This window comes from Ruegeria sp. CDSB029, from assembly GCF_059611125.1.
The window spans coordinates 57,672-113,108 of sequence record NZ_JBXWOX010000012.1 but is presented as its reverse complement, the minus strand read 5'-3'; the positions used below and the strand labels follow the sequence as shown (position 1 = coordinate 113,108).

Genomic DNA, 55,437 nt, shown 5'->3' with positions numbered 1-55,437 from the left:
CGCCGGCCGACTACATGACCTTCCGCGAGGCATTGGGCAGTTCGTCGGGCTTCCAAAGCTACGGCTATCGTCAGATCGAATTTATTCTGGGCAACAAAGATGCCTCGACCCTGAAAGTGCACGAACATGACGCCGAGGTCATGAGCTTACTGAATGCCGCGCTGACAAAACCGTCCTTGTATGACGAGGTGCTGCATATGTTGTCCCGTCAGGGTTTCGATGTGCCCGATGATTTACTGAACCGGGACTATGCGCAGCCTTATTCCGGCGACAACCGCGTGGTGAAGATATGGGGGCAGGTTTTCCGCGATACGGACCAGTATTGGGACCTATACGCGCTAGCCGAAAAGCTGATGGACGTCGAATCCCTGTTCCAACGCTGGCGTTTTGACCATGTCACGGCTGTGGAACGTGTCATCGGCAACCAACCCGGCACGGGTGGATCCAGCGGCGTGTCCTTTCTGCGCAAGGCCCTGGATTTACGCTTCTTCCACGACCTCTACGATGTGCGCACCGAATTGATGTATGCGGGGCAGGAGTAGGCGATGCTGTATCGAGGGTTCCCTAAGGATGAGCTGGAGCGTGAATACTCCCCCAGTTCGATGATCGGTGGCGATCTAACACCTTATCTAGACAGCTATACCGCACTCAGCGCGCAGCACCGGGCGAGGATGGACGTGAAGGAAAACGTCGCCTATGGCGATTCGCCGGCGCAAGTGCTGGATTTCTTTCCCGCGAAAGGAGTTGGCGCGCCTCTGCACGTCTTTGTTCACGGTGGATATTGGCAAGCGCTCAGCCAGCGCGAATCGGCGATGATGGCCCCCGCACTGATTGAGGCCGAGCAATCCTTTGCCACGTTGAACTACACGCTGGCCCCGGATGCGCGGCTGGATCAGATGGTCAACGAATGCCGCGATGCCCTGCTTTGGCTGGCAGAGAACGCGTTCAATTTGGGCTTTGATCCGTCGCGGATCACGCTATCGGGACACAGTGCTGGCGCGCATCTGGTGGCCATGGTCATGGCGACCTCAGCGGATGCGTTGGCCCGCGCGGGATTGCGCGTGCGCGATGTAATCCTGATCAGCGGCGTCTATGATCTGGAACCGATCAGCCTGACCTCGGTGAACGACCCGCTGCAGTTGACCCCGGTCGAGGTGCACGATCTGTCCCCGATCCTGCACCTGCCACCCCCCGGTCCACGCTATCACGTGACGGTGGCAGAACGGGACACGCCGGAATTCATCCGCCAAAGTCGCGATTATGCGGAAGCCCTGCGCAAAGGCGGGCATTCGGTCAGCTTCGATTTGCTAAAGGGCATGCAGCACTTCGATATCATCATGCACCGAGGGACGTTTTTGCCGGCAAATCGGTAGTCAAAGGCATTGAAAATCAACTGATTTGGTATTTTCCCCGGAAATTAACACGAGCATTACAAACCTTACCTTTGTGGCCAAGGTTCGAACGCCCGGTTCGAGCCCAAAGTGCTCAATCCCGAGCTTAGTTCCAATGTCGGGTTTAGTTATCTCTGCTTGCCAAAACTCACACCGATAGCTTTGGTTCGAAGGTCGTTAGAAAGTCCTGCTAGCCAAACTGGGAAAGTGACCCCCGTGACCCGGAAATGGGCCAAAGTTTCGCCCGAATGCTGACACAAGCTGTCAACGATGTGGTTCTGGGCCGAAACTCTATGATTCTGAAACGCTTCTTTCGCTACCTCCTTTCCGCGGTAGTCGCGTTTATCGCCGTGGCAATTCTCATCGCGGTGGTTTGGATTGGCTATTTTGCGTATTTGGTGTTTACCGCTCCGACGCACAGTGAGAGGGTCGAGGCTGAGCGGGCAGAGAAAATCCGCAGGAAAGCCGAGGAATGGACGAATTTCTGCGCGCAGTACGACTGCGATGACATACCAGAAGGATATGTCGTAAAGAACATCGGGCAGGAGACCCTAAACCTAATCCACTATGCCCAGCCGGTTACCGGAGACACCTGTCGGTTAACGACTGATAGCTATGATGAAACCGAATACTTAGACGGCAAGGTGCTCCGTGGGGCGGCTTTGAACCATCGCGCGAACCCCTATTTTGTTAAGTGTGCAGATCGCACCATGCCCTTTACCAGATGGGAAGATTACATTGTTTTCTACAGAGGGCAGTTTGGGTCTGAAGAACCTAATCGTAATAACGTCTTTCGTGAGGTTTTGGGCCCGGCGTGGTTTTGGGAGGGTGACCCCAAACCCACCTATGCCTCGCTGCGCGCGTTCTTGCGTCCCGCTTCGCAAGACTTCGATATTATTGGCCACAGCTCACTTGAGAACCAGCGCCGTGTTTACTTGTCAAAATCCCGTATGTTTCAGGGTCGATATGTCGTGCTGTTCTGTAATGACAGGTGCGACATGCAAACCGTCAGCTTTGCGGAGGATGAAGGCTTGAATACGCTCCATTTCAAACAGCTGATTCAATTCTCTTTGCGTGGTTGGGATTGCAGCGCCTTCACCAATGGCGCGTTCACCGAACTATGGAAGTGTGGCCCCCCGATGGAGGATCACCTCGACTCCATGGCGAACTACATTCGCTTTCTAGATCAGGCTGTAGACGCTGCGCGCCGCCGACCGCTCCCGAAGTTGCAATAGGGTGTTTGCATTTCGATCCACTGGATAGGATCGTTTGAACAACCCTAAAATGTGTTACCTTCAAGAGCGGTCGTTCATTTTCTTCGAGCGATCGACAGCATGGTCCGCACAGCCGACCTTGAAGTCAGACTCATCTCATAATTAGGGCAGGATTGTAAAACGAACCGCACTGACTGGATTCAGAAAATCTCATACGTAAAATCGAAGGTTCGCAAACATTCACAAAAACAAAACAGCGGCCCGAGTGAGCCGCTGTTTTCTGTTTTACTGTACTACCGGATCAATCCAGCGTCCGGGTGACCTCTTCGCGTTCGAAGATCTCGATCACGTCGCCTGCACGGATATCGTCGTAGTTCTCGAACGCCATACCGCATTCCTGACCCGACTGGACCTCGGCCACTTCGTCCTTGAAGCGCTTGAGGGTCTTCAGCGTGCCTTCGTGGATCACCACGTTGTCGCGCAACAGGCGGACGCCTGCGGAACGACGCGCCACGCCTTCGGTGACCAGACAGCCAGCAACCTTGCCGACGCCTGTAACCTTGAAGACTTCGCGGATCTCGGCGTAACCGATGAACTTTTCGCGAATCTCGGCGCTCAGCAGGCCGGATGCGGCGGCTTTCACGTCGTCCACAAGGTCATAGATTACCGAGTAGTAGCGGATTTCCACGCCCTTCTGGTTCGCGGTGTTCCGCGCCGACGCATTGGCACGCACGTTGAAGCCCAGGATCGGCGCACCGGATGCTTCGGCAAGGCCGACATCGGTTTCGGTAATCGCACCTACGCCCGAGTGCAGCACGCGCACGCGTACCTCGTCGTTGCCGATCTTCTCCATCGCCTGAACGATGGCCTCAGCCGAGCCCTGAACGTCTGCTTTCATCAGAATTGGCAGCTCGTTGACGTTCTCGTCTTCCTTGGCCTTCTGCATCAGCTGCTCAAGGGTCGTTGCGGCGCCAGCGGCGGCACGTTTGTCCTTGGCGGCCTGTTCGCGGTATTCCGCGATCTCGCGAGCCTGTGCTTCGGTCTCGGTCACGTTCAGAACGTCGCCCGCTTCAGGCGTGCCGTTCAGACCCAGTACCTCGACAGGAACCGAGGGGCCAGCTTCCTTGACGCGTTCGCCCTTGTCATTAATCAGCGCACGGACTTTACCGTATTGCTCACCCACGACGAAGATATCGCCCTGACGCAGCGTGCCGTTCTGAACCAGAACAGTGGCGACCGGGCCGCGACCCACGTCCAGCTGCGCCTCGATCACGGCACCTTGGGCGGCGCGATTCGGGTTGGCTTTCAGCTCCAGAATCTCGGATTGCAGCGCGATGGCTTCTAGCAGTTCATCCAGACCCTGACCGGTGATGGCAGAGACTTCAACGTCCTGAACTTCACCCGACATTTTCTCGACGATGACTTCGTGCTGCAGCAGATCGGTGCGCACCTTGTCCGGGTTCGCGCCTGGCTTGTCGACCTTGTTGATCGCCACGATCATCGGCACTCCGGCCGCTTTCGCGTGGTTGATCGCTTCGACCGTCTGCGGCATCACCGCGTCATCGGCGGCAACAACCAGAACCACGATATCCGTGACCTGAGCACCGCGCGAGCGCATCGAGGTAAAGGCCGCGTGGCCCGGCGTATCCAGGAAGGACAGCGTGGTGCCGCTATCGGTTGTCACCTGATAGGCACCGATGTGCTGGGTGATGCCACCCGCCTCGCCTGCCACAACCCGCGCATCGCGGATCGCATCCAGCAGCGAGGTTTTGCCGTGGTCAACGTGACCCATGATGGTGATGACCGGTGGGCGCGATTTCAGATCTTTGTCGTCGTCTTCGACCTCTTTGATGACGTCCTCGACATCCGAATCAGAGACACGGGTCACTTTGTGACCGAATTCTTCGATGATCAGCTCGGCTGTATCGGCGTCAATGGTCTGGTTCTGCGTGACCATCATGCCCATGTTCATCAGCGATTTGACAACGTCTGCCACACGCTCGGCCATACGGTTGGCCAGCTCGGACACCGTGATCGCCTCGGGCAGCTGTACGTCGCGGATTACCTTTTCGCGCTCGACCGTACCACCCATGGCTTTCTGGCGCGCCCGCTCCTGCTTGCGCTTCATCGCCGCCATAGAGCGGTGCCGATTACCTTCGCCGCCCGTTGCCTGACCCAGTGTCAGCTTGCCGGACCGGCGGTTGTCATCACGGCCTTTGCCACGATTGCCGCGCTGTTCACGCTCGCGATCGTTTTTCCGCGGCGTTGCAGCCGGTGCAGGCTTGTTGGCCGGGCTGCGCGGAGCAGCCGCCTTGGGCTCTGCCGGTGCAGCCGGAGCAGCTGCGCGTTGGGCCGCTATTTCAGCCTCTTTGCGCTTGCGATCTTCTTCTTCGGCCTTGGCACGTGCACGTTCTTCGGCCTCACGCTGTTCGCGTTCCTTAGCCTCTTGCTCCGCACGACGACGGGCGCGTTCTTCTTCACGCGCTTTTTCAGCTGCCTCGCGGGCGGCGGCTTCTTCGACCTCGCGGGCCTTCGCGGCCTGCAGCGCCTTCATCCGGCGGGCCATCTCCGCATCGGAAATCCCGGCAGGGCGGCGCGACGGATCACCCGAGGGCGTTGCTCCGCCACCTGGCTTGCCGGCACCCGGCTTGGGAACCACCACGCGCTTGCGTTTGGTCTCCACCACGACATTCTTGGTACGTCCGTGGCTGAAACTTTGTTTCACATTTCCGGGGCGTGCCCCGCCACGAAGACCCAATGTCTTTTTGCCGTCATTATCGCTCATAAAGCTTCTTACCCTTCCGCGCGGCCCCTGCCGCCGTCATCCGTTTCGCGCAAGCCACGCAGGCGCTGCGCTTCCTCTACAACACGTTTGGCGAGTCCGCCAGAGGCGAGCGCCGCATGAATCACGGTTTGGCGCCCAAATGCCTGTCCCAACTCGTCCGCCGTCAGCCAGCCGATGTATGTTCCGAAGTGCGGCGTGCTCAGTTTCGACTTGCCGCGCCCCGATCCATCAGAGGCTTGTATCAGTATCTGGGCCTCTTCCCGGTCCAGCCACGTCTTGACCTTTTCGTAACCGGCGATCGCATCACCGGATTTACGCGCAAGGCTCACCAACTCGATCACACGGCGCGCAATCTGACGTTCAACTTCATCCGCGAGATCGTTAGGCACGCTGACTTGTGCCTTGAAACCACGTGCAAACAACTTTTTGCCCACGGCCTTGTCCAACGCGCTTCGATCCGCCGCGACATAGACACCGCGCCCCGGTAGTTTCGCCGCGACATCCGGAAAGACCTGACCATCCGGCCCCGTCACAAAGCGGATCAACCCAAATTTAGGTTGAACCTCGCCCGTGGCGATGCACTTGCGTTCAGGTCCTTCGGACCGATCCTTATGGACGCCACCGCGACCCATTTGCGCCACCCGAAGCCTGAGATCAGGCCTCGGCCTCCTCTTCGGTAACTTCTTCTTCGGTCTGCTCCAACTCAGCAGGATCGACCCAGCCCAGCATGATCCGAGCTGTCATGACCAGATCCTGCGCCTCTTCCAGCGTTACTCCGAAAGGTTCCAGAACACCGTCATCTTTGATTCGCTGGCCGTCGACCGTGGTCCAACCACCGGCCAGTTCCCAGTCAGCGCAGGTAGCGAAGTCTTCCAGGTTCTTCACATCGTCCTTGGCCAGCGCCTCAACCATCTGGGGTGTCAGGCCTTCGAATTCAATGAGACTGTCTTCGGCACCCAACGCGCGGGCACTTTCCAACGCAGCCTTGGCCTGTGCTTCCAGATATTCGCGCGCCCGTGTTTGCAGCTCTTGCGCGGTGCCTTCGTCAACGCCGTCGATCACCAGCAGTTCTTCGATTTCCACATAGGCTACCTCTTCGAGGTTGGTGAAGCCTTCGGACACCAGCAACTGGGCAAAGAACTCATCCAGATCCAGGCTGTCCATGAACAGCTGGGTGCGGGCTTCGAATTCTTTCTGACGACGCGCCGATTCTTCGGCCTCGGTCATGATATCGATATCCAGATTGGTCAGCTGGCTGGCCAGACGCACGTTCTGACCGCGGCGACCGATGGCCAGCGAAAGCTGTTCCTCGGGAACCACAACCTCGATTTTTCCGGCCTCTTCATCCAGAACCACCTTGGAAACCTCAGCAGGCTGCAGCGCGTTCACCAGGAAGGTCGGCTGATCTTCGTTCCACGGGATGATGTCGATCTTTTCACCCTGCAGCTCGTTTACAACGGCCTGCACGCGGCTGCCGCGCATACCAACGCAAGCACCAACAGGATCGATCGAACCGTCATAGGAAATCACGGCGATCTTGGCGCGCGAACCGGGGTCACGGGCAACAGCTTTGACCTCGATGATGCCGTCATAGATTTCCGGCACTTCCATCTTGAACAGCTCGGCCATGAATTCCGGCGCGGTGCGCGACAGGAAGATCTGGTGGCCACGAACTTCGCGACGCACTTCCTTGATATAGGCACGCACACGGTCATTCGGACGATAGCTTTCGCGACCGATCTTGTCATTGCGGCGCAGAACGGCCTCAGCACCGCCCAGATCGACGATGACATTGCCAAACTCTTCGCGCTTGACCGCACCGTTGATAATAGTGCCTGCGCGATCCTTGAAATCTTCGTACTGACGGTCACGCTCGGCTTCGCGCACCTTCTGCAGGATCACCTGCTTTGCGGATTGTGCCGCGATACGGCCCATTTCAACCGGCGGCACTTCTTCAACGAAGACATCACCAACCGAAGGCGTTTCCATATACTGCTTGGCCTGCTCGACGGTCATCTCGGCCTGATAGTTTTCCAGCTCTTCATCCTCGACCACTGTGCGGACGCGGGTGAATGTCGCTTTACCGGTCTTGCGATCGATGCTGACGCGGATGTCCATCTCGGCGCCGTAACGGCTCTTGGCGGCGCGGGCGAGCGATTCTTCCATCGCTTCGACAACCAGACCGGGGTCGATCATCTTTTCGCGGGCCACGGCCTCGGCGGTCTGCAGCAGCTCCAGCTGGTTGGCTGAGGTGATTGCCATCAGTTCGTCTCCTCTTCGGACCCTTCGGTCTCAATCTCGTCGAAAGCGTTTTCGTTCAGGGCACCGGCGTCTTTGCGCTGGCGCAGCATTTCCTTGATCAGGTCATCGGTCAGGACCAGCTTGGCATCGCTTAGCCAGTCGAATTGCAGTCCGATGGTGATCGTCTCGTCCCCCTCGGCGAGATTGATCAAGACCTCATCGCCCTCGATCCCGGCCAGCTCACCCTTAAAACGGCGGCGCCCGTCGATCAGTTCGGCGGTTTCGATCTTGGCCTCATATCCTTCGAACGCCTCAAAATCCTTAAGACGGGTCAAGGGGCGGTCGATGCCGGGGCTGGACACTTCCAGCGCATAGGCGTCAAGGATCGGATCCTCGACATCCAACGTGGCGCTGACCGCGTTCGAAATCTCGGCGCAATCATCCACTTCGATACCGCCATCTGGCTTGTCAGCCATGATCTGCAGCGTGGTCTGTTTGCCGCTCATCAGGCGGATACGCACAAGCTCATACCCCAGATCCTCGATCACGGGGGTGATGATCTCGGCCAGTCGCCGGTCGATGGCTGCTTTGGCTATCAGGTCATTTGTCATCTGGTACTCTACCCTGTCAGTCGGGCACAAAAAAACGGGCGCGCGGCCCGTCGATCTTTTCCGGTGGAGCCCCGGACCGAAGCCCGACACGCCGCTGTTAACGGCCATATAGCCAAGCGACTGCAAGATTGCAAGCCCAAGCGCCCGGATGGGCAATCACAATATCAGTCTGACAGAATCCACTCGCCATTTTCACACAGGTAAGGACCAACGCGGTCCCCGTCTTCGTAGACTTCGCCGTCAAACAGGCATTGACGTCCCTGGGCATGTGCCACGCCTGACAGAGCGACGGTCACTAGTGCAATAATGGCAGCGAGAACAGAAAGTTTATTCATGGAAAGCTCCTATTCCGCCGAAGATGCAAAAAGCGCAGGCTGCGTGTTGCGCGGGTAGATAATCACCGAAAGAGTGCCCCTGCCCTGAAACTGCTCGGCATTCGCCGTCCGCGGTGGGAAGAGTTGATCAAAGGCCACCCTGTTCAGCCCCAACTTCATTTCCGAACCCGACAAAAACTCGAACGGTGTCCGCGCGGCGCAGGCATGAAAAACAGGATCTTGCCGCACCGTGAACTGACGCATGATATTGGATGACCCCCCGGTCGGTTTGATCAGGACGGTAATCCCCGGTTTCAAAAAACTGTCGGGGCAGGTGTACACCATCGGTTTTTCGTTCCCATTTGCGTCATGCAACAACACGCCCTCGGCCGTTACCTCGTGCTTGAAGGGGCTAAACACGGTCTCTTGCTGAATGAAGTTGGTGTAAAGCGTCGCAAATAGCTGGCTGTCACCACGCGGTTCGGACTTTATACCCTCGTACAGATCAGCGATCGCCTGCCACATCCGTGAATCCGCCCCACGCAATGTTCCGGGCAGCGAAAACGGACCTTCCAGATCATACAGAACGTCGCGCAGCCCGGCCGACAGGGGATCCTCCTTTTCCAGCCCTCTAATCTCGTGAACCAGATCCGAATCGTTCAACGCATAGTAACCATGCGACTTCAGCGTGCGGGTCAGAGCCCGCATATCGGACAGTTTCCGCGCTGTCGTCTCTGCACTATCTTCGGGGTTCGCCTCTACGGCCTCAAAACCCTTGTCCAGCAACTGAGTCAGAGACTGCCCTTCTCGGGCGTCAAGCTCTATCGTTCCGTTTTTGCTGACTTTTACGGTAACGTCTTTACCTGATTTCAGGGCAAACACCGCAACAACCGCCAATGCTATGGACAAAATAGAGATTGATATATTCTTTAAACCTTCAACCCTCATGGGAATTCTCCCACTTTCGAAACAATTAAGCTAATACAGCGCGTACAATAGCAAAATTATGCTCAAAGTAGAAGTCAGGCGAATTTTCGGTGTTTAAATCAACCACCAACGCTCGGCAATGCGGCCATCGTCCAGGGGGCGATCCGTTCCGATCTGACGGGGCATGCCGACATGCCCTGCAACAGCCAGCGCCATATCGGATTCGCTTGGGAAAAAGCGCAATCCGCGGTGCTGGCTGAACCCTTCGCCCTGTGGCAGCGCCGCGATATCCACAAAGCCGTCCCGCAGCGCTTCGGTGCGCACACGCGCATCGGGGATGACGATAACCTCCAGGGTTTCGGCCCAGCCAGCCAATCCATCCTTGTAGTGGCCCGCCACACGGCGCCCAAGGAAATGACGATCATCTTCCGCCCGTTCAACTCGGTAGCATCCGGTGCCGTTCGCGGTCTGCAAGGGCGTGACACCTTGCCCGTTGCGCGTAATAACGAACCTGCTGTCGGCCAAAAGGAAGGGTAGACCCGGGTTGGCCAGAGCCAAGTCCAGACGCACGCGATTATCTGACAAGGCGTCGACCTGCCCAACATCGCCCAGAACCGCCATCACATCCTTTACATCAAGGACTGCACCATCGTGAAAACGAGCGTTTTCGCGCAGATCAAAGCTCCAGATGCGGGCTTGGGAATCAGTCTGCCAACCGGTCGCAAGCTCTCCGCGCAGGGTGCCGTCGGGTGCAATCTCGGTCAGGGTTTCGAACACAGCCCCGCGGGCGACCTGCTCTAAACTGTCATCGCGCGGCACGGCCAGGCGCAGCGTACCACCCACTTTGGGCGTATCCGCCAGCGAAGCGCCCGTCGCCGCCAACAAGGCGGCAGCAGCACCAGACGCAAACAAAGCGCGACGGTCGATGCGAGTCATAATGCGCCCTCCGCCACGCGGTCCATGATGCGAACCAATTCCGCGCTAATTCCGGGTTCGGACAGTGCATGCCCGGCCTGACGCACCATCTTCAGCTCGGCACTGGGCCACAGCTGGGCAAGGTTCCACGCGGCCTGAGGCGGGCAGATCATGTCATACCGTCCCTGCACGATATGGCCGGGGATATGTGCGATTCTGTCCATCTGGTCCAAAATCTGCCCGTCGCGTTCAAGAAACGCGCGGTTGATGAAATAGTGATTCTCAAGCCGTGCAAAGGCGCGCGCGTATTCACCGGGGCTTTCCCCGGTTGCGCCATGTGAATGGATCGAGGCCAGCGCATTTTCCCAACTGGACCAGGCCCGGGCATACAGGATCTCGGTCGCACGGTCCCCCGAAAACAAGCGCTTGTTAAATGCGCCTATGGTGTCACTCAGCTCATTGTCGGACAGCAGAGCGGTGAACTTCGCCCATTGCTCGGGCCAGAACTTGCCCGCGCCGCCGCCGTAAAACCAATCCAACTCGGCCTGCGTCGCTAGGAACACACCGCGCAGCACCAGGCGATTGACCCGATCCGGGTGGGACTGCGCATAGACCAGCGCAAGCGTTGCCCCCCAGCTGCCGCCAAAGACAATCCAGTCGTCGATATCCAGCAGAGTTCGCAGACGTTCGATATCGTCCACCAGATGCCATGTGGTGTTATCCGTGACCGAGGCATGCGGGCGTGACCGTCCACATCCACGCTGATCAAACAGAATCACCCGATAGACGTCCGGATCAAAATAGCGCCGCATCGCGGGGCTGCAGCCACCGCCCGGGCCTCCGTGCAGAATCACCACCGGAATGCCGTTGGGATTGCCGCATTGTTCCATATAGATACGGTGTCCGTCGCCCACATCGACCATACGCTGATCGAAAGGATCGATCGGCGGGTACAGATATTGAACTGCGCGCTTTTGGTCCGGGTACTTGTCCATTATGGCCCTATATAGTCCTTAAGCGTAAAAGAGCATACGGAGACAGGAATGCAAGCGCATCCGAACACGGTTGACCCTTCTGAGATCGCAAAATTCGAAGCGATGGCCGCAGAATGGTGGGATCCTCACGGAAAATTCAAACCTTTGCACATGCTGAATCCCTGTCGGCTGGATTATATCACACAGCAGATCGCGGGCGAATTCGATCGCGATTTGAAGGCCGCAAAGCCGTTCGAGGGCCTGCGTTTGCTGGATATCGGCTGCGGCGGCGGGCTGCTGAGCGAACCGATGGCCCGCCTTGGGGCCGAAGTGGTCGGAGCGGATGCCGCCGAAGGCAACCTGCCCGTCGCGCGCATCCACGCGGAACAATCCGGGCTTGAGATCGACTACCGCCACACCACTGCCGAGGACATGGCCGCTGCAGGCGAACAGTTCGACGTGGTGCTGAACATGGAGGTGGTTGAGCATGTGGCCGACCCCCTTGGTTTTCTGACCGCATCGCAAGACTTGCTGAAACCCGGCGGTTTGCTGATCTGTTCCACGATCAACCGCAACCCGAAATCTTATGCGATGGCCATTTTCGGGGCCGAGGTCGTCATGCGCTGGCTGCCGCGCGGCACGCATGAGTGGAACAAGTTCATCACCCCGGATGAGTTGTTCGACCTGCTGCGTCAGGCTGGACTGGAACCGGTGGATCGCAAAGGGTTCGTATTCAACCCGATCCTGTGGAGCTGGTCGATCTCGGACCGAGATCTGAGCGTGAATTATGTGACGGCGAGTGTGAAACCGGGGTAGGATGGGTGCTTGCAGCCATTATTCCAACGACAATACAGACGCGATGGGTACAAGCACCCATCCTACGATTTCTTAAAACTCTAAACGGGTCAGTCCAAAAGCAGGGCCAAAACCAGCAGCTGTTAGCTCGCTGCCAAGTGCGTCACTAAGGAAAAAATACCTGAACATATTGGGATCAATCCAGACTGCTGGACCATTTACCGATCTGGTATCCGGCACAAGGCAATCAGCAAGTGAGGCATCAGGCTTAGGCTTAGGCTTAGGCTTAGGCTTAGGCTTAGGCTTAGGCTTAGGCTTAGGCTTAGGCTTAAACACCTCGCGCCCAGGCCACACATGCACAACATCGCTCTTTGCAATATCGATTGCATGACCTTGATTCTTGAAAATTAGAGCATATGCCACACAATCAGGCGGGGCCTCTGTATCATTACCAAAAAGTTGCGTTTTTTGCAGGCGTGCCTGGCCCAAATCATAGTGCTCAAAAATCTCCGCAACATCCGCACGTAACATTGGGTGCCCTGCACTGAACACCGGAAGTATAGTGCTCGGTGGTGCCTCGCTTAGGTTCCAATAGAGTTCATTCGGCACTGCTTCTGAGTCGACATGCTCGCCACGGGCATTCTTCTTATTTCCGTCACTATGTTTCTTAGCGATTTAGACATCTTCGTCGCGAAACTTGATCGAAGTGATCTTGTTTCACATTGGTACAGTGACAAAACCAATGCTGAGCTCATGTCTTTGGTAAACATCGCTAACCCAGATTGCGCCACTCGGTTTTGAAGTCTTCAGGTGAGATCGATTTTGTTAATCTTCGTTAGCGGAGGTTGGCGAAGTCACGTTCTCTGAAAGCACACTGGATTTCCGTCGCTTCCTAAACCAACGCATGACCTTCCTACTCCCCCTCCAACTGCAACCGCAAATCCCGCAGCACGGGCAGTGTGCTGCGGACACGCTCCAGCCCAAGCTCTCCGACCACGCGGTTGATCAGTGGGGCGATTGACGCAATCGCCTGATCGCGCGCTCTCCGGCCAGCCGGGCTGATCGCCACCATCTTGCGGCGGGCGTCGTCCCAGTCGGGGCGGATGTGGATGTATCCGGCCCATTCCAGCTTGGCCAAAGTGTTGGTCATCGCCCCTCGGGTCACGTGGAATGTGTCCGCCAGTTGGGCCGGGCTACGCTCATCCCCAACAAAAACCAGATGGTTCAGCACCGAGAAATGCGAAATCTCCATGCCCTTGGGCAACACCCGGCTAAGCCGGTTGCGCAACAGCTGATCGGCGGTCAGGATTTCGCTGAACAGCGTGACCGCAAGGGCATTGTGTTCGTCAGTCATGGTCCGGTTCTGGATCAGGGTCCGTCAAAGCGACGGGTGTGAGTAAGTGAGGGCACCCGTCGGCGCGCCTCAGACACAGAACTATCACGCAAATCGAAAATGTGAATGCCCGGATCGGTCCCTGCGTCGATGACAACCTCTCCCCAAGGGGCAATTACCATGCTGTGGCCATAGGTATGGCGCATTTTTCCTCGGGCTTTCGGATGTTCGCCGGTTTGCGCCGGGGCCAGCACCCAACAGCCGGTCTCGATCGCCCGCGCACGCAGCAGCGATTCCCAGTGCACAGCCCCGGTCACCGGCGAAAACGCCGCCGGAACCGTCAGGATACGCGCACCCGCCTGCGCCAGCGCCGCGTAAAGCGCCGGGAACCGGATGTCGTAACACACCGTCATGCCAACCTTGCCAAAATCGGTGTCGGCAATCACCGCCTTGTCGCCGGGCCGGTAGTTTTTCGATTCGCGGAAGGTCTCGGTTTCGGTAACCTGCACGTCAAACATGTGAATCTTGTCATACCGCGCCACGATCTGCCCCTGCGGGTCAATCATGAAGGATCGGTTGGCAAACCGCCCGTCCGCGTCATGGGTCTTGATCGCTAAAGACCCGATCAGCAGCCAGACACCCAGCGCGGCGGCCTGATCCCGTAGGCCGGCCAGCGATTGGTCATCTTCTTCGTGCTGTAAGACTTCGCGCTGCCGCGTGGTGCTGGTGGACACGCAGTTCGTCACCTCAGGCGTCAGGATGAACCGCGCGCCCTGTGCCGCTGCCTCGGCCATCATGGCGCGCACCCTGTCCAGATTTTCGACCGGATCGTCCGACGAGGTGATTTGCAGCAGCGCGGTTTTCATCAGGCCGCGAGCAGGCGATCCAGCTTACCCTGACGCTCCAGCTCATACAGTTCGTCACAACCGCCCACGTGCTGCGCACCGATAAAGATCTGTGGCACGGTTCGTTTGCCACCTGCGCGCTTGATCATCTCGGGCTTGCGCTTGGGATGCATCAGCACGTCGACTTCCTTGAATTCGACGCCTTTCTGTTTCAGCAGGCGTTTGGCCGCGTGACAAAAACCGCACAGCGGCGAGGTGTATATTTCTACCGGTTTCATATTCCGTACCTTCGCGTTTCGCATAATCTTGGGCGAATTAGGCATCCTTGGCAACGCGCGCTAGGGTCAACACGGAAATATGATTTGCCCCGGATGCAAGGCAGACACGCGCACAAGCCGCCAGTGTTGCGCCGGAGGTCATCACATCATCCACCAGCAGGATATCGCGGCCTCGCAAGCGGTCTTGCCGCTTTGGATGGGCGATGATCGAGCTTTTAAGGACTTCAGCCCGCTCTGCCGCTGTTTTGCCATCCAGAACAGGCGTCTTTCGGTGGCGAAGTAAAAGGTCCGGGCACACCTCAAGCCCTGCCTCTTTCCCAAGGTGCTGCGCCAGTAGGGCGGACTGGTTGTACCGGCGTTTCAACAACCGGGACCAGTGCAAGGGCACAGGCGCAAGCAGCATCCCCTCGCGGAATATCTCTTGCCCGGCCCGCGCCAGCCAGCGTGCGGCAGGGCGCGCCAGTTCGGGCCTGTCACCATGCTTCAAGGCCAGCACCAGCGACCGCGCTTTGCCATCGTACAAAAGGGCCGAACGCCCATCTTGCCAGGGGCGCGGCGCAGCCAAGCAATCGTCGCACTCAATCCGGTGACCGTCTGAAACCCCCGGTAACGGCACCCCACAGCTTTCGCAAACAACTCCACCGATAAAGGGCGTCTCGCGCCAGCAGGGCCCACACAGCCCGAAATCCGATTCGGTCAGGTCCCCGCATCCCAGACAGCGCGGCGGATAGATCAGCGCGACAGCGGTTTGAATCCGGTGCCACATGCGATAATTGCGCCCTATGAAACTGCCTGAGTCCAATACACCCTCTTTGTTTGATCGCCAGGTCCTTACCCGGCACCGCGCCCGCGCGAAGGATGAGGCCCTGTTCCTGCATCGTGCCGCTGTGGACGAAGTGCAGGATCGGCTCTCTATGGTTAACAAAACCTTTACGGCCCCGGCGATCGTGACGCCATTTGCGCATATCTGGCAGGACGTGCTGCCCGGGACGCGGATCGTTGCGGATGATGAGGTTCTGGATCTGACCCCCGGTGCGCATGATTTGGTCATCCACGCCATGGCGCTGCATTGGGCCAATGATCCTGTTGGGCAACTGATCCAATGTCGCCGTGCTCTGCGCCCCGACGGGTTGCTGTTGGTCGTGTGTCTGGGCGGAGAAACCCTGCACGAATTGCGCGCCGCATTGGGACAGGCCGAAATCGAAGTGACCGGAGGCCTCAGCCCCCGTATCGTCCCGATGGCCGAGCTGCGCGATCTTGGCGGGTTGCTGCAACGGGCGGGGTTTGCGCTGCCGGTCGCCGACACCGCGCGCCTGACGGCGGAATACCGCGACATGCAGCACCTGATGCATGACCTGCGCGCCATGGGTGAGACCAACAGCCTGTCCGGGCGCATGAAACAACCCACCAAGCGACAGGTTTTTACGCGCGCGCAGCAGGTCTATGCCGACAACTTCTCAACGCCCAGGGGACGGTTGGCCGCCACCTATGAATTGATCTGCCTGACCGGCTGGTCTCCCGATGACAGCCAACAGAAACCATTACGCCCCGGATCAGCCAAAGCGCGACTTGCGGATGCGCTGGGCACAAAAGAAGGCAAACTGTCCAATTGACGACCGGGCTTTTCCGGTTATCTCAGGCCAGTACAGAGAAATCTCAGGAAGCATCAGATGTTTGACGCCACTCGCCCCGATCATGCGCCCGCAGACCACCCCAAGGTCAAAATGGGCCGCGTCGGCATTCTGCTGGCCAATCTTGGCACGCCGGATGACTACAGCTATTGGCCGATGCGCCGGTATCTGAACGAGTTTTTGTCGGACCAGCGCGTAATCGACTATCCCAAGTGGAAATGGCAGCCGATTCTGCAAGGCATCATCCTGTCCAAGCGCCCGTTTAGCTCGGGCGAGGCCTACAAGTCGATCTGGAACCATGACAAAGGCGAAAGCCCGCTGATGACGATCACCAAGGATCAGACAGCCAAGTTGCGCGATGCGATGCAAGAACGGTACGGCGATCAGGTGATGGTCGATTTCTGCATGCGCTACGGCAATCCCTCAACCAAATCCAAAGTACGTGAAATGGTGGCCGCGGGCTGTGATCGAATTCTGTTCTTCCCGCTCTACCCGCAATATGCAGGCGCGACGACTGCAACAGCCAATGATCAGTTCTTCCGCGCGCTGATGGACGAAGCCTGGCAACCTGCGTCTCGCACCGTTCCAGCCTATTTCGACGAGCCTGCTTATATCGACGCTTTGGCCGGGTCAGTGGAAAAAGCCTATGCGGCGCTGGAGACCAAACCGGATGTGCTGGTCTGTTCCTATCACGGCATGCCAGAGCGCTATTTGCAGCAGGGCGACCCCTATCATTGCCAATGCGCGAAAACGAGCCGATTGTTGAAGGAACGGCTGGGCTGGTCGGACGATCAGCTGGTCTCAACCTTCCAATCGCGATTCGGTCCCGAGGAATGGCTGAAACCCTATACCGTGGATCACGTGGCTGATCTGGCGCGGCAGGGAAAGAAGAACATCGCCGTGATAGCGCCCGCGTTTTCCGCCGATTGCATCGAGACGCTTGAAGAGATCAACGAAGAGATCAAGGAAAGCTTTGAAGAGGCTGGCGGTCAGACCTTTACCTATATCCCCTGCCTCAATGACGATGATTCGCACATTGGCGCACTGGGCAAGGTAATCGAAGACAATCTAAAGGGCTGGCTCGACTGACCGATTCCCACCAAATAAATATGAAAAAAGGCGGTGGATCACTCCACCGCCTTTTCTCTAGATTTAGCTCGTCAAATTAGCTTGCTGCAACAGCTGCGGCAACTACGACCAGCAGGACCAGCGGCAGGATGATACCCTGCGACGAACCCTGAGTTTCCTCTACAACAACCGGTGCTTCAACAACCGGCTCTTCCAGGTTACCGGCATAAGCGGTCGAAGCAGCAGCAGTAAATGCAGCGGCGAGAACGAGTTTTTTCATATTAACCTCCAGAGTTTGCACGGCTCCATCAATCGGATCCGCACACCTAAGACTTACCTCGTGGTTTTTTTCTAATCAGCTATATGGCTGGAATGCAATTGCAACTTGAGCCACAAGCGGGTTCGTGCGCGAAAATGTCGTCATATTAGCAACACTTGCGTGCCGACCTTCGCCATCGAGAACAGTTCAGCGATATCTTCGTTGAACAGGCCGATGCATCCGTTCGACGACCGGCGACCGATTTTGCGCGTGTCATGCGTTCCGTGAATCCGGTAGTATTTCCAACTCAGGTATAAAGCATGTGTTCCCAATGGGTTATCAGGACCCGGTGGAATATGGTCCGGCCATTCGGGATTTCGTTTCTTCATAGAAGGTGTCGGCGACCAACTGGGACCCTCAACTTTGCGGATGACGCTGGTGCGGCCCCGGCGGGTCAATTCTTCGGTCAGCGGAACGGATGAGGGGTAGAGTTTGTATACAGATTGATCATCTGACCAATAATGCAGCGCTCGGGACACCGTATCGACCAGAATGGCCCCATTTCTCGTATTCGAGAAATAAGGCTGCCAATCCAGGGCGCGGAACCCCGAGACATTGCGACGCACGTCTGGCTCGGCCTCGGGGGCTGGGCGCAGTGGGTCACCAGGAACGTACTGGGCAATCGCCGGCGATGCCAACAAGGCCGAAGCGCCGGCCAGAAATGCTCGGCGGCTAGATGAATGAATGGGTTTCTTGACCATAGTGACCGGTCCTTTGCGAAAGTTGTCCTGAAATTTTCACGTATTTTATTGCCAGAATGCGTCAATCGCAAATCAAACCGGCAGAAACATGCAAGAATCAGCCATTGCAGGTTTGCCGAAGGCTGCATGGCGCGCTATGCCGTATGTCGACACAATAATCAGGTCGATCATGACGCGTATTATCACATTACTGTTTCTTTGCTTTGTTGCGCTGGCTGCATGTACCCCAAGCAGCACCCCAACTTACGGATCGGATGGCCGTCCACTGCCGTCGGTCTACAAAATCCGCGGCAACCCCGAAAAGCTCCAGTTCCGTATGCTGGATTCGGTAAATGCCTTGCGCCAGGCTCAGGGTTTACAGGCGGTGCAGCTGAACTCGCAGCTGAATGCCGCGGCCGCGACCCACTCTAAGGACATGGCGCGCCAGAACCGCCCATGGCACTTCGGTTCGGACGGATCGTCGCCCATAGATCGCGCGCAACGCGTTGGTTATTACGGAACTTTCCTGGGTGAGGCGATTTCGGAAACCTATGAGACCGAAACCGAAACCTTGGCCGCCTGGATGCAGGAACCTGGCCCCCGAGCCGTGATCATGGACCCGAAAGCCTCACAAATGGGCTTTTCTTGGCATCAGGAAAGTGGCGGGAAAATCTGGTGGACGCTGGAAATGGGAGCAGGCGGGTAACCAAAAGCCGCCTCGAAGAAAAAAGCCCCCACCTTTCGGGGGCTTTTTTATTTCAGCAAGGTCAGGCGGCCTGCATGGACTGCGCTTCGGTCAGAATCGCGTAAAGCTTGACCGGATCAGGGTTGGCCCGCAGCTTTGTGCAAACAGACGTATCACGCAGTGTACGTGACACCAGCGCAAGCGCCTTAAGGTGATCGACACCCGCCTCTTCCGGCGCAAACAGTGCAAAAGCGATGTCCACCGGCTGCCGGTCGACCGATCCAAAATCAATCGGTTTTTCAAGCATTACAAACACACCCGAAACAGAGTCCAGATCTGTCAGCCGAGCGTGTGGCAAGGCGACACCGTGTCCAACCCCGGTCGGTCCAAGGCTTTCGCGCTCCAACAAGCAATCGACGACAGTCTGCGCATCCAGATGCAAAGTTCCGGCGGCAACATCTCCAATTTCCTGAAACAACCGCTTCTTACTAGAAGCGGCGGACAACACACGTACTGCTTCGGGCTTTAATATGCTCGAAAGCTCCATCATCACGCTCCACGGCGGGGCCCCTGCAATTGCAGGGGCGTGCCTTGCTAGTCTTGCCTGTTACGGATCAATCCAGCCGATATTACCATCTTCGCGACGGTACACGACATTCAATCCGTCCTTGTTTTCGTTCCGGAACACCAACACCGGCGCACCGGCAAGTTCCATCTGCATGACCGCCTCTCCAACACTCAGCGATGGGATCTTGGTTTCCATCTCAGCCACGATCATGGGCTGCAGAGTATCGGGCTCGTCAGCCGTCTCCGATTCGTCAGAGGCGAGGATATAAGACGACGCTCCGAAGAGTTCAACAGGCTCGGACCGATCCTTGTGGTGGTCTTTCAGTCGGCGCTTATAACGGCGCAGTTGCGTTTCCATCTTGTCGCAGCATCCCTCAAACGCCGCGTAAATCTCGGTTGCGTGTGCCTTGGCCTGAGCGGTCAGACCAGTGGAAAGATGCACTGTGGTTTCGCATACATATTCATGCGCTGAACGGGAAAAGACGACGTTGGCATCTGTCGGACGTTGGGCATATTTGCCCACGACCTCGCCCAGTTCGGTCTGCACATGAGTCTGCAGGGCCGCACCGATGTCGATCTGTTTTCCGCTGATTTGGTAACGCATGTGATCTCCTTCACAATTCACACCCATTTCTGACGTCACGTAATGCGACGCGCTTGTTTTTATCGGGTGGGGGACATCGGCAAATCCTGCGGTAACCGCACCGGCCCCCCTTCCAGGAAGGGACGTCGTGATCCAGTCGGGAACCGAAGAAATGCCATAGTCCAATTGAGGCAAGAGACGGCGGGAGAGTCAATCAAAACAGGCGTGTATATACGTGATTTCCGCCATGCGCCTGGCGAAAATCTGCGCAAGCTTATGAAATACGGAAGTTTTCGCCCAGGTAGACCCGGCGCACGTTTTCGTTTTCCACCACTTCGTCGGGTGTGCCGGACATCAGGACCTGACCGTCATGCAGGATGTAGGCACGATCCACGATCTCTAGTGTTTCGCGCACGTTGTGATCGGTGATCAACACGCCGATTCCACGCTTTTTCAGGTCCGCAACCAGATGGCGAATATCCCCGACGCTGATCGGGTCGACACCTGCAAAGGGTTCATCCAACAACAGATATTTCGGGTCTGCTGCCAAACAGCGCGCGATCTCGACCCTGCGGCGTTCACCGCCCGACAAGGCCAGCGCGGGTGCGCGGCGCAGGTGTTCGATCGAGAAATCGGACAACAGTTCTTCCAGCCGCTCCTTTCGGCGGTGAGCATGGTTGACGGTAATATCCAGAACGGCGGCGATATTGTCCTCGACACTCATGCCACGGAAAATCGACATCTCTTGCGGCAGATATCCGATCCCAAGTCGCGCACGGCGATACATAGGCAGCGTTGTGACAACCTGACCGTCAATCGTAACAGTGCCGGCCTCAGGAAACACAAGTCCCGCGACCGAGTAGAATGTGGTGGTCTTGCCTGACCCGTTCGGACCCAACAGCGCCACCACCTCGGATCGACCCAAGGTCATGGAAACGTCGCGTATCACCGTCTTTTTTCGGTACGACTTGCGAAGTTTTTCGATTTTCAGGCCAGACGCGCCTTCGGCTACCGTCAGGTTTGGCTGAGCCATCAGTTGGCCCCCTGCTGCAGGATGGTCTTCACGTTGCCGGTCATCGTCGCTTTGCCGGTGGTCAGGTTGGCGTTCATCTGGTCGCCGCTGATCGTGCTTGGACCCTGCAACAGTAGAACGTTGCCCTTCATGACGATCTCACCTGAATCGATGGTGTATTCCGCCCAGTCGCCTTCGGCCGCATCCGGAGGGCTGACCAGAATCACATCTTCGGTCGCTTCCATCCGTTCGATGCCTGAACGGTCTTCGTTATAAATGACTAGCACGCGTTCCGCCGTCAGGCGCATTTCGCCCTGAATGACGATCACGTTCCCCAGAAACTCGGCCGAGCCGTCTTCCTGATTTACGTTCAGCTTTTCCGAGGTTACCTCGACCGGCAGGCTTGGGTCGGCATTGGCCGAACCGAAAGCAACCTGAGTTTCCTGCGCTGTCGCAGAGATCGCACCAGTTACCAGAGCAGCGCTTACAAGGGCTAATCGAAAATAGAACACAGGTTATCTTTCTGCTTTTTGAGGCTCATACACCAACTTCACGCCATCTGTAAAAATAATATGGACCGGTCCATCTTTTTTTTCAGTCCCAAAAGTCATTCTGCCCGCAGTAAAATCACCAATAATACCGGTTCCGTCGACCTGACCGGGCGTGTCGCCCTGAATTTCGTCCAGCGCGGTGTTCAACAGATCCGTTGTGACGACGATGCCGTCCGTTGTTGTTATAACCACATCCCCGACAAAGGTAGCCGTATTCTTGTCCGGACGGATCATGCCAGAGTTGGAATCCAAAGTGATCACGCCGCCATTCAGCAGGCCAAAACGACCCCGAAACTCGGCCGCTGTTGGCGCTTCGCCCTCAGTACCCTGCGTTGCCCGGCTTGCCTCGATTTGAACGTCTTCACCCTTGCGGGTTGTTCCTTGGTAGTTGGGCTGCGTCACCACCTGATCCGCCAAACGTTCATCGATATCCTGCTGGTTGAAGGGCACGGACACATTGGTTTCGATGCTGCGCGACAGTAGGAACACGGTCGACAGCATAGCGATAGCCACCAGTGGCAGCACCACCTTGAAGAACTGTACCCTGCGTGAGTGTCCGTCCACCGCACTACCCTCCGCTTAGCCCAATCCGACACGCAGGCAGTCGTGGATATGCAACAGCCCCTCGGCTGGGCCCTGTGTCTCGGGGTCTACCACGAACAGCGAAGTGATCTTGCGGTCGTTCATGATCGCCACCGCCTCTTCCGCCATTGCATTCGGGGAAATGGTCAGCGGATTGGTGGTCATGACCTCTTTGGTGGTCTTGTCCAGAAGGCCGTCCATATTCCGGCGCAAATCGCCGTCAGTCACGATGCCAATCAGGCGGCCCGTCTCATCCGTCACGCCGACAACGCCAAAGCTTTTCTGGCTCATGACCAGCAGCGCCTCGCTCATTGGGGTACCCTCAGACACAACTGGCAGATCGGCGTGCATCAAATCCCGCACCTTTGAAAGCTGCGCGCCCAGCTTGCCGCCGGGGTGGAAGGCGCGGAAGTCCTCGGGCTTGAAATCACGGTACTTCATCAACGCAATGGCCAGCGCGTCCCCCATCGCCAAGGTCAAAGTGGTCGAGATCGAGGGCACCATGCCAAAACCGCAAGCCTCGCCCAGCGACGGGATCAGCAGATGCACATCCGCCTGCGTCATTAGCGTGCTTTCCGGTTTGCTGGACAAGCCGATCAACGGAATGCCAAAGCGGCGGGTAAAGGCCAGCAGATTGACCAGTTCCGGCGCTTCGCCCGAGTTTGAGATGGCCAGAACCACATCGCCTTTCGACACCATGCCCAGATCGCCATGGCTGGCCTCGGCAGGGTGTACGAAATAGGCCGGCGTGCCGGTGCTGGCCAGCGTGGCGGCAATCTTGTGGCCAATATGACCCGATTTGCCGATACCGCTGATGATGATGCGGCCCGGAGCCTGCAGGATCATCTGCACAGCATCAGCAAAATCTTCATTCAGGCTTTCGGCCAGCACGTCCAACGCGCGGGCTTCGTCGGTGATGACCTGACGTGCGGTTCTCAGGAATGCTTCGGTATCGGTCATGAGTGCGCAAAAATATCCGTTTCGGGCCAACCGGCGAGGTCCAGTTTCGCACGCATCGGCAGGAATTCAAAACAGGCCTGCGCCATTTCGGTGCGGCCTTCGCGGGCCAAGCGCCCGTCCAACGCCTCGCGCAGCTGATGCAGGTACAGTACGTCCGAAGCCGCATAATCCAGCTGCGCATTTGTCAGGGCTTCGGCGCCCCAGTCGCTCATTTGTTGCTGTTTGGAGATATCGACACCGATCAACTCCTGACACAGGTTCTTCAGCCCGTGGCGATCCGTATAGGTTCGCACCAACCGGCTGGCGATCTTGGTGCAATAGACCGGAGCCGCCAGCGCGCCAAACGCGTGGTACATCGCAGCGATATCGAAACGCCCAAAGTGGAACAGTTTCAGCACGTCGGGGTTTTCCAGCATCGCACACAGGTTCGGGGCCTCGGTCTGCCCCTTTTCGACCTGGACGATGTGGCTGTTTCCGTCGCCGCCTGACATCTGGATCACGCACAGCCGGTCCCGATGCGGATTCAGACCCATGGTCTCGCAGTCGATGGCCACAACAGGGCCCATATCCAACCCGTCCGGCAGGTCGTTTTTGTAAAGATGATTTGCCACGGGGCTTGTCCTTTGTCCGGTATCGTCCCCGAGATAGGAGGTTTGGTCCCTAAACTCAACGCCATCCATAACGGGGCGGCAGGGACCCGTACGATACGTTGACCATATCCCTATGGGGGGGATAGGGTTATTACATGACACAGCACAAACACGAGTCGCACCCGCAGATCCATGCGCGTTTGAAACGGGCGCACGGACATTTGGCCAGGGTAATATCCATGCTCGAAGATCAAGACCGCTGCACCGACATCGCACAGCAGCTTTTTGCGGTTGAAAAGGCGATTACCAACGCCAAACGGGCCTTGATCCACGATCATATTGATCATTGCCTGTCGCCAACCACCGCAGCCAAAGACCCGGACGTGGAAGACTTCAAAACCATCACAAAGTACCTCTGACCGATGCTGAGCGTCCTGAAGAACCGTGTCTATCGGCATTTACTGGCGGCTCAGGTGGTCGCGTTGATGGGAACCGGGCTGGCGACGGTTGCCTTGGGGTTGCTCGCCTTTGATTTGGCCGGTGACGCGGCAGGTATGGTTCTGGGAACCGCCCTGACCATCAAGATGGTGGCCTACGTGGTTGTCGCCCCGCTCGCCGCTGCGTTTGCGGAACGGCTGGACCGACGCAAAATGTTGGTGGTGCTAGATCTGGTGCGTGCCGCCGTTGCGCTTTGTCTGCCGTTCGTAACCGAGATCTGGCAGATCTATGTGTTGATCTTCCTGCTGCAATCGGCCTCTGCCGGTTTCACCCCTGCCTTTCAGGCAACGATCCCGGATGTTCTGACAGATGAGCAGGACTATACCAAAGCCCTGTCGCTGTCCCGACTGGCCTATGACCTCGAAAGCCTGCTCAGTCCCGCTCTGGCTGCAGCGCTGTTGTTGATCATGAGTTTCGACAGCCTGTTCTGGGGCACAAGCTTTGGGTTCATTGCATCGGCAATCCTTGTCGTGTCAGTCGCCCTGCCTTCGCCCAAACCGACGAAACGGAGGGGGATTTACGACCGGACGACCCGTGGCATCCGCCTATACCTTGGCACGACACGGTTGCGCGGCTTGCTGGCGTTGACCTGGACGGCCGCGTCAGTCAGCGCGATGGTTATCGTCAACACTGTCGTAATCGTGCGCGCCGATCTTGGGCTGTCGGAAAGCGCTGTGGCCGTAGCATTAGCCGGGTATGGGGGCGGCTCGATGGTGGCGGCCTTCATCCTGCCGTCTCTTCTGAACAACTACGAGGATCGCAGCGTTATGCTGGCTGGTGCAGCATTCGGGACACTTACGATGGCCGTTGCAGCGGGGTTGTTCGCCTCGACCCAGATGACTTTGTGGGGGCTCGCAGTGTTATGGGCAGGTGCTGGCTTTGGCTATTCAGCCACTCTGACACCCTCCGGCCGTCTGCTGACACGCACGGCCCGCCCGGAAGACCGACCAGCAGTTTTCGCCGCGCAGTTCACCCTGTCCCATGCCTGCTGGCTGGTACTGTACCCGATGGCCGGGTGGCTGATGACCACCAAAGGAACCGAACAGACATTGATCTGGATGACTGTGGCGGCCCTTTTGGGGCTTGGTGTTGCGCTTCTGATCTGGCCGCGCTCCAGGCAGAAAATCACGTCGGGCGAACACGCTGACAAACCTTGAGCATCCCAAGGTATTTGCACTACACCTTGGCCCTATGGATCAGCTTGACCGCCGCATCATCACAGCCCTGCAGCACAACGCCCGCGAATCTACGACTAAGATCGCGGCGAAACTCGGTGTGGCCCGGACCACCGTGCATGAACGCATCCAACGGATGGAAGAACGCGGCGTGATTGCCGGGTATTCGGTGGTTCTGAGCGAGCCCGAAGACGCCCCGCGCGTTCAGGTCGTTGTCTTGCTTGAGGTTCAGCAAAAAGAGACCAAACGTATTATCAAGCGGCTGGAAACTTATCCCGAGGTCAAACTCTGCCTGTCGATCAATGGGGAATTCGACCTGCTGCTGTCCGCCGAAGCCCCCAGGATCGAGGATCTGGACATTCTGGTCGACGAATTGGCAAAGATCCCCGGGGTTTTGCGAACCAACACCAGTGTCGTGTTCGGCCGCCGGATCGACCGAAACTGAGCAGCCGATAACCCTCTGTAAACCCTGACACAGCTAGCTTGGCCCGGACTGACCAGAATCCCGGACCGGCAGAATGCCATATCGAACGATCTTAGGACTGACCTTGGTGACGCTGTTGGCTGCGCCGCAGGGTTTTGCCATGCCCAACACCCAAACGGCCCGCACTTGCGACCACGCCGCCCAGCGCGCCGCCCGGTCCGAAGGTGTGCCACTGGATGTCATGCGTGCAATTGCCCGGGTTGAGACAGGCCGCACGGCTGATGGGGCGCTGCAACCCTGGCCCTGGACAATCAATGTTGAAGGAAAGGGCGTTTGGTTCACCTCAGAGTTCGAGGCAAAATCATATGTGTTCGACATCTTCAAAGCAGGCAAACGCAGCTTTGATATCGGGTGTTTCCAGATCAACTACCGCTGGCACGGCAAGGCATTCCGCTCGATCGACGCCATGTTCGATCCTGATGAAAACGCCACATATGCCGCGCGATTTCTGAAAGATCTATATGCCGAGCTGGGCTCGTGGAAAGCTGCCGCCGGGGCCTATCACTCGCGCACACCCGCTTTGGCGAACGCCTATGTGGCGCGTTTTCAAACCGTTCTGGCTCAGTTGGATCAGCAAACTCCAAACGCATTTGCGACGCGCGATCCGTTTACCGGGGCTGCCGATCCATTAATTCCACGTCGGGCAGAGCCTGCCAACACTGGCGCGATGGGATCGCTAGTACCGGTGGCTGGTGCCGCGACGGCCTTCATACAGTTCAACTAGGAGCTTTGTGTGCCCAAGATCGACGCCCGTTCGCTTTTCTCTCCGACCGTGCTGCTGGCGCTGGCGTTGATGACTGTCATCGTAATGATGATCCTGCCTATGCCCGCATGGGTTCTGGATGTTGGCCTGTCCGCCTCATTCGCGCTGGCGATTCTGATCTTCACACTGACGTTGTTCATCGAACGCCCGCTGGATTTTTCGTCATTCCCAACCATCCTGCTGGCCTCGCTGATGCTGCGACTGTCGCTGAACGTGTCCTCGACCAAGCTGATCATCGGTCAGGGGCATACCGGCCCTAATGCAGCCGGAGTTGTGATCGAAGGCTTTGCGAACTTCGTCATGGGCGGCAGCATCTTTCTGGGCCTCGTCGTGTTTGGTGTGCTGCTGATCGTGAATTTTATGGTCATCACCAAGGGCGCGGCCCGCATGGCCGAAGTCGGCGCGCGATTTGCTCTGGACGGAATGCCCGGCAAACAGCTGGCCATCGACAGCGACATGTCCGCCGGGGCCATTGATCATCAACAAGCGAAAGAGCGCCGCGAACGTGAACAACAGGAAACCACGTTCTTCGGCTCGCTCGACGGGGCCTCGAAATTCGTCAAAGGTGATGCGGTTGCCGGGCTGTTGATCACGCTTCTGAACCTTGTGATGGGCCTGATTATGGGCGTGATCGTGCAGGGAATGCCCATCTCTGCCGCGTTTGAGACCTATGCCATTCTGACTGTTGGCGACGGACTGGTCTCGCAAATTCCCGCCGTGATCATCTCGATCGCTTCGGCACTTTTGCTGGCGCGGGGCGGAACCCAGGGTGCGACCGACAGCGCGATCTTCTCCCAACTGGGGCGCCACCCTGCGGCGCTGGGCACAGTGGCGATGCTGATGGTGTTATTTGCGTTGGTGCCCGGCCTGCCCTTTTTGCCCTTCATCCTTGGCGCAGGCGTTCTGGGCTATGCGGCCTATTCGGTGCACCGCAAACAGAAGGCCGAGGCCGACGCGGAACATGCGCCCTCGACGCAGGATGAGACCCCGGTCTCGCAGGCCATCGGGGACATTCTGGATCTGGACGACGTCCACCTGGAATTCGCCCCTGATCTTGTCAGCATGGTTCTCAACCCTGGCACCGGGCTGGACGCACGAATTGCCAATATGCGCACATATGTCGCCTCAGGCTTTGGATTGATCCTGCCTGACATCCGCCTGACCGACCGGGCGGAACTTCCACTGGGAACCTATGTGATCAAGGTACAGGGGGTCGAACAGGCACGCGGTGTTCTCAACCCTGATCTGGTACTGGCGCTGGTGCAGGACGGCCATGACATGCTGCCTGAAGGCAATGATGTGACCGAACCTGTTTATGGCGCTCCGGCGCGCTGGATTCTACCAAAGGATCAGGAAGCCGCGGCGCTGAGCGGCGCGACCATCGTTTCTCCCCCCGAGATTTTGGCGACACATCTGCTTGAGATCATCAAACAGAACTTCGCGCGGCTGCTGACTTTGAAATGCCTGCGCCGCCTGCTGTCCGAGATGACACGGCTTAGCGATCCGGTTCGGGCCGAAGCGAACCGCAAGCTGCTGGACGAGCTGATCCCGGACAAGGTGCCAATCGACACGTTACATTCTGTTTTGCGCCTGCTGCTGGAGGAAAAAGTCTCGATCCGTAACATGGCCCTGATCCTTGAAACTGTGGCCGAGGCGCGCTTGACCACGACGCAACCCGAAGGGATTTGCGAGTTGGTCAGGCAAAGATTGGGATTCCAGTTGGTTGCCGACATGAAGCGGGGGGACGGTTCCATTCCGCTGATCCAGCTTGCGCCTGAATGGGAAGACACGTTTGCCTCGTACCAGATCGACGCGCCCAACGCTGGATTGGATGTCGCCCTGCCGCCGAACCTGTTCAACAAACTGGCAGATGGTGTCGTCGAAACCGTCTCGCAATCCGCCGATCACGGGGTGTTCCCGGCAGTCGTAACCTCAACCCGCCGACGTCGATTGCTGCGCACGATCATGCAGGCGCGGGGGGTGTCGAATCCGGTCCTGTCCTTTGAGGAAATCGGGCTCGAGGCCAGACCCGCATTGGTCGGAACGATACCCGCATGATCGCTGTGCCTCCAGCGTTGCTGCCGGAACTGGCAGATGGTCTGTGGCACCTCTTTGCCGTCTTCCTGCGCGTGTCGGCGCTGGTATCGCTGTTACCCGCCTTCGGGGAACGCAGCATTCCAACCCGCGTCAAGCTGGGGATCGCCGCGGCATTTACACTGATCGTGACGCCCGCCGTTCCAGCGCCTGACCACGGGCAAGGGTTATTGCCTTTGGCGCGGATGATTGGCTCCGAAACACTTGTCGGGCTGGCACTGGGCATTGGACTGCGCCTGTTCGTGCTGGCCTTGCAAACTGCGGGGTCCATCGCGGCACAATCGGCATCTCTGTCGCAGATTCTGGGCGGGGCCGCTGTCGATCCTGTTCCTGCAATGGGATATCTGTTGACACTCGCAGGTCTGACATTGGCGGTTCTGCTAGGCCTGCACATCCGCATCGCGCAATTTCTGATCCACAGCTACACGCTGTTTCCAATGGGCGTTGCTCCGCTGGCACCGGATATGTCGCAATGGGGCGTGAAACACATCGCGCGCAGTTTTGGTCTAGCGTTCAGCCTGGCCATGCCCTTCGTCATCGCGTCGCTGATCTATAACCTTGCGCTTGGGGTCATAAACCGGGCGATGCCTCAGTTGATGGTGGCCTTTGTCGGTGCCCCCGCGATCACCTTCGCGGGTTTGTTTCTGCTGTTTGCTGGCATCCCTTTGATCTTGTCAGTGTGGTCCGATGCCTTGTTCGCCTTCATTGTGAACCCGCTTGGGGTCAAAAGATGAGCGGTCAGGACGACGACAGTGACAAGTCCTTTGAGGCGACACCGCAAAAGCTGCAGAAAGCGCGCGAAAAAGGGGAAATCGCCAAGTCCAACGACCTGAACGTTGTGGCGGCCTATGTCGGTTTGCTGGTTGCTATGCTTGCTGCGGGGCAATTCGCGGTGCGCAACATAGGAACGTTGTTTGTCGTGTTGATTGATCAGGCAGATGATTTTGGCCAACTGCTGACAACAGGTTCGGCGTCCAGCCCCGTCGGGGGGATGCTGCAGACGGCTGCATTGTCTGTTTCGATCCTGTTTGGCCTGCCCGCCGCCGCCGTCCTGCTCAGCCTGATTTCACAACGTGCGCTGGTTTTTGCGCCCACCAAGCTGAAACCCAAGATGTCGCGCATTTCGATACCGTCCAATGCCAAGAACAAATTCGGGCGCAGCGGCTTGTTCGAATTTGCCAAGAGCTTTGCAAAACTGGTGATTTACTGCACATGCCTGGCGCTTTTCCTGCGGGCCAACCTCAGCGAGATTCTGTCCGCAAGCGCGACTCAAGCCCAGTCTTCAGTGATGCTTATGATGAATCTGCTGTTTCGGTTCATGTTCATCGTCATTGCGGTGGCTCTGACCATCGGTGTGGTCGACTACATCTGGCAATACGCCGAACACATGCGCAAGAACCGGATGTCGCGCAAGGAAATCCAGGATGAGACCAAAGATGCCGAAGGCGACCCGCATGTAAAACAGCAACGTCGTCAGCGCGCCCAGGATATCGCAACCAATCAAATGATGGCCGAGGTGCCAAAAGCCGATGTCGTGATCGTGAACCCAACCCATTTTGCCGTCGCGCTGAAATGGTCCCGGACCGCCGGATCGGCACCTGTTTGCGTGGCCAAGGGCGTGGATTCAGTTGCAGCCGCCATTCGCGAGGCCGCCGGGCAGGCCGGCGTCCCAATCCACCCGGATCCGCCAACAGCACGTGCATTGCATGCCACGGTCGAGATCGGGCAGCAGATCTCGGAAGAACATTACCGCCCCGTTGCCGCCGCGATCCGGTTTGCTGAGGCAATGCGCAAACGGGCGAAGGAGCAGATCTGATGAAACGCAAGCAGCTGCAGGATCTGGCAAAAGTGACCGAAGCCGCGTTTCAGCGAGAATTCCAATCCCTGCGCCCGTTGCTCGAGGCCGAGGCACGGGTACAACAACAATTGGCCCGACTTGACGCCCAAGTCCAACAAACCCGGCAAGAGACAGCGTCTGCGGAAGGTTACCGTATTACCGGAACGGATGTTCTTTGGAACGGGTGGGAATCGGCGGCACGCAGACAGCTCAACATGCAGCTTGCGCGGTTACGAGCACAAAAGCTGACAGCCCTTACGAATCTGCGCGTCGCATTCGGGCGCAAGCAGGCGGTTTCCAATTTATGCAAAAAACCCAATAAGGACTTGCCCGTGATCTAACCAGGGCCGGTCGACCCGTCACGTATCCTGACGGTTCACACTCATGATCAGAACCTTTGAGACATCGTCCCCTAAATCCTTGCGCGCCTCATCCAGCAACGCCTCGCGTAAGACCCCCAGGTTATCCGAGCGGGTGAAGTTCCCGTCAAAACCACCGGTATTGGCGTGGTCGAACAGTACCTGTAAAAAGCGGTCACGCAGTTTGGGTTCCGAGGCATAGAACGGCTCGGCCATTCCAGGTGTGACCTCAAGGCTTAGCGACATGGTGACAAGTGCAGCAATCCGATCCGATTCCACGATCGGAACCACGAATTGCTTGGTCAGCTTCAGATACTCATAAGAACCCAAACCGTCCTTTTTGTCCGCTTTGCCGGATTTTTTTGCCGTGGCTTTCGGGTCTTTCTTCTTAGTCTTGTCTTGTTTTGACTCGACGTTCATATCTTTGGCACCTTCTGCCTTTTTGTCCGAAGGGGCCAGAAACACGCCTGCCGCAATGCCACCACCCAAGCCCGCGAAAAGAAGGACGACCGGGATCAGTTTTTTCATCACTCCCTCCCCTCAGAATGGCAAAATTGAATCCAGGATTTGCTGCCCGTAACGGGGCTGCTGAACGTCAGAGATCTGACCGCGACCACCGTAGGACACACGCGCCGACGCGATCTTGTCGTAGGTAATCTCATTCTGGCGCGAGATATCCTGAGGGCGCACGTAGCCCGCGACCAAAAGTTCACGCAGCTCAAAGTTGACGCGCAATTCCTGCGACCCCGAGATCGAAAGCACCCCGTTTGGTAAAACATCAATCACGGTTGCGGCCACCCGCAGGGTCAGCTTTTCCTTTCGCTTTACTGATCCTTTGCCTTTGCTGGTCGACGAGGAATCGATCGACACGGCTTCGTCCAGGGATGCGCCATTTGGCAGGTGCTCGGCCGCGCGTTGCGGTAAGCCAAACAGCCCCGGCACCTCAAGACTTTCCGAGCCGCTACGGGATCGGTTGGTGTCATTCGATATCTCGGCCTTTTCGTCCAGCTCGATCACGACCGTCATGATGTCCCCTTTCTTGATCGCGCGCTGATCTCCCAGCAGAGACTGCTGACCACCGCTCCAAAGCGAGGATTTGTCGACACTGCGCGCCGGCTGCGTATGCAAAGGCAAGCCGGGCCAAAGCATCGCCACATGTTCCGGCGACTCATCATTGGACGTAAAGCTTGGTGGTTTGCCAAGGTGATCCACACGGCCACAGCCCGACAAGGTGAGAACGGCAACCAACAGAGTTTTAGGAAGTACTGACATCATTTTACCTCGATCTGGCCGTTCGACCGGATACGTCCGGTTACGGTTGTGCGTGACGACAGGTTCATGACCCGGATTCGATCCCCGACCGCGCCACGGCCCAACGCGCGACCCTCGGCGGTGATGGACAGGGGGCGGCGGTCAAAAACAAGAACGACAAGATCGTTTCGATCCACAATTGCAGGCGGACCGAAATCGCCCTCACGAATAGGACGCCCGGGGTAGAGGGCGACGCGCGCCTCTTGCCCAACAAGAAAGTCCACATTGCTCACCGCGTTTGGAACCATCTGATCCTTGGTTTCCAGGTCAGTGGCTGAAATGATTTCCTTGGCCCGAATTGTGCGTTTCGACACCACAATTTCAGCCATTGCCGGGATCGGAGCCGTCAAGGCCAGAACAAAACTCAGAGCCCGCATCACCGCACCTGCGTCGTTGCGCCCATCATCTGATCGACGGCGGATATGACCTTGGCATTCATTTCATATCCTCGCTGTGCCTCAATCAGTTCGGTAACCTCGCGCACCGCATCGACCGAACTGTCCTCGAGATAGCCCTGCCGCAGCGTGCCCATCCCATCCTCTCCGGGTGCGCCAACCACGGGCGCGCCCGAAGCTTCGGTTTCTTTGAACAGGTTGCTGCCAATCGCCTCGAGCCCCTTGGCGTTGGAAAAACTGGCCAAAGTGAACTCTCCCAGCAGTTGCCCCTCTGGCGCGTCATCGAAATAGGCGTAAACTTCACCCGCGGGGTTAATCGAGATCGACCGCGCATCGTCGGGAATGGTGATCTCGGGCGCTACGGCAAACCCGTCCGATGTTACGATCAGCCCCTCGGCTGATCGTTTCAGGCTGCCATCGCGGGTATAGCCGGACTGGCCGTTGGGCAGCGTCACTTCCAGATAACCGCGCCCTTCGATGGCGATGTCCAGATCGCTTCCGGTGGCTGACAAAGCACCCTGCGATAGCTGCACGGTCACCGCCGCCGGGCGAACCCCAAGACCTAACTGGATACCTGTTGGCAAAACCGTACCGTCATTGGCATTGACCGCGCCTGCTCGTGCCATCTGCTGATAGTGCAGATCGGCGAATTCGGCGCGCCTTGCGTTGAAACCCGTGGTGTTCATATTCGCAAGGTTGTTCGAGATCGTCTCGACTCGCATCTGTTGCGCCGTCATTCCCGTCGCCGCGATTTTTAAAGCCCGCATGTCAAATTCTCCTTGTACAAATCAGCGCATCAGCGCCTTGAGCGCACCGCGCGCACGTTCGTCTTCGGCCTCCAGAAAGCTCTGCCCCAATTCATAGGCGCGCTGGATCTCGACCATGCGCGAGACCTGGGCGATGGCATTCACATTCGATCCTTCGAGAAAACGGTGAACGACCACAGGTTCTTCGACTGGTTCAATATCGCCCTCGGCCCGAAACTGCGTGCTGCCTTCGCGCACCAGTGTTTTGGGATCGGCAACTCGGTAAACACCGATTTGTCCCAGCAATTGCCCGTCGACACTCAGCGTACCGTCGCTGCCGACATCAATGGTTGCCGCGTCCGGCGGGATAAAAACGGGCGCGCCATTGCTATCCAGCACACGGTGCCCGTCCATTGTCACCAGATCTCCGTCCGCGTTGGATGAGAACGCACCAGCTCGGGTCAGACGGTTGCCCGCGGGGGATTCAACCATAAAGAACCCATCCCCTTCGATGGCGAAGTCGAACTGCCCTCCGGTTTCGGTCAGCACGCCTTGCTGCAGCGACGTATTGCGCACTTCGGCGCGGCTCATGGACAGGGACGGGTTTCCGGACATATCGCGTACGAATTCCGAGAAAACCAAACCTTGCGCGCGGTAGCCGGTGGTGTTGGCATTGGCGATATTGTTCGCCACCAGGCGCATTTCGTTCATCAGACCCGATTGCCGGGACAGGGTGACATAGGCGGTATCCATCAGCGACCTTCTGCGATTAAAGGGATCAGTGTTCCTGCGAAGAACGTGACCAGCGTCTGGGTCATGAAGCCCATTGAGATCCAGAACACGATGACGATGGCGATCAGCTTGGGCACGAAGGTCAGCGTCATCTCCTGCACCGAGGTCAGCGCCTGGAACAGGCCAACGATCAGGCCCGAAACCAGCGCCACCGCCAGGATCGGAACCGAGGTGATGACCGCGACCCAAAGCGCCTGACGTACGATGTCATAGAACAGACCTTCGCTGAGCATTGCGTCAGACCGGCATCCGCAGGATTTCCTGGTAAGCCTCGACCACCTTGTTGCGCACGATCACAGCTGTTTCCACCGCCAGTTCGGTCTGCGCCAGCGCCTGCACCAATGCATGCGGATCGGCCTGCCCGGTCATTGCGGCCTGCGACATCTGCTCGGACTGTTTCAGCGTCGCGGCAAAGTCCTGAAACCCTGCCCGCAGCCCCTGGGCCATTCCGGCATGGTCTGGGTCAGCTTGCGTTGCGGGGCGCGCGCCCGCATAACTCTGGGCCGCATTGATTGCTCGGATATCCATTTTGGTGTCCTTTATTTTCTAAGAAGGTCCATCAGGCTCGACGACATCTGACGAGTCTGATCGAACATCTTTAGGTTGGCTTCGTAACTGCGTTGCGCCTCGCGGGCGTCGGCGATCTCGATCATCAGATCGACGTTCGAGCCACGATAGTGACCCGTGTCATCGGCCATCGGATGACTTGGGTCGTAAATGCGAAACAGCGCGCGGCGGTCCAGCTTGACCCGCCCAGCCTGCACCATTTCGTTGCCGCCTTTGTTCACGGCCTCAAACGGAACCGTCTTGCGCCGATAACCCGGCGTATCCGCGTTCGAGATGTTTTCGGACACATGGCGCAAACGCGCGGCCTGTGCGCGCAAGGCGCTGGCAGAGGCCGTCAGAGAATGGGAAAAGTCACTCATCCTATGGCCCCCTTATGCCCGGCCGACGCTGCTGCGCAGAATGTTCATTGAAGATTTGTAGATCGCCAGGGCACGGTCATGCTGACGCTTGACCTCAACGCCTTTTAGCATCTCTTCCTCGACAGAAACGCCATTGCCATTTGGGTCACCCGAAGGCGAGGCTTCAATCTCAGCCCAAGGTTTTGGGCCGCCAATACCGTTGAGGTGACCCGCCCGCGTCGCAGTCATGGCGACCTCACGACCCGAGCTTTCGAAGGCTTTCTGAAAATCCTCGATATCGCGGGGCTGGTAGCCTGGCGTATCCGCATTGGCCATGTTTCGTGCAATGACGGATTGCCGTTGCCCGGCATGGGTTGCCATTGCGTACGCGGTCTTAAAGACGTTCAGGTCATAGAACATCGGGGCTTCTCCCTCGATCAATTTCAATCAAGGCTTAACCCCGATTCCTTTAAAAACCGTTTTCAGAAACCGTTGGAGAACCCACGATGTCCGATCTTGACCCGATGCTTTTGAAATGCGAATTCGACCGCCTTACTGCCATGCACCATATGGGACGAGTGGCCAGTGTCGCGCGCGGGGTCATAGAGGTTGAGGGCCTCGAAACCCATGCCCGGATCGGGGATCATGTGACTTTACGCCGACGCAATGGGCCGGATCTGGCAGGCGAAGTTCTACGTGTCGAATCGGATATGATCCACGTGCTGCCCGCCATGGCACCAGACGGGGTCTGCCTTGGCGACAGGGTGATTCTGCTGCAAACACCCGCCTTTGCGCCGGGTATGCACTGGTTGGGACGGGTGATTGACCCGTTCGGTCAGCCGCTGGACGGAAAACCGCTGCTGCAGGGCATCCAAACGTACGACATCATGCGATCCCCACCAGCGGCAGTCGATCGCAAACCTCTGGGTGGCCGAATGGAAACTGGTCTTGCTATGCTGAACACCATGCTGCCATTGGTTCAGGGACAGCGCGTTGGTTTGTTTGCAGGTTCGGGCGTGGGAAAGTCCACTTTGCTGGCAACTCTGGCGCGATCTATGCAGGCGGATGCAGTCGTCGTCGCGCTGGTGGGTGAGCGTGGGCGCGAGGTCAACGAGTTTGTCGAACATGCACTGGGTTCCGAGGTAATGAAGCGGTCAGTCGTTGTAGCCGCAACGTCTGATCAGTCCGCCTTGGCCCGCCGCCGATGTGCCTGGTCCGCGATGTCGGTGGCAGAATACCTGCGCAATCAGGGTCTGAGCGTGCTGTTTCTGGCGGATTCGGTCACTCGGTTTGCCGAGGCGCATCGTGAGATTGCCGTGCCTATGGGCGAACGGCCTTCGCTGCGCGGATTTCCCCCTTCTGTAACCCCTTTAATTGCCGCCCTGTGCGAGCGGGCCGGGACAGGCACGGAAGAGCAGGGCGACATCACAGCAGTGTTCAGCGTTCTGGTTGCAGGATCTGATATGGATGAACCCATTGCCGATATCCTGCGTGGCGTTCTGGACGGCCACATTGTCCTGAGCCGTGAGATCGCCGAACGCGGCCGGTTTCCGGCCATTGACCTGAGCCGCTCGGTCTCGCGCAGCCTGCCGAGTGCGGCCACGGCGGAAGAGAACCTGTTGATATCCCAAACCCGCCGACTGGTTGGCAGCTATGAGCAATCCGAAGTTATGATCAGGGCCGGGCTTTACTCCGAGGGCGCGGACCCACTTCTCGATCAGGCGGTGCGTGTTCATGATGACCTGGACGGCTTTTTTGCTAAACCCGAAACGGAAGACATCCAGAACAGCTTCAACCACCTGCAGCTGATCCTGCGTCGGGCAGGAACCGCTTTGGCGCAGTAGAGATATCGCGACAGTTTTAAACGTTAAGCCCGCCTTAAGACCTGCACTGCTACCTCGGAAGCGGGTGATAAAAAGGTGGTGGAGATGGGTGCGCAATCCAATGCGGCGCCAATCATCATCAAGAAGAAACGTGTGTCCGGTGGCGAAGGTCACCACGGTGGCGCGTGGAAAGTCGCATATGCCGACTTTGTCACGGCCATGATGGCGTTCTTCATGTTGATGTGGCTGTTGAATGCAACGACGGAAAAACAACGCAAAGGACTGGCGGATTACTTTTCGCCAACAATACCGGTGAATCCGGTGTCAGGCGGCGGTGACGGCGCCTTCGGCGGCAACAATATGTTCTCGGAAAAGACCATGGTGATGGATGGTTCGGGCGCCAGCCAGAAAAGCCCGACGGTTGCCCGGCAGGCACGCGGTTCGGTCGGCGTGAACGCAGAAGGTGGTAAAGAGACCGTCGAGGATTTTTCGACACTCGAAGCCGAGCTTCTGGGGCGCACGGGCGAAAGTCTGGTTTCGGACAAGGTCCGGAAACATATCGTCACGCGCGTCACTGACGAAGGCTTGGTTGTCGAGCTGTTCGATACCGAGGATCAACCGCTGTTCGAATCGGGAACCGACAAGCCCACCGCCATGATGCGCGCACTGGCGCTGCTGGTGGCGCGGTCTTCGGATCTGGTACAGAATGCCGTCGCAGTCGAGGGTCATGTGCGCGCTTCACCAGTTGTCTTGGCAAACAACCCGGCCTGGGACCTGTCAACGACCCGCGCTCAAACCGTGCGCCAGATGTTGCAGGGCAAGGGTTTGTCCGCCGAAAGGCTGGATCGGGTCACGGGCCACGCGGACCGCGAACTGACAGCCAAAAACCCGATGGCAGTTCGCAACAACAAGATCGAGATCATTTTTCTGCGTACGCCCTAGAATTCAAAAGGATAGAACGCATTTTACCTGTTAGCGTGCTGTTAAGGGCCAGCACGTTAGCTGTTGCATCACGTTTTGACGCAACAGAAGGGCGTGCCAATGACAATTTCCTCTTCGCTGAATGCCGGTGTGGCCGCTTTGAAGGCCAACGCGAACCGGCTGGCGACCATCTCTGACAATATCGCCAACTCGTCCACCTTTGGCTACAAACGGGTTGAGACCGACTTTCACTCGATGGTCACCTCCGGTCAGGGTGGAAGCTATTCGGCAGGCGGCGTCAGAACCACGAGTCAACGCATGATCGACCAGCGTGGATCGCTGGTCACAACGAACAATTCAACCGATTTGGCAGTGCGCGGCCGTGGCCTGCTGCCCGTGCGACCCAGCTCTCAGGTGGCGTCAAACTCGAATGAGATGCTTCTGACCACAACTGGCTCGTTCCGCACCAATGAGCAGGGTCATCTGGTGACGCAATCGGGGCTTGTTTTGTTGGGTTGGCCCGCTGGCCCGGACGGATCGATCCCTAATGTGCCAAGGGATACGGCAGCTGCGCTGGAACCCGTCAAACTCAGCGTCAACCAACTAACCGGTTCACCGACCACAAGCATGAACCTTCGCATGAACCTTCCGGCCACGGCGACGGATGCCGGCGCACCGGGTGACGCACAGCCTTTGTCTGTTGAGTATTTTGACAACCTCGGAAAATCGGAATCCGTGAATATTGAACTGGTCCCGACCGTGCCCGGTACGGGCTCCAGCAATGAATGGACGATGACACTGCGCGATACCGCATCTGGCGGTGCGGTGATCGGAGAGTACCGCCTGACCTTCACCGACAGCCGAACCGCAGGCGGCACGCTGGCCAGCGTGACCACCATTTCGGGTGGTGCTTACGATCCGGCAAATGGCAGTTTTGTGGTGAACGTGGATGGCGGGCCGATGGAGGTTAATATCGGTCAGATTGGCGACAAAGATGGAATTACCCAGCTGTCGGATACATTTGCCCCCGTATCGATCACGCGCGACGGTGCCCCCGTTGCAACGATGACAGGCGTGAAGGTGGATGAAAACGGGTATGTCTACGCGCAATACGACAGCGGTGTTAGCCGGCGCGTGTACCAGATTCCGCTTGTCGATGTTCCCAACCCGAATGGGCTAACGGCGTTGGATAATCAGACCTATGCCCCATCCCGCGACAGCGGAACGTTCTTCCTTTGGAACGCGGGCGATGGGCCAACGGGCGATCTGGTGTCCTTTGCGCGCGAAGAATCGACGACAGATGTTGCAACTGAACTGACATCAATGATCCAGACGCAACGGGCATTTTCGTCAAGCGCCAAAGTGATCCAGACCGTCGACGAGATGCTGCAGGAAACCACAAACATCAAACGTTGATCCGGGGCTTTGAGCTAGGGAAAGGACCTGTCCGATGAACATGACGACAGCATTGAACAACGCGTTGGGCGGTCTGACCGCCGCAAGCCGCGGGGCCGCAGTTGTCTCGGGCAATATCGCCAACGCCCTGACACCGGGCTATGCGCGTCGCTCGCTGGAATTGGCAACAAGTCCGATCTCAGGCAACGGCGTGCGCACCGTCGGTGTGACGCGCCATCAGGACCCGGCCCTGATCGCCAACCGGCGCGATTCCGACGCAAATCTTGCCGGTACAAGCGCAATCTCAGAGTTCTACACGCGTTTTGAAAAGGCCGTGGGTTCGGTTGATGACCCCAAATCCTTTGCCTCTCGGTTGACCGAATTTGAGAACGACATGACAACGGCCGCCAGCTTGCCCGATTCCAAAGTGCGGCTGGATCAGGCGGCCCGCGCTGCCCGGGATTTGGCGGAGAGCCTTAACGCGGCATCCGAAGGTTTACGTCAGGCGCGGTCGGACGCAGACAGGACCATCGGCAAGCAGGTCAACCGCCTGAACCAGTCCTTGCAGGATATCGAAAAGCTGAACAATAAGATCCCCAGCATCAAGAACTCCGGCAGCGATATCAATGCCTTACTCGATCAGCGCCAAGTATTGATTGATCAAGTGAACGAGCTGATGCCGGTCAATGTCGTAGCGCGGGATAACGACCGTGTGTCGCTATATTCAGACGGCGGCCTGATCCTTTTAGAGGGGCAGGCAGCAGAATTCAGTTTTACGACTACCGGCGAAACCAAGCCGCACATGACATTTGCCAACAGCCTTTTGTCAGGTCTTGAAATGAACGGGCAGCCTGTGCGTACCGGCGGCAATAGTGCGCAGCTTAGGGGCGGTGCGCTGGCGGCTCAGTTCGAGATTCGCGATGAACTGGCGGTTGAGGCTCAAGTACACTTGGACACCGCCGCCCAAGACCTGATCGAACGGTTCGAGACCGCCGGTCTTGATCCGACCGTCGCGGCAACTGATCCCGGCGTGTTCACCGATGATGGCAATCGCTACGACGCAACTGCGGCAATCGGATTGGCTTCGCGCATACGCTTGAACGTGGCAGTGGACCCCGATGCTGGTGGTGACAGCTGGAAATTGCGGACGGGCCTCGGCGCCGCCACTCCGGGGGATCCGGGCGATGCAACACAGCTGAGGGCCTTTAGCGCGGTCCTGAACGATGCCCGTCCTGTTGCCGGGGGGTTATATGGCACCGGCAACATGCGAGCTGCGGAAATTGCCGAGGCACTGCTGTCTAAGGCTGGGGCAAACGCCCATGCCGCCGAGGGGCGCATGACATTCGCCAAGCACTCGCAACTGGAAATGGCCAAGATCGAAGCTGAACGTGGCGTGGATACCGACACCGAACTGCAAAACCTGATGCAGATCGAAAAGACATACGCCGCGAATGCGCGGCTCATCTCGACCCTGGATGAGATGATGGACACTTTGCTGAGGTTATGACGATGAATTTGACATCCATTGGTGATCTGGCGCGTGGTTTGACGCTGAGAACCCGGTCGACCGAGATCAAAAACCAGATCGAAACACTGTCCTACGAATTGTCATCCGGACGGGTTCAGGACTTGCCTGGTCATCTGGACGGTGATTACTCTCATCTGCTGGATCTGGATCGCAGCCTGTCCAGACTGGATGCGTTCAAAGTATCGACCGCCGAAGCCGGGTTGTTCACGGATGCGATGCAGCTGAGCCTGAACACAGTTGCCGGCGCTGTTGAGGGGATTACCGCCTCACTTCTGTCCTTTGGCACCTCGAATCAGGCGGTGACCCACGAAAACGCGTCGGCTCAGGCCAGAAACGAACTGGACGCAATCGTGTCCGCGTTGAACACCCGCGCCGGAGGGCGCAGCCTTTACTCGGGCACCGCAACGGATGTCTCTCCGCTTCCGTCCGCTGACACGCTGATCACCGCGCTAGAGGCCGAGTTGACGGGCGCAGCTACTGTCGCGGACATCCGGCAGAGGGCAGAGGATTGGTTCAACGATCCTACCGGGTTCGATGCGGTAATTTATCAGGGATCCGGCACAAAACTGGCCCCCATGCAGATATCCGAGAATGAAAGCGTTTCAATTCCTGTGACAGCGACCGACCCAGCCATCAAAGCTGCACTTCGCGACATCGCGGTCGCAGCCGTGGTCGCGGACAGCGGTCTGAATGTCCCGATGCAACAAAGAACGGCCTTGTTCAAACAATTGGGCGTCGATCTGGTCAACGCCAAGGATCAGTTGGTGGGGCTGCGCGCCGATGTCGGCGCGACCGAGGCCCGAATCGAACAGGCGCAAACACGAAATAACGCGGCGCGGACTAGCCTACAAAGCAGCCGAAGCACATTGATCGCGGCGGATCCCTATGAAACCGCCACTCAGTTGCAAACCGTGCAGTTCCAACTGGAAAGCCTGTATTCGGTCACCGTTCGCAACGCGAACCTGTCACTAGTGAATTTCCTGAGATGAGAGTTCTTGTTTTTCTTCTGATGTTGCTTCCTGGCCTGGCCTCCGCCGGCGCTATCCGACTGAAAGATTTGGTGGACTTCGACGGAGTCCGCGGAAACGATCTGGTCGGTTACGGTCTGGTTGTAGGGCTGAATGGAACCGGTGACGGGCTAAGAAATTCACCCTTTACCGAAGAGATCATGTCCAACATTCTCGAAAGGTTGGGCGTCAACGTCAACGGTGAGGATTTTCGCCCCAAAAATGTGGCCGCCGTTCTGGTGACAGCAAGCCTGCCGCCTTTCTCACGTGTTGGCGGGCAAATCGACGTGACGGTCTCTGCCATCGGAGATTCCAAAAGCCTGTTGGGTGGAACGTTGATAATGACCCCATTGAACGCCGCCGACGGGCAGATTTACGCTGTTGCGCAAGGCACCGTTTTGGCAGGCGGCGTGTCGGCTGAGGGAGAGGCTGCCTCGGTGGTGCAGGGCGTTCCCACATCCGGCGTGATCCCCTCTGGGGCAAGGGTGGAACGTGAAATCGATTTCGAACTATCGGCGCTTACCCAGATGCGCCTTGCTTTGCGAGAGCCTGATTTTACTACGGCAGGCAGGATCGAGCTTGCTATTAATTCCGAATTCAACAGTGCAGTGGCCATCATGCGGGATTCCGGGACAGTTGAGCTGAACATAGCGGCAACGCGGGCAATTTCGACTGCCCACGCTCTTGGGCGAATCGAGAACATTCTGGTCGAACCCGAAACCAAGGCCCGCGTCGCGGTCGATCAGCGTTCGGGCACGATAGTGATGGGGCAGGAAGTGCGGATATCCCGCGTGGCGGTCTCGCAGGGCAATCTTACACTCACGGTTGAAGAGGCGCCGATTGCGGTTCAACCCAACCCCTTCGCGCGCGGTGAAACCGTTGTGGTGCCTAGAACAATCGCTGGAATAGAAGAAGAGGAAGGCACCGGGCTGGCTGAAATACCCGAAGCGGCAACCCTGTCCGAAGTCGTGGCAGGCCTGAACGCGCTAGGGGTGTCGCCCCGGGACATGATCGACATTCTGAAGACGATCAAAGCCGCCGGAGCGTTGCACGCCGAATTTATCGTACGCTGAGGAACTCAGCCCAACAGGTCACCGCCAAGGCTGACGGAGGGGCCAAATGGCCCCGCCAAAACCTATTTGGATTTCCAGCTGTTTAGCCATTTTCTGAACCTGCTGCCCTGCTCTTCTATGGCGTCGCCGGCGGCATAAAGGCCATCTTCCATATTCTCGATCACGGGATCGACCCGCGCCTCGCGAAACCGGCGCCAGCGGACCCAAAGGGCCCAAACAATCGCGAAGAAAACGGTCAGAAAAATGATATTGAACCAGGGAATGATCCGAACGTCTTGGCTGTCTACTGACCAAATCTTTACTGCATTCGGGAAAATTGACAGGAACTCACTGCGCCAACCGTAGTGGCGAACAACCACCCAGCGAGGCGCTTCGGCTGTTGATTTCAAGTCTGCTGCTTCGGCCTGCAGGTTCGACGAGTTTAGTTTGAAATAAGGTGGCCAGCCCCAGCCGGTGTCTTCGTTCCGATAAACCATGACCTTGCCGTTGGTCTTGCGGGTCTGAATGAAAAACACATCGCGGTTTGGTGTTGTCGCATCACTGCCGACGTCATGAACCGACCAGAAGATGCTGTTCTCACCGGGGTCGATCCGTTTCTCATAGGTATCCGAAATCCGAATCACATCGTGCTGCGGCAGGGTGTAATTCAACACCGCCGCAATCGTGCCCCAGAACATGATGATGATAGCCCATTTGACGTAACGCATCAGCGAAACCCTCACATGAAATTCGTAACATAAATCAGGATTGCGATCAGGCCCAGCGGCACCACGTAAACCCCAAGGATCAGTTTGCGGCGAAACGATCCGTCGTATTTTTTGAGCCCGCGCTGGACAAATGCATCGCGGTCGCCGGTCAGACCCTTTTTTTCCCAATGGGCGATCAGCTTACTGCGCCGTACCCAGCGGGAATAGATTGATACGCCCACATAAATGACCGTCAGAACGACCAGCAACGGGATCAAAAAGCGCAGTGCGACGAACATTTAACTTCTCCCTACTGCGCCCCAGGGGCCGACGCGTGCGATGATGTCTTCGCTGATCCGGTCATTGCCGCTCATATCCGGTTCGTGGCCGAACAGTGCGGCCCGGGCGCCAGCCTTATCCACCTGATACTCGCGCGCAAGGAAGTCGGCAACATAGGCTTTCTTGGCCTCGGGCCATGTCGCATAGGTGCGGTAGAACAGTTCCTTATGGCAAATGAACACCTGACGCGGGTCCAACGGGGCCAGTTCCGCCAACAACATGTTCACCAGATCGCGGTTCGGTGTGTTGGTTGCGCGCAACGTATAGAAATAGGCCGGATGATCTGACGTGATGCGCGGCCACGGCCCGCCATCCTTTGCCCAGCGCAGCAGCTGTGCCAGACCGTGATAGGCCTCGGGCAAACGATCCGAATGGTTTCGCGCCAGCCGTCGCATGTCACCGCGATCCAAACCTGTCAGGTCGACGCCTGCATCGGCTGCGGCATCCACGGTCAGGAAGTCCATTTTCTGCTGCAGGATTGCGGCGGAATTGACACCGCGCGCCTCGATGATCGTTTCAACCAAGCCGTTTAGCCCGAGGAACTTGGCGATCTGGTTCCGCTGAGATGGGTCAAAAACGTATTTGATCGGCATATCGTCGGGTCTGTCGCCCATACAGATCACCGCCGGGTGATCCAGATCCGGGAACAGGTAGAGCCCGTCGAAGTGCGCCGTCCAGAAATTGCGCTGCTCGAATGCGGTATGGCGCAGGCGGACGGGATTGCGGGTGACGTCGCCGGTTTCCTTGGCCGTTTCGATCATCTTGGCGATCAGCACATCGTCGAACCAGGCGTCCTCTTCGGTTTTGAACTGCTCGACCATGCCCGCCAGTTGTTGCGCTTTGCGCAGGGTGCCGCCTGCAGTATCTGCCTCGATCTCAATCTTGCGCAGGTTCAGCAGATCGCGCGGTGTGGTGAGTTTGATGACCGAGTTCACCAGTTCCCCAGCCACCGCATCGGTGGCGGTCAGGGCAAACAGTTGCGCCTCGTTCATCTCGATGAATTCGCGCAGGATATCGCGCGAGGTCGAGAATTTGACGTTCAGCAGTGGCGCGCGTTTCTGCTCGGTCGTCAACAGAATGAACTGTCGGTTGACTCCGTTGGGGTTGAGGTAGAGCTCGTCCTCCAGCTCAATACCCACCTCCGGCGAATAGCCCGAGATGTCGACATGGAAGTCCGTCAGTGCCGTGGTCTTGCCCGCCAGATGCTGCAACGCGCGGTTATACCGCTCGACCAGAGCCGGGCTGGAGATGTGGACGAGGTTGCCGAACATCAGGCCTTTTTCGATGAGGCGGATCATCAGCTCAACTTCTTTCTAAGCTTCGCTTCGATTTCTACTAAAGCTTCCTGATATCGATTTCGGAACTCATCATCGTCGGAAAATCTGGCATACATTACTCGCCAATCCTTCCAATAACTTCTCTGTGCGATATCTCGATCCTCAGTCGATAATGAAGGGTTTTTCGCTCTCAAGTGTTCCTGGATTACTCTCCGCAATTCTGCTTCAAGTTCGAAAATTGGATTCAACAAACTGCTGTAGGCCGTTCCCCAAACGGCATCTGCTTCAAGCGACAATGGATAAAGCTCTGATCGAATTTCTACGACTTTCGCCCATCTCTTCTCATACTCTGCTGCCGCTTGACGGTAGCGATTGAGTTCAATCTCACTTTGGTTTGGATGCGAGTCACTGTTCTTCGAGGCAAAAGTTTCACTGTAATCAAACGCAGGGTGTCTCGCTTCTTCGACTGCGTCTCTATGCCTATAAATATGTTTCAGAATCGCTGTTACCAGATCGTGGTTGGTTTGGAATGTTATCTGGGATTTCCAGGTTCGCAGCCCACGACAAGCGGCAACAGATGCCACTATCGCTGCTATCGCCATTATAATGTTGGCCACCGCAGAAATTTCTTCTGACACAAATGTCACTCCTTCCCCTCCAGATACCGCCGCTTGGCCTCTTCCATCCGGCCCATCTCGCGGATGGCGTTCTCGATGGCGACCTCGTCGCTCTTGTCGGCATAGCGGAACTCGCTGTCGGCGTAGCGGTTAATCTCTTGGATCACCATCTCGACCGTGATCGGCTGGCGCAGGTCCTCGATCATCGCCTTCTTGGTGTCGTAGTCGCGGAACAAGAACAGGTCGGGGTTTTCCATCCATTCGTCGGGCAATTCGAAATCCATCGCGCGGACCTTGACGGCGTCGGTTATGTTCTTGATCGCGCGGCCGGTGAACCGCTCATCCGCCTGTTGGATCGCCTTGAGGTAGGTGCCCATCTTGGCAATCGTATCCATCTGGCCGATATCGCCGGACACCCGGTCATAAACCTGCAGCAGAGCGTCCTCGTGCGGGCGCGAGTGGCTTTCAAAACTGGCGGCGACGGCTTTTTTGATTTCCTGCGCGGCGTAGGCTTCGTGTTCGCCCAGCGGGATGTCGTGGTTGCGGCCCATCAGCAGGTGCAGGATGTCGATGTAATCCTCGCGCGTTTGCGGTCCGTCCACCAGAAACCGCGCACCGGCCCGCTGACGCAGGGCGTCGTCCACATTCTCGGGGTAGTTCGAGAACATGCCAAAGGTGCAGTTGCCGCGCACGACGGTGTTGGCACCCGCAAAGCTCTCCATCAGCACGGCGGTGATTTCCAGCTGCCCGGCTGACGACTGCCGGTCGCCGCGTTTGCCTGCCAGCTGGTCGATGTCGTCGATGGTGCCGAACCCGATGACCGAGGGGTCGATGATCGTGTTGATAAACGCTTTGGCGTTCTGGCCGGATTTGCCCTGATAGCTGTCGATATTGTCGGTGCTCAGGTTCTGATAACGGAACGGATAGCCCGCGTTCTGGCAATAGTCGTTGATCAGCCCGGCCATCATCTGGATCAGGGTGGTTTTGCCGGTGCCCGGTTTGCCGTCGCCCATGAAGGTAAAGATGAACCCGCCGAGTTCCGCGAACGGGTTCAGGCGGCGGTCGAAGTCATAGGCCATCACCATCTTGGCCAGCTTCATCGCCTGATACTTGGCGATATGGTTGCCGACCACCTCGTTCGGTTTCTTGAACGTCATGGTGAGGGTGGTGGATTTGGCCTTTGATGCTGGTTCGAACCCTCGGATCGTCAGATCATCAGCCTCGATGTGCCAGGCGGCGTTCTGGAACGGGGCCAGATGACCTGCGGATTGCGCGCGCAGGGCCGACTTTTCCATCAGTTGCTCGGCATAGGCGCTGGTGGCGGCAATCAGATGAGCATCGTCGGGGGCATGTTTGGCGAGGGTCTGGTCCAGTTCCCACAGCGCGCCGTGCAGGGCGAGTTGGCCGTTGTCGGTCAGGACCTCTTCGACCTCACCGATATCGACAGTGGTCTCTCCAAGATGCGAGGACATCAAGTACGCCAGCGCATTGCCGAAGGTGTGCGAGGTGATCAGCGCCTCGGCCGTCAGCAGTTCCGAGAATTCGGTCTTGCGCGCGGCGGGCAAGTCTCCAGCAAGGTTCGCGCGTTTCAGATCAGCCAGCGACGTCTGTTCCGCATAGGTCTCAGCCACAGCCAAGGCGATGGCAATGGCGCGGCGGATGGCCTGCTGCGTGGTCGCCTGCGGTGGTGAAACTAGCGTATCGCCATCATCCGAGGCCTCGATCCGTTCGACCAGATGCACTCCGGCTGCGCGCACGGTTCGGCGTGTCACCAGCCCCGGCGTCGTCGACCGAAACCGCCGTCCAGTTGCAACGCCCGGAGACCGTTCGGGCGCCACCTCAACCGCTTTGGCTATCCGCGGCGCGTGTTCGAAACCGTTCAGCAAGGCGGTCGCTGCCGGATAATGCTTGCGAATATCGTCTTCGCGCAATTCCATCTGATCTGACGTCAAACTCATTTCAAAACCGCCCTTGCTTCATCTTTTCAAAAATACTCCCGCCGGAGGCCAAACTAATATCTCAGCACCTGCCCGCTCTTGCTGACCACGAATTTGCGCACATCACCAAATCCCGGCGGGTTGCGCTCGGCCAGCACCTGAAACGGGCGTTGGGGCAGGATGATCGACCGTTGGGTGCGCGTGGCCCCGGTTTCGGCCCCTTGCCCGCCGAATGGGTCCAGCGCGAAGACCTCGCGCTCGACTGTGGAAAACCACCCGGCGCGTTCTTCGATCACCTCTTCGCTTTGCAGCTCTTCGGTGGTCCAGGCCAGTGCCCAGTCCTGACCTTGCGGTGCCTGTGCGTCCTCAAGCACCTGCCGCAACGGGCCGGTTTGCTCGGTATAGGCCGAGGAATACATCGGCCCCACGTGGATGCGGCGCAGATGTTTGGGGTGCAAGTCGTCGAAATCCTGATCGAAGCCTTTGGCAATAGTCACCAGTTTCAGACCGCCTAAGCTTTGCGCCATCAGATGCGCCTGAACTTCGGGCCAACGACGTTGGTCCTTGGGCAGGGCGGTTTTGCCGCTGTCCTCCAACTGCATCAGGTAGATGACCGGAAGGTTGATTTGGCTGTCAAAAACCGCCCAGTGGATCATGAACTTGCGCCGTTCGCCCACATTTCCGATCCAATGACATTCGGGATCGTTGCGAGCCCAGAACAGCTGACCCTTTAGCAATTCCTCGTAATAGAGCCTTTGCGACAGGGCGAATTGCAGCTTGGTGGGGATTTCCTGATCGCCGATGATCGTCCGCACCATGTCGGTTTTCAGGTCGCCCTCCGAGGGCATATTCGCCAGATGCACCTGCGCCTGCTGCGCGTCATTGGCCATGGTCAGCAGCTCGGCCGCCACCGGAAAGCCGCTGTCGCGCTTGTCCATAGCCAGGCTGCCAAAGAACCGGCCCGTATCGCGCCCGACCAGCAGGTATTTCATGCTGAGCGCGCGAAAAGTGTAGAGCAGCCCCGAGAGGTAGCGCGATACGATCCGCACCTCTTGCTTGCTGATCGCGCCCTCAGCCTCCATCGTCGCGGCCACGCGCAGGAGGTGCACGGTGATCACCTCAAATTTGCGGAAATAGCGGCGCGAGGCGAAGGTGTCGGTCAGGCCGACATGGTCTTGGGTGGGGTCTGTCATGTGCTGACTTGCGATTGCTCAACTTCGACTATGGCTGATTTAAAAAAGCTCAGAAATGCAGTCGCATAGATTCCCAGAATTCCAATCCACGGTACGCCCCAACGGAGCAGCGCAAAGGTGCCGATGGCCAAACAAACAATGGAAAAGCCATATTTCCTCAACATTGAACCCCAAACGGCTTTGACCGCAATTGCATTGGCGAAACTAATTTTGTGCTCTTCGCCAATCTCTTTTGCATCTGAGCCACTCGGTATTGGCGACACGATGCAAAACGCGAACGCGCAACCCCAAATTCCAATGACAAGAACCGTGTTGGTCCCCAAGAAAATCCCTAACAGGCACAGAAAAAGCGATGAGTACCCAACTATGCGGGCGATCTTGTTGCGAACGGTTTTGGTAAACAACTACCTCAGCCCCCATACAGATTCTTATCGTGCTTCTCCACAATCGAGGCGAACCGGCGGGCAAAGCGTTCATCTGCCTTGGCCTTTTTCTCCAGCACATCACGGGCAAAGACCATATGGTCCTCATGCGCCTCAAGCATATCGGCCATTTTCTGGTTGGTCGCGGTGCCGATGGCGGCCATGGCGGTTTGCGCCTCTTGGTCGGTCTGCACGCCGATCTCGTTGATGCGGTGGGCCACGTCCTGCTGTTGCGCGGTTTTCAGCGATTTGGTCAGGGCGTCATACAGCACAACGCGTTGTTGCGTGTCTGTCTGCAGTTTGTTGATCAGCACCATCTGCGTCGCCGCCTGGTTCTGTAGGGAGTCGACCCAGGTCTTGCCCTTTTCGATGTAGCGCTCCAGCGTTTGTGACTTGGCCAGCTTGACCTGCTCTTCCTGAACCTTGGCATTGTATTGCTTGTTCAGCTCGGCCAGTTCGGTTTCCAATTGGGTCCGCGCGGCCGCGTCCTGTTCGACACTGATCTTGTTTTCCAGAGTGATGATCGTCGGATCCATATCCTGAATCTCAGCCCGCAGCGCCTCTAGTTCAGCAACAGTAGCCTCGCGGTCGTCCAGCGTACCGGTCAGGTTTTCCTCGACCTTCACCCGCTGTTCTTCCAACAAGGATAGCTGCCCTTGCAGCAATTGAACGATTACGTCGGATTTGGCGATCAGGTCCTGCAACTTGTCGTCGATATTGGCCGTGCGCATGCGTTCCTGCCGCATCGACTCGGATTTTCCTTTCGAGAAGATGCCGACAAACGTCTCCCACCCGGATTTCGAGCGCATCTCGTCGAAATCCTTGGAAAAGGCGCTGGTGACGTCGTCCAGACCCATGATCAGCTCAGCGATATTGGCGTTCATCACCTCGGTATGGGCGTGCACATCCTCAAGCGTGGCGTTTTCGATGTCGATGTCGGCCTCGGCAGAGCCGATCTTAGAGCGCGCGGCTTCAATCCGGGATGTCAGCCCTTCGATCTGAGACTGGCTTTCGCGCACTTTTTGCTGCGTTTCCTCAATCAACGCATCAAACTGCTGGTTCGACATCTGTCCTATTCCTTTTTAAATTATGCACCCAACAAGATAGGAGATGTTACGATCATTTACATCCCCTTGGGCATCCAATCCTGTGGAACTTTGGCAAACTCCGCCAAAAAAAGATAGGCGGGTTGACACTTTGGCCTCAGATCGCATGAATGCGCCCCGGTAGGCAAAAAACGTCACGTTTACCATACGAAAACTGGATTGATCTGACCCCACGGGTGGCCATAGACAATCCGGGAGGCACATGTTTGAGTGCTAACAAATTTTTATTGCCGGAGGCTGACCCATGCTGGACGCGACAACCGACCTGAAATCCATCCTGAAAAACCCCGATCTGCTGGTGACCAAAGCCTATATCGGCGGTCAGTGGGTCGACGGGGACAATGGCACCTTTGCCGTGACCAACCCGGCCCGCGGCGACGTCGTAGCCGAAGTCGCGGACCTGAGCCGCGCGCAGGTCGCCGGGGCGATCGCACAAGCTGAGGCCGCGCAAAAGGAATGGGCCAAGCTGACCGGCAAGGAACGCGCCGTGATTCTGCGTCGCTGGTACGACCTGATGATGGAAAACGCCGAAGATCTGGGCAAGATCCTGACCGCCGAGCAAGGCAAGCCGCTGGCCGAGGCCGTTGGCGAGATCGGCTATGGCGCGTCGTTCATCGAGTTCTTCGGCGAAGAGGCCAAGCGCGTTTATGGCGAGACGATCCCTGGCCATCAGCGCGACAAGCGGATCATGGTGCTGAAACAGCCGATCGGCGTTGCGGCCTCGATCACGCCCTGGAACTTCCCCAATGCGATGATCACCCGCAAGGCAGCTCCGGCACTGGCGGCAGGCTGCGCCTTTGTTGCCCGCCCGGCCAAGGAAACACCGCTGTCTGCATTGGTCATGGGCGTTCTGGCCGAACAGGCCGGTATTCCGGCTGGTGTGTTCAACGTATTGCCGTCCTCCAGCGCCAGCGAGATTGGGAAGGAATTCTGCGAAAATCCCGGCGTGCGCAAGCTGACCTTTACCGGCTCGACCGAAGTGGGTCGTATCCTGCTGAAACAGGCCGCTGATCAGGTGATGAAATGCTCGATGGAACTAGGCGGCAACGCGCCGTTCATCGTGTTTGACGATGCCGATCTGGATGCGGCCGTCGAAGGCGCGATGATGTGCAAGTTCCGCAACAACGGCCAAACCTGCGTCTGCGCCAACCGCATCTATGTGCAGGCCGGTGTTTACGACGAATTCGCGGCCAAACTGAAAGCCGCTGTTGAGGCGCTGAAAATTGGTGACGGTCTGGCTGAGGGCACCACGACCGGCCCGCTGATCAACGAAGAAGCCGTCGCAAAGGTTGAGGAGCACATCAAGGACGTCACCGACAAGGGCGGCGCGGTTCTGACCGGCGGTCTGCCGCATGATCTGGGTGGCACCTTCTTCCAGCCCACCATCGTGACCGGCGTGACTCAGGACATGATGGTCGCGCAGGACGAAACATTTGGCCCGCTCGCGCCTCTGTTCAAGTTCGAGGACGAAGATGACGTCATCGCAATGGCCAACGATACGATCTTTGGTCTGGCTTCATATTTCTACGCCAAGGACCTGAGCCGGGTGTACAAAGTGGCCGAGGCTCTGGAATACGGAATCGTCGGCGTGAACACCGGTATCATCTCGACCGAGCTCGGCCCGTTTGGCGGTGTCAAACAATCCGGCTTGGGCCGCGAAGGCAGCCATCACGGCATGGAAGATTATCTTGAAATGAAGTACGTCTGCCTGTCGGTCTGATCTGAAAAGGCCCCGGAGCACAGCGCCGGGGCCATTCGGTTTGTCACAAAACTGCAAACAAACCGTCACATCCCTGCAATGACCCGCGTTCATCCCCCTCTCATCCAAGTGAGAGAGGATACCACCCGATGTCATTGCGCTATGTCTGCCTGACATCTGCCCTTGCCCTGACCGCCGGTCAGGCTGTGGCAGAAATGAAATTCAACCGAATTGCGTCCTTCCCGGTCGTCAAGAACATGGCCGAGGGAACGGATACCACCCGCGAAACCTCGCCCGAGATCATCGCAGCGACTGCTGATGGCATGACGCTGGTCTATACGGACAGCCCGCTGGGCATGATTGGCATGGTCGACATCACCGACCCTTCGAACCCGGCGCCTCTGGGCGCAATGGAGGTGGGTGGTGAACCGACCTCGGTTGGGGTCGTTGGCACGACGGCTTTTGTGGGCGTGAACACATCGGTAAGCTACACCGCCCCGTCGGGCAAACTGATCTCGGTCGATATTGCGGGCAAGGCCGAAACCGGTGCCTGTGATTTGGGTGGTCAGCCCGACAGTGTCGCGATTGCCCCGGATGGCAGCTTTGTTTCCGTCGCCATCGAGAATGAGCGCGACGAAGACTTGAACGACGGGGTCATCCCGCAGCTGCCCGCCGGGACACTGGCGCTGGTGCCGCTGAAAGACGGCGCACTGGAATGCGCGGGCATGAAGATGGCCTCGCTGGCAGGTCTGGCCGAGGTCGCCCCCACTGATCCCGAGCCTGAGTTTGTCGACATCAACACCCTGGGTGAAACCGTCATCACCCTGCAGGAAAACAACCACATCGCGGTTGTCGACAAGGATGGCAACGTGATCAGCCATTTCTCGGCAGGCAGCGTGGATCTGGATGGTATCGACGCCACGGATGAGCGCGGCGCGCTGATCTTCACCGAAAGCCAAAAGGATCGCCTGCGCGAGCCGGATGCGGTGAAATGGATCGACGACAACCATTTCGCAACCGCCAACGAAGGTGACTACAAAGGCGGCTCGCGCGGCTGGACGATCTTCCACAAGGACGGCACCGTTGTTTATGACAACGGCACCGAGTTCGAGAAAGCCATCATCCAGATCGGTCACTACCCCGACAAACGCTCGGACAGCAAAGGTGTTGAGCCTGAAAGTGTGACCGCAGCGACCTTCGGTAACACACCAATGATTTTTGTGGGGGCCGAGCGCGCCTCGGTCGTGGGTGTCTATGACGCCACCGATCCGGCCAACCCGGTTCTGAAACAGCTTCTTCCCTCGGGCGTTGGCCCCGAAGGTTACGTTGCGATCCCAGAACGGAACCTGCTGATTTCGGCCAATGAAAAGGACCTGATCGAAGACGGTGGCCCGCGCGCGCATGTGATGATCTACGAATATCAGGACGCCCCGGCCACCTATCCGCATCTGACATCCGCAGGGGCGGATGAACTGATCGGCTGGGGCGCTCTGTCCGGTCTGGTCGCGGATAAGGACGGCATGATCTATGCGGTCAATGACAGCTTCTACGGCTTCCAGCCTTCGATTTTCAAGATCGACCCCAGCCAGCAGCCCGCCCGGATTGTGGATGTGATCCGCATCCACCGTCAGGACGGCAACCCGGCGCAGAAGTTGGACCTTGAGGGCATCACGCTGGACGGGAAAGGCGGGTTCTACGTCGCCTCCGAAGGGCGCACCGACCGTGTTATCCCGCACGCGATCTACCACGTGTCCGCTGATGGCCTGATCAAGGATCGCAAAGGCGAGATCGGCCTGCCGCCGGAACTTATGGCCGTCGAAAAGCGCTTTGGGTTTGAGGGCATCACCCGCGTTGGCAACACCCTGTGGATGGCCGTTCAGCGCGAATGGAAGGACGACCCCAAGAACCACGTGAAACTGGTCGCCTATAATTTGGACACCAAGGAATGGGGCGCGGTGCACTATCCCAAGGCGGAGCCGGAAAATGGCTGGGTCGGTCTGTCGGAAATCGTGGCCTTTGGCGACCACGTCTATGTCATCGAGCGTGACAATCAGCATGACCACCGCGCCGTGACCAAAAAGATTTATCGCATCCCGCTGTCAGAGATGACCCCGGCCCCGCTGGGCGGCCCTCTGCCGGTAGTCAGCAAGCAAGAGGTCCGCGACCTGTTGCCTGACCTGACCTCGACCGGTGGCTACGTTCTGGACAAGATCGAAGGTCTGGCCATCCTGCCCTTGGGCGAGGCGTTTGTGATGACCGACAATGACGGCGTCGACGACGCCTCGGGCGAGACGATGTTCTGGTCCATCGGGTCGGTGACTGGTGGGAACTAAACTCAACAGGAAAATACAGAGAAGCCCCGCACGAAATTGTGCGGGGTCATTTGTTTTCAGACGTCAGCTATGAGCCCAGACCAACAAAAATCTCCTTCGCAGCCAAAGTCTGCTTTGATCGCGCCGCGCCGTTACGTTGCAACAAGCCGGTTGACGTTTCAAAAATCGAAGACTAAATACGGCGAACGCTTGAGGCGAGTTGCCTCTAGCAATGGAGATTTTATGAAAGAGAATCGGGGCTAACGCCCGTTCCTGGCGAAGCAAATTCAGGAACACTAACATTAATAGGGTCACTCACGCGCGACGCTGAGTGTCCTGTTTCTGTACTTTCATAAATTCGAGACATCCCATGAACATCTCAAAGCACGAGCAACGTGTTTTGCATGAACTCGCCTTAGGTGGCGAGATAAAATACGCGCGCGCCGACAATGGTAAGGTGCAGTCCGTCGAGTGTTACACACGTGATGGCTTTGTCTTCTCTGCCTGCACGATGGACGTGTTCAAACGCCTAAAAGACAAGCGCTTCATCAAATCAAAAAATGGCCGCCCCTATCGGATCACCCATTTAGGGAACCAGTCCGTTCGCGCGCAAATGAACCAACGATAATCAAATCAAGAAGGAGAGTTTTCTATGAAAACACCTCATCAAATCCAATACGACGCTTTCGCGGCGGCCGGAGGCTTATACGATGAACGACATGCGAAACTGTATGCCGATTTTGCGGATGACCTGATCGCAGACGGCAGCTTTTCCATCGTTTATGAGGGGGTTGCACATGCTTGCTATACCCCGCTCACAATCGACACGGCACCGCACTTGAAGTGCTTTGTGCTCGCTCCATTGGCTGTGCTGCCCGAGTTTCAAAGAATG

At 57.6% G+C, this 55,437-nt stretch carries 63 protein-coding genes (2 of these 63 running past the window's edge); 25 read left to right on the top strand and 38 right to left on the bottom strand.

Annotation, left to right across the window (positions count from 1 at the left end; genetic code table 11):
* From AC2FI8_RS15260 to AC2FI8_RS15250, 3 genes are all read left to right on the top strand, one after another.
* Positions 1–542 carry the 3' portion of a tryptophan 2,3-dioxygenase gene (locus AC2FI8_RS15260; protein WP_496779956.1) on the top strand. It extends 355 nt beyond the left edge of the window, so the window shows 542 of its 897 coding nt (coding positions 356–897); its start codon lies beyond the left edge, outside the window; its stop codon occupies positions 540–542.
* A gap of 3 nt (positions 543–545) precedes the next feature.
* The gene (locus AC2FI8_RS15255) at positions 546–1,373 is read left to right on the top strand and encodes an alpha/beta hydrolase (RefSeq protein WP_496779954.1); all 828 of its coding nucleotides are present in this window, start codon (positions 546–548) and stop codon (positions 1,371–1,373) included.
* Positions 1,374–1,639: 266 nt separating this feature from the next.
* A complete protein-coding gene (locus AC2FI8_RS15250) occupies positions 1,640–2,626 on the top strand; it encodes a hypothetical protein (protein WP_496779952.1) in 987 nt (328 codons plus the stop codon).
* 280 nt (positions 2,627–2,906) lie between these two features.
* Here AC2FI8_RS15250 and infB read toward each other — a convergent pair whose 3' ends face one another.
* The 8 genes from infB to pip form a co-directional block, all read right to left on the bottom strand.
* Positions 2,907–5,390 (bottom strand): translation initiation factor IF-2, encoded by a 2,484-nt coding sequence (infB, locus tag AC2FI8_RS15245; RefSeq protein ID WP_058272980.1) that lies wholly within the window; start codon positions 5,388–5,390, stop codon positions 2,907–2,909.
* A gap of 8 nt (positions 5,391–5,398) precedes the next feature.
* Positions 5,399–6,022, bottom strand: a complete 624-nt coding sequence (locus AC2FI8_RS15240; RefSeq protein WP_496779950.1) for an RNA-binding protein — start codon at positions 6,020–6,022, stop codon at positions 5,399–5,401.
* Positions 6,023–6,044: 22 nt separating this feature from the next.
* A complete protein-coding gene (gene nusA / locus AC2FI8_RS15235; RefSeq protein ID WP_496779948.1) occupies positions 6,045–7,652 on the bottom strand; it encodes a transcription termination factor NusA in 1,608 nt (535 codons plus the stop codon).
* The gene (gene rimP / locus AC2FI8_RS15230; RefSeq protein ID WP_058276577.1) at positions 7,652–8,242 is read right to left on the bottom strand and encodes a ribosome maturation factor RimP; all 591 of its coding nucleotides are present in this window, start codon (positions 8,240–8,242) and stop codon (positions 7,652–7,654) included. The genes nusA and rimP overlap by 1 nt, the downstream gene beginning before the upstream one ends.
* 164 nt (positions 8,243–8,406) lie before the next feature.
* Complete coding sequence (locus AC2FI8_RS15225; protein WP_496740076.1) at positions 8,407–8,577, bottom strand: hypothetical protein; 171 nt, start codon at positions 8,575–8,577, stop codon at positions 8,407–8,409.
* 9 nt (positions 8,578–8,586) lie between these two features.
* Positions 8,587–9,504: a hypothetical protein gene (locus tag AC2FI8_RS15220; RefSeq protein WP_496779946.1), complete on the bottom strand. Its 918-nt coding sequence runs from the start codon at positions 9,502–9,504 to the stop codon at positions 8,587–8,589.
* A 93-nt stretch (positions 9,505–9,597) separates the two neighbouring features.
* Positions 9,598–10,419 carry an ABC transporter substrate-binding protein gene (locus AC2FI8_RS15215; RefSeq protein WP_496779944.1) on the bottom strand — a complete coding sequence of 274 codons (822 nt, stop codon included), beginning with the start codon at positions 10,417–10,419 and terminating at the stop codon, positions 9,598–9,600.
* A complete protein-coding gene (pip, locus tag AC2FI8_RS15210) occupies positions 10,416–11,393 on the bottom strand; it encodes a prolyl aminopeptidase (RefSeq protein ID WP_496779942.1) in 978 nt (325 codons plus the stop codon). The genes AC2FI8_RS15215 and pip overlap by 4 nt, the downstream gene beginning before the upstream one ends.
* A 48-nt stretch (positions 11,394–11,441) precedes the next feature.
* On the opposite strand from pip, the gene ubiG reads away from it, so the two are divergent.
* A complete protein-coding gene (gene ubiG, locus AC2FI8_RS15205; protein ID WP_496769658.1) occupies positions 11,442–12,188 on the top strand; it encodes a bifunctional 2-polyprenyl-6-hydroxyphenol methylase/3-demethylubiquinol 3-O-methyltransferase UbiG in 747 nt (248 codons plus the stop codon).
* Between the two features lie 72 nt (positions 12,189–12,260).
* Here ubiG and AC2FI8_RS15200 read toward each other — a convergent pair whose 3' ends face one another.
* The 5 genes from AC2FI8_RS15200 to AC2FI8_RS15180 form a co-directional block, all read right to left on the bottom strand.
* Positions 12,261–12,698 carry a hypothetical protein gene (locus tag AC2FI8_RS15200; RefSeq protein WP_496779940.1) on the bottom strand — a complete coding sequence of 146 codons (438 nt, stop codon included), beginning with the start codon at positions 12,696–12,698 and terminating at the stop codon, positions 12,261–12,263.
* Between the two features lie 382 nt (positions 12,699–13,080).
* A complete protein-coding gene (locus AC2FI8_RS15195) occupies positions 13,081–13,521 on the bottom strand; it encodes a MarR family winged helix-turn-helix transcriptional regulator (protein ID WP_496726678.1) in 441 nt (146 codons plus the stop codon).
* Positions 13,522–13,535: 14 nt separating this feature from the next.
* The gene (locus AC2FI8_RS15190; protein WP_496779938.1) at positions 13,536–14,366 is read right to left on the bottom strand and encodes a carbon-nitrogen hydrolase family protein; all 831 of its coding nucleotides are present in this window, start codon (positions 14,364–14,366) and stop codon (positions 13,536–13,538) included.
* Positions 14,366–14,623, bottom strand: coding sequence for a glutaredoxin 3 (grxC, locus tag AC2FI8_RS15185; protein WP_058272991.1), 258 nt, complete (start codon positions 14,621–14,623; stop codon positions 14,366–14,368). Before grxC ends, AC2FI8_RS15190 begins: the two co-directional genes overlap by 1 nt.
* 37 nt (positions 14,624–14,660) lie before the next feature.
* Positions 14,661–15,389, bottom strand: a complete 729-nt coding sequence (locus AC2FI8_RS15180; RefSeq protein ID WP_496779976.1) for a ComF family protein — start codon at positions 15,387–15,389, stop codon at positions 14,661–14,663.
* 16 nt (positions 15,390–15,405) lie between these two features.
* Between AC2FI8_RS15180 and AC2FI8_RS15175 the strand changes: the two genes are divergently transcribed.
* Both AC2FI8_RS15175 and hemH read left to right on the top strand, forming a co-directional pair.
* Entirely contained in the window at positions 15,406–16,236 is an 831-nt protein-coding gene (locus AC2FI8_RS15175) for a methyltransferase domain-containing protein (protein WP_496779936.1), read from the top strand.
* Positions 16,237–16,293: 57 nt separating this feature from the next.
* Positions 16,294–17,343, top strand: coding sequence for a ferrochelatase (gene hemH, locus AC2FI8_RS15170; RefSeq protein WP_496779934.1), 1,050 nt, complete (start codon positions 16,294–16,296; stop codon positions 17,341–17,343).
* Between the two features lie 76 nt (positions 17,344–17,419).
* Here the strand turns inward: hemH and AC2FI8_RS15165 are convergent, their stop codons facing one another.
* Together AC2FI8_RS15165 and AC2FI8_RS15160 are read right to left on the bottom strand one after the other, a co-directional pair.
* Positions 17,420–17,602, bottom strand: coding sequence for a hypothetical protein (locus AC2FI8_RS15165; protein WP_496726682.1), 183 nt, complete (start codon positions 17,600–17,602; stop codon positions 17,420–17,422).
* A 140-nt stretch (positions 17,603–17,742) separates the two neighbouring features.
* Positions 17,743–18,342, bottom strand: coding sequence for a L,D-transpeptidase (locus AC2FI8_RS15160; RefSeq protein ID WP_496736884.1), 600 nt, complete (start codon positions 18,340–18,342; stop codon positions 17,743–17,745).
* Positions 18,343–18,511: 169 nt separating this feature from the next.
* On the opposite strand from AC2FI8_RS15160, the gene dalA reads away from it, so the two are divergent.
* Positions 18,512–19,027, top strand: a complete 516-nt coding sequence (gene dalA / locus AC2FI8_RS15155) for a divisome-associated lipoprotein DalA (RefSeq protein ID WP_058276578.1) — start codon at positions 18,512–18,514, stop codon at positions 19,025–19,027.
* Positions 19,028–19,088: 61 nt separating this feature from the next.
* Here dalA and AC2FI8_RS15150 read toward each other — a convergent pair whose 3' ends face one another.
* The 7 genes from AC2FI8_RS15150 to AC2FI8_RS15120 form a co-directional block, all read right to left on the bottom strand.
* Entirely contained in the window at positions 19,089–19,553 is a 465-nt protein-coding gene (locus AC2FI8_RS15150; protein WP_058273066.1) for a PTS sugar transporter subunit IIA, read from the bottom strand.
* A gap of 60 nt (positions 19,554–19,613) precedes the next feature.
* Complete coding sequence (hpf, locus tag AC2FI8_RS15145; protein WP_058273067.1) at positions 19,614–20,177, bottom strand: ribosome hibernation-promoting factor, HPF/YfiA family; 564 nt, start codon at positions 20,175–20,177, stop codon at positions 19,614–19,616.
* Between the two features lie 253 nt (positions 20,178–20,430).
* The gene (lptB, locus tag AC2FI8_RS15140) at positions 20,431–21,189 is read right to left on the bottom strand and encodes an LPS export ABC transporter ATP-binding protein (RefSeq protein ID WP_058272996.1); all 759 of its coding nucleotides are present in this window, start codon (positions 21,187–21,189) and stop codon (positions 20,431–20,433) included.
* On the bottom strand, positions 21,189–21,680 hold the full coding sequence (locus tag AC2FI8_RS15135) for an LptA/OstA family protein (RefSeq protein WP_058272997.1): 492 nt from the start codon (positions 21,678–21,680) through the stop codon (positions 21,189–21,191). The genes lptB and AC2FI8_RS15135 overlap by 1 nt, the downstream gene beginning before the upstream one ends.
* Before the next feature lie 3 nt (positions 21,681–21,683).
* Entirely contained in the window at positions 21,684–22,283 is a 600-nt protein-coding gene (gene lptC, locus AC2FI8_RS15130) for an LPS export ABC transporter periplasmic protein LptC (protein WP_058272998.1), read from the bottom strand.
* A gap of 15 nt (positions 22,284–22,298) precedes the next feature.
* Positions 22,299–23,261: a KpsF/GutQ family sugar-phosphate isomerase gene (locus AC2FI8_RS15125; RefSeq protein ID WP_496779932.1), complete on the bottom strand. Its 963-nt coding sequence runs from the start codon at positions 23,259–23,261 to the stop codon at positions 22,299–22,301.
* Positions 23,258–23,872 (bottom strand): ribonuclease D, encoded by a 615-nt coding sequence (locus AC2FI8_RS15120; RefSeq protein ID WP_496726685.1) that lies wholly within the window; start codon positions 23,870–23,872, stop codon positions 23,258–23,260. The genes AC2FI8_RS15125 and AC2FI8_RS15120 overlap by 4 nt, the downstream gene beginning before the upstream one ends.
* 134 nt (positions 23,873–24,006) lie before the next feature.
* On the opposite strand from AC2FI8_RS15120, the gene AC2FI8_RS15115 reads away from it, so the two are divergent.
* From AC2FI8_RS15115 to AC2FI8_RS15080, 8 genes are all read left to right on the top strand, one after another.
* Positions 24,007–24,270: a metal-sensing transcriptional repressor gene (locus tag AC2FI8_RS15115; protein ID WP_496779930.1), complete on the top strand. Its 264-nt coding sequence runs from the start codon at positions 24,007–24,009 to the stop codon at positions 24,268–24,270.
* A gap of 3 nt (positions 24,271–24,273) precedes the next feature.
* Positions 24,274–25,506, top strand: coding sequence for an MFS transporter (locus tag AC2FI8_RS15110; RefSeq protein WP_496769639.1), 1,233 nt, complete (start codon positions 24,274–24,276; stop codon positions 25,504–25,506).
* Positions 25,507–25,540: 34 nt separating this feature from the next.
* Complete coding sequence (locus tag AC2FI8_RS15105) at positions 25,541–25,969, top strand: Lrp/AsnC family transcriptional regulator (RefSeq protein WP_109311283.1); 429 nt, start codon at positions 25,541–25,543, stop codon at positions 25,967–25,969.
* A gap of 73 nt (positions 25,970–26,042) precedes the next feature.
* On the top strand, positions 26,043–26,732 hold the full coding sequence (locus AC2FI8_RS15100; RefSeq protein WP_496779928.1) for a lytic transglycosylase domain-containing protein: 690 nt from the start codon (positions 26,043–26,045) through the stop codon (positions 26,730–26,732).
* 9 nt (positions 26,733–26,741) lie between these two features.
* Positions 26,742–28,829: a flagellar biosynthesis protein FlhA gene (gene flhA / locus AC2FI8_RS15095; protein ID WP_496779926.1), complete on the top strand. Its 2,088-nt coding sequence runs from the start codon at positions 26,742–26,744 to the stop codon at positions 28,827–28,829.
* Positions 28,826–29,599 carry a flagellar biosynthetic protein FliR gene (locus AC2FI8_RS15090; protein ID WP_496779925.1) on the top strand — a complete coding sequence of 258 codons (774 nt, stop codon included), beginning with the start codon at positions 28,826–28,828 and terminating at the stop codon, positions 29,597–29,599. Before flhA ends, AC2FI8_RS15090 begins: the two co-directional genes overlap by 4 nt.
* On the top strand, positions 29,596–30,681 hold the full coding sequence (gene flhB / locus AC2FI8_RS15085; protein WP_496779923.1) for a flagellar type III secretion system protein FlhB: 1,086 nt from the start codon (positions 29,596–29,598) through the stop codon (positions 30,679–30,681). The genes AC2FI8_RS15090 and flhB overlap by 4 nt, the downstream gene beginning before the upstream one ends.
* Positions 30,681–31,043 (top strand): hypothetical protein, encoded by a 363-nt coding sequence (locus AC2FI8_RS15080; protein WP_496779921.1) that lies wholly within the window; start codon positions 30,681–30,683, stop codon positions 31,041–31,043. Before flhB ends, AC2FI8_RS15080 begins: the two co-directional genes overlap by 1 nt.
* 18 nt (positions 31,044–31,061) lie before the next feature.
* Here the strand turns inward: AC2FI8_RS15080 and AC2FI8_RS15075 are convergent, their stop codons facing one another.
* Genes AC2FI8_RS15075 through AC2FI8_RS15035 form a run of 9 tightly spaced genes read right to left on the bottom strand, consistent with a single transcriptional unit; the run spans position 31,062 to position 35,630 of the window.
* A complete protein-coding gene (locus AC2FI8_RS15075; RefSeq protein WP_496779919.1) occupies positions 31,062–31,589 on the bottom strand; it encodes a flagellar basal body-associated protein FliL in 528 nt (175 codons plus the stop codon).
* Positions 31,590–31,601: 12 nt separating this feature from the next.
* Entirely contained in the window at positions 31,602–32,333 is a 732-nt protein-coding gene (gene flgH / locus AC2FI8_RS15070; protein ID WP_496779974.1) for a flagellar basal body L-ring protein FlgH, read from the bottom strand.
* On the bottom strand, positions 32,333–32,749 hold the full coding sequence (flgA, locus tag AC2FI8_RS15065; protein WP_496769622.1) for a flagellar basal body P-ring formation chaperone FlgA: 417 nt from the start codon (positions 32,747–32,749) through the stop codon (positions 32,333–32,335). Before flgA ends, flgH begins: the two co-directional genes overlap by 1 nt.
* Complete coding sequence (flgG, locus tag AC2FI8_RS15060; protein ID WP_496769620.1) at positions 32,749–33,534, bottom strand: flagellar basal-body rod protein FlgG; 786 nt, start codon at positions 33,532–33,534, stop codon at positions 32,749–32,751. Before flgG ends, flgA begins: the two co-directional genes overlap by 1 nt.
* Before the next feature lie 21 nt (positions 33,535–33,555).
* The gene (locus tag AC2FI8_RS15055) at positions 33,556–34,266 is read right to left on the bottom strand and encodes a flagellar hook-basal body complex protein (protein ID WP_496779917.1); all 711 of its coding nucleotides are present in this window, start codon (positions 34,264–34,266) and stop codon (positions 33,556–33,558) included.
* The gene (locus AC2FI8_RS15050) at positions 34,266–34,538 is read right to left on the bottom strand and encodes a flagellar biosynthetic protein FliQ (protein WP_496769616.1); all 273 of its coding nucleotides are present in this window, start codon (positions 34,536–34,538) and stop codon (positions 34,266–34,268) included. Before AC2FI8_RS15050 ends, AC2FI8_RS15055 begins: the two co-directional genes overlap by 1 nt.
* A gap of 4 nt (positions 34,539–34,542) precedes the next feature.
* Positions 34,543–34,833, bottom strand: a complete 291-nt coding sequence (gene fliE / locus AC2FI8_RS15045; protein ID WP_113789169.1) for a flagellar hook-basal body complex protein FliE — start codon at positions 34,831–34,833, stop codon at positions 34,543–34,545.
* 11 nt (positions 34,834–34,844) lie between these two features.
* Positions 34,845–35,231, bottom strand: coding sequence for a flagellar basal body rod protein FlgC (flgC, locus tag AC2FI8_RS15040; RefSeq protein WP_496769614.1), 387 nt, complete (start codon positions 35,229–35,231; stop codon positions 34,845–34,847).
* A 12-nt stretch (positions 35,232–35,243) separates the two neighbouring features.
* Positions 35,244–35,630, bottom strand: a complete 387-nt coding sequence (locus AC2FI8_RS15035; protein WP_496769612.1) for a FlgB family protein — start codon at positions 35,628–35,630, stop codon at positions 35,244–35,246.
* A gap of 104 nt (positions 35,631–35,734) precedes the next feature.
* On the opposite strand from AC2FI8_RS15035, the gene AC2FI8_RS15030 reads away from it, so the two are divergent.
* The 6 genes from AC2FI8_RS15030 (at position 35,735) to AC2FI8_RS15005 (ending at position 42,957) form a co-directional block, all read left to right on the top strand.
* Positions 35,735–37,054 (top strand): FliI/YscN family ATPase, encoded by a 1,320-nt coding sequence (locus AC2FI8_RS15030; RefSeq protein ID WP_496779972.1) that lies wholly within the window; start codon positions 35,735–35,737, stop codon positions 37,052–37,054.
* A gap of 84 nt (positions 37,055–37,138) precedes the next feature.
* Positions 37,139–37,975 carry a flagellar motor protein MotB gene (locus AC2FI8_RS15025; RefSeq protein WP_496779914.1) on the top strand — a complete coding sequence of 279 codons (837 nt, stop codon included), beginning with the start codon at positions 37,139–37,141 and terminating at the stop codon, positions 37,973–37,975.
* Between the two features lie 99 nt (positions 37,976–38,074).
* Positions 38,075–39,370 (top strand): flagellar hook protein FlgE, encoded by a 1,296-nt coding sequence (locus AC2FI8_RS15020; protein ID WP_496779911.1) that lies wholly within the window; start codon positions 38,075–38,077, stop codon positions 39,368–39,370.
* A gap of 34 nt (positions 39,371–39,404) precedes the next feature.
* A complete protein-coding gene (gene flgK, locus AC2FI8_RS15015) occupies positions 39,405–40,856 on the top strand; it encodes a flagellar hook-associated protein FlgK (RefSeq protein WP_496779909.1) in 1,452 nt (483 codons plus the stop codon).
* Positions 40,857–40,858: 2 nt separating this feature from the next.
* Positions 40,859–41,866 (top strand): flagellin, encoded by a 1,008-nt coding sequence (locus AC2FI8_RS15010; RefSeq protein ID WP_496779907.1) that lies wholly within the window; start codon positions 40,859–40,861, stop codon positions 41,864–41,866.
* Complete coding sequence (locus AC2FI8_RS15005) at positions 41,863–42,957, top strand: flagellar basal body P-ring protein FlgI (RefSeq protein WP_496779905.1); 1,095 nt, start codon at positions 41,863–41,865, stop codon at positions 42,955–42,957. The genes AC2FI8_RS15010 and AC2FI8_RS15005 overlap by 4 nt, the downstream gene beginning before the upstream one ends.
* A gap of 62 nt (positions 42,958–43,019) precedes the next feature.
* Here the strand turns inward: AC2FI8_RS15005 and AC2FI8_RS15000 are convergent, their stop codons facing one another.
* The 7 genes from AC2FI8_RS15000 to AC2FI8_RS14970 form a co-directional block, all read right to left on the bottom strand.
* A complete protein-coding gene (locus AC2FI8_RS15000) occupies positions 43,020–43,664 on the bottom strand; it encodes a DUF1523 family protein (protein ID WP_496779903.1) in 645 nt (214 codons plus the stop codon).
* Between the two features lie 11 nt (positions 43,665–43,675).
* Entirely contained in the window at positions 43,676–43,942 is a 267-nt protein-coding gene (locus AC2FI8_RS14995) for a hypothetical protein (protein WP_496779901.1), read from the bottom strand.
* Positions 43,943–45,280: a DUF6638 family protein gene (locus AC2FI8_RS14990; RefSeq protein WP_496779899.1), complete on the bottom strand. Its 1,338-nt coding sequence runs from the start codon at positions 45,278–45,280 to the stop codon at positions 43,943–43,945.
* The gene (locus AC2FI8_RS14985; RefSeq protein ID WP_496779897.1) at positions 45,280–45,897 is read right to left on the bottom strand and encodes a hypothetical protein; all 618 of its coding nucleotides are present in this window, start codon (positions 45,895–45,897) and stop codon (positions 45,280–45,282) included. Before AC2FI8_RS14985 ends, AC2FI8_RS14990 begins: the two co-directional genes overlap by 1 nt.
* 5 nt (positions 45,898–45,902) lie before the next feature.
* Positions 45,903–47,834, bottom strand: a complete 1,932-nt coding sequence (locus AC2FI8_RS14980) for an AAA family ATPase (protein WP_496779895.1) — start codon at positions 47,832–47,834, stop codon at positions 45,903–45,905.
* A gap of 53 nt (positions 47,835–47,887) precedes the next feature.
* Positions 47,888–49,006, bottom strand: a complete 1,119-nt coding sequence (locus AC2FI8_RS14975) for a hypothetical protein (protein ID WP_496779893.1) — start codon at positions 49,004–49,006, stop codon at positions 47,888–47,890.
* A gap of 409 nt (positions 49,007–49,415) precedes the next feature.
* A complete protein-coding gene (locus AC2FI8_RS14970) occupies positions 49,416–50,495 on the bottom strand; it encodes a hypothetical protein (RefSeq protein ID WP_496779891.1) in 1,080 nt (359 codons plus the stop codon).
* A gap of 283 nt (positions 50,496–50,778) precedes the next feature.
* Between AC2FI8_RS14970 and AC2FI8_RS14965 the strand changes: the two genes are divergently transcribed.
* The 4 genes from AC2FI8_RS14965 to AC2FI8_RS14950 form a co-directional block, all read left to right on the top strand.
* Positions 50,779–52,254, top strand: coding sequence for an NAD-dependent succinate-semialdehyde dehydrogenase (locus AC2FI8_RS14965; protein ID WP_480793783.1), 1,476 nt, complete (start codon positions 50,779–50,781; stop codon positions 52,252–52,254).
* Between the two features lie 128 nt (positions 52,255–52,382).
* Entirely contained in the window at positions 52,383–54,566 is a 2,184-nt protein-coding gene (locus tag AC2FI8_RS14960; protein WP_496779889.1) for an esterase-like activity of phytase family protein, read from the top strand.
* Between the two features lie 349 nt (positions 54,567–54,915).
* Positions 54,916–55,173, top strand: a complete 258-nt coding sequence (locus AC2FI8_RS14955; protein ID WP_480713223.1) for a YjhX family toxin — start codon at positions 54,916–54,918, stop codon at positions 55,171–55,173.
* A gap of 24 nt (positions 55,174–55,197) precedes the next feature.
* On the top strand, positions 55,198–55,437 hold the 5' portion of the coding sequence (locus tag AC2FI8_RS14950; protein WP_496736937.1) for a GNAT family N-acetyltransferase. The gene runs 267 nt beyond the window's last position; 240 of the gene's 507 nt are visible here — the first part of the coding sequence; it begins with the start codon at positions 55,198–55,200; the stop codon falls past the right edge of the window.

Coding starts and splice junctions, on each gene's coding strand:
- AC2FI8_RS15160 (WP_496736884.1), bottom strand. CDS start 18,342: ATGGTCAAGAAACCCATTCATTCATCTAGCCGCCGAGCATTTCTGGCC.
- AC2FI8_RS14980 (WP_496779895.1), bottom strand. CDS start 47,834: ATGAGTTTGACGTCAGATCAGATGGAATTGCGCGAAGACGATATTCGC.
- AC2FI8_RS15150 (WP_058273066.1), bottom strand. CDS start 19,553: ATGGAGCTTTCGAGCATATTAAAGCCCGAAGCAGTACGTGTGTTGTCC.
- AC2FI8_RS15125 (WP_496779932.1), bottom strand. CDS start 23,261: ATGACCGATACCGAAGCATTCCTGAGAACCGCACGTCAGGTCATCACC.
- infB (WP_058272980.1), bottom strand. CDS start 5,390: ATGAGCGATAATGACGGCAAAAAGACATTGGGTCTTCGTGGCGGGGCA.
- AC2FI8_RS15020 (WP_496779911.1), top strand. CDS start 38,075: ATGACAATTTCCTCTTCGCTGAATGCCGGTGTGGCCGCTTTGAAGGCC.
- AC2FI8_RS14955 (WP_480713223.1), top strand. CDS start 54,916: ATGAACATCTCAAAGCACGAGCAACGTGTTTTGCATGAACTCGCCTTA.
- AC2FI8_RS14975 (WP_496779893.1), bottom strand. CDS start 49,006: ATGACAGACCCCACCCAAGACCATGTCGGCCTGACCGACACCTTCGCC.
- flgK (WP_496779909.1), top strand. CDS start 39,405: ATGAACATGACGACAGCATTGAACAACGCGTTGGGCGGTCTGACCGCC.
- AC2FI8_RS15000 (WP_496779903.1), bottom strand. CDS start 43,664: ATGCGTTACGTCAAATGGGCTATCATCATCATGTTCTGGGGCACGATT.
- nusA (WP_496779948.1), bottom strand. CDS start 7,652: ATGGCAATCACCTCAGCCAACCAGCTGGAGCTGCTGCAGACCGCCGAG.
- AC2FI8_RS14970 (WP_496779891.1), bottom strand. CDS start 50,495: ATGTCGAACCAGCAGTTTGATGCGTTGATTGAGGAAACGCAGCAAAAA.
- flgH (WP_496779974.1), bottom strand. CDS start 32,333: ATGTCAGTACTTCCTAAAACTCTGTTGGTTGCCGTTCTCACCTTGTCG.
- AC2FI8_RS15030 (WP_496779972.1), top strand. CDS start 35,735: ATGCTTTTGAAATGCGAATTCGACCGCCTTACTGCCATGCACCATATG.
- AC2FI8_RS15080 (WP_496779921.1), top strand. CDS start 30,681: ATGAAACGCAAGCAGCTGCAGGATCTGGCAAAAGTGACCGAAGCCGCG.
- AC2FI8_RS15100 (WP_496779928.1), top strand. CDS start 26,043: ATGCCATATCGAACGATCTTAGGACTGACCTTGGTGACGCTGTTGGCT.
- AC2FI8_RS15195 (WP_496726678.1), bottom strand. CDS start 13,521: ATGACTGACGAACACAATGCCCTTGCGGTCACGCTGTTCAGCGAAATC.
- hpf (WP_058273067.1), bottom strand. CDS start 20,177: ATGCGTTACCAAATCAGCGGAAAACAGATCGACATCGGTGCGGCCCTG.
- AC2FI8_RS15175 (WP_496779936.1), top strand. CDS start 15,406: ATGAAACTGCCTGAGTCCAATACACCCTCTTTGTTTGATCGCCAGGTC.
- AC2FI8_RS15200 (WP_496779940.1), bottom strand. CDS start 12,698: ATGTTACGTGCGGATGTTGCGGAGATTTTTGAGCACTATGATTTGGGC.
- fliE (WP_113789169.1), bottom strand. CDS start 34,833: ATGGATATCCGAGCAATCAATGCGGCCCAGAGTTATGCGGGCGCGCGC.
- AC2FI8_RS15115 (WP_496779930.1), top strand. CDS start 24,007: ATGACACAGCACAAACACGAGTCGCACCCGCAGATCCATGCGCGTTTG.
- AC2FI8_RS15075 (WP_496779919.1), bottom strand. CDS start 31,589: ATGAAAAAACTGATCCCGGTCGTCCTTCTTTTCGCGGGCTTGGGTGGT.
- AC2FI8_RS14995 (WP_496779901.1), bottom strand. CDS start 43,942: ATGTTCGTCGCACTGCGCTTTTTGATCCCGTTGCTGGTCGTTCTGACG.
- flgC (WP_496769614.1), bottom strand. CDS start 35,231: ATGAGTGACTTTTCCCATTCTCTGACGGCCTCTGCCAGCGCCTTGCGC.
- AC2FI8_RS15165 (WP_496726682.1), bottom strand. CDS start 17,602: ATGAAAAAACTCGTTCTCGCCGCTGCATTTACTGCTGCTGCTTCGACC.
- AC2FI8_RS15255 (WP_496779954.1), top strand. CDS start 546: ATGCTGTATCGAGGGTTCCCTAAGGATGAGCTGGAGCGTGAATACTCC.
- AC2FI8_RS15035 (WP_496769612.1), bottom strand. CDS start 35,630: ATGTTCTATGACCTGAACGTCTTTAAGACCGCGTACGCAATGGCAACC.
- AC2FI8_RS15220 (WP_496779946.1), bottom strand. CDS start 9,504: ATGAGGGTTGAAGGTTTAAAGAATATATCAATCTCTATTTTGTCCATA.
- AC2FI8_RS14965 (WP_480793783.1), top strand. CDS start 50,779: ATGCTGGACGCGACAACCGACCTGAAATCCATCCTGAAAAACCCCGAT.
- ubiG (WP_496769658.1), top strand. CDS start 11,442: ATGCAAGCGCATCCGAACACGGTTGACCCTTCTGAGATCGCAAAATTC.
- dalA (WP_058276578.1), top strand. CDS start 18,512: ATGACGCGTATTATCACATTACTGTTTCTTTGCTTTGTTGCGCTGGCT.
- pip (WP_496779942.1), bottom strand. CDS start 11,393: ATGGACAAGTACCCGGACCAAAAGCGCGCAGTTCAATATCTGTACCCG.
- AC2FI8_RS15050 (WP_496769616.1), bottom strand. CDS start 34,538: ATGCTCAGCGAAGGTCTGTTCTATGACATCGTACGTCAGGCGCTTTGG.
- AC2FI8_RS15025 (WP_496779914.1), top strand. CDS start 37,139: ATGGGTGCGCAATCCAATGCGGCGCCAATCATCATCAAGAAGAAACGT.
- flgA (WP_496769622.1), bottom strand. CDS start 32,749: ATGCGGGCTCTGAGTTTTGTTCTGGCCTTGACGGCTCCGATCCCGGCA.
- AC2FI8_RS15250 (WP_496779952.1), top strand. CDS start 1,640: ATGCTGACACAAGCTGTCAACGATGTGGTTCTGGGCCGAAACTCTATG.
- AC2FI8_RS14990 (WP_496779899.1), bottom strand. CDS start 45,280: ATGATCCGCCTCATCGAAAAAGGCCTGATGTTCGGCAACCTCGTCCAC.
- AC2FI8_RS15180 (WP_496779976.1), bottom strand. CDS start 15,389: ATGTGGCACCGGATTCAAACCGCTGTCGCGCTGATCTATCCGCCGCGC.
- AC2FI8_RS15105 (WP_109311283.1), top strand. CDS start 25,541: ATGGATCAGCTTGACCGCCGCATCATCACAGCCCTGCAGCACAACGCC.
- AC2FI8_RS15090 (WP_496779925.1), top strand. CDS start 28,826: ATGATCGCTGTGCCTCCAGCGTTGCTGCCGGAACTGGCAGATGGTCTG.
- rimP (WP_058276577.1), bottom strand. CDS start 8,242: ATGACAAATGACCTGATAGCCAAAGCAGCCATCGACCGGCGACTGGCC.
- AC2FI8_RS15215 (WP_496779944.1), bottom strand. CDS start 10,419: ATGACTCGCATCGACCGTCGCGCTTTGTTTGCGTCTGGTGCTGCTGCC.
- AC2FI8_RS15055 (WP_496779917.1), bottom strand. CDS start 34,266: ATGGATACCGCCTATGTCACCCTGTCCCGGCAATCGGGTCTGATGAAC.
- hemH (WP_496779934.1), top strand. CDS start 16,294: ATGTTTGACGCCACTCGCCCCGATCATGCGCCCGCAGACCACCCCAAG.
- AC2FI8_RS15005 (WP_496779905.1), top strand. CDS start 41,863: ATGAGAGTTCTTGTTTTTCTTCTGATGTTGCTTCCTGGCCTGGCCTCC.
- AC2FI8_RS15240 (WP_496779950.1), bottom strand. CDS start 6,022: ATGGGTCGCGGTGGCGTCCATAAGGATCGGTCCGAAGGACCTGAACGC.
- flgG (WP_496769620.1), bottom strand. CDS start 33,534: ATGCGGGCTTTAAAAATCGCGGCGACGGGAATGACGGCGCAACAGATG.
- AC2FI8_RS15190 (WP_496779938.1), bottom strand. CDS start 14,366: ATGAAAACCGCGCTGCTGCAAATCACCTCGTCGGACGATCCGGTCGAA.
- AC2FI8_RS15225 (WP_496740076.1), bottom strand. CDS start 8,577: ATGAATAAACTTTCTGTTCTCGCTGCCATTATTGCACTAGTGACCGTC.
- AC2FI8_RS14960 (WP_496779889.1), top strand. CDS start 52,383: ATGTCATTGCGCTATGTCTGCCTGACATCTGCCCTTGCCCTGACCGCC.
- AC2FI8_RS15010 (WP_496779907.1), top strand. CDS start 40,859: ATGAATTTGACATCCATTGGTGATCTGGCGCGTGGTTTGACGCTGAGA.
- lptB (WP_058272996.1), bottom strand. CDS start 21,189: ATGGCTCAGCCAAACCTGACGGTAGCCGAAGGCGCGTCTGGCCTGAAA.
- flhB (WP_496779923.1), top strand. CDS start 29,596: ATGAGCGGTCAGGACGACGACAGTGACAAGTCCTTTGAGGCGACACCG.
- AC2FI8_RS15110 (WP_496769639.1), top strand. CDS start 24,274: ATGCTGAGCGTCCTGAAGAACCGTGTCTATCGGCATTTACTGGCGGCT.
- grxC (WP_058272991.1), bottom strand. CDS start 14,623: ATGAAACCGGTAGAAATATACACCTCGCCGCTGTGCGGTTTTTGTCAC.